This window comes from Ruegeria sp. AB6 (genome assembly GCF_056542685.1).
In genome coordinates this window covers 57,216-114,573 of the sequence record NZ_JBQGAD010000012.1, presented here as the reverse complement: position 1 = coordinate 114,573, position 57,358 = coordinate 57,216, and the positions used below count along the sequence as shown (strand labels likewise).

Genomic DNA, 57,358 nt, shown 5'->3' with positions numbered 1-57,358 from the left:
CCGCATTACCGAGCACAAGCATTTTGCCCCGTGGGAAGACCATCAGGGCTCGGTTTGCTACCGCGAATACTCGCGCGCAGCGGGCCCCGACGACATCCCGTATTACCCGATCCGGCAGGTGAAAGAAAAAGCCTTGTTGAAGGACTATGCGGATCTGGCCGAGGCGGCACAAAATGTCACATTTGTGGGTCGACTCGGGACTTACCGCTATCTCGATATGGACGTCACCATTCGCGAGGCGCTGGATACAGCAAACGCTGCACAGGCCGCAGTTTCAAACGGGGAAACCCTGAAGCCGTTCTTTGTTTCGGTTCTGTAAACGGCGCATCCATACAGTTTGAAACCAAGGGCGTATGCGGCATTTAGGCATGCGCCTCTTGGCTTTGATCCGTCAGCTTGCCCGAGGTGATTGCCGCCAAAGCAACCATAACCGCTGCTGTTCCCAACACCAAAGGCAATCCACCGATCTGATAGGTCAGTCCGGACAGTACCGTGCCCAGCAACCGGCCTGTGGCGTTGGCCATGTAGTAGAACCCCACATCCATCGTGACACGCTCGGATTTGGTGAAGGCGAGGATCAGGTAGGAATGCAGCGCCGAATTGACGGCAAACAGCGCCCCAAACACCAGCAAGCCAAGAACCAGTGTGATGGTCAGCCATGTTTGCGGTCCGTCCGAGATCAGAACCGCCACGGTCAGCGCCGACGGAACACAGAACAGGCCTGCGGCCCAGCTTCGGGCAGCGTTTATCAGATCGCCTTCAGTTCGGTCTTGGGAGCGCAGGATTTTGGGTGCGTTGGCCTGAATGACGCCATAGAGGATGATCCAGAACGCCATGAAGGTGCCGATCATGAAAAAGGTCGCGCGATTGCCCTCTTCCGTGCCATCGGACAAAACGGCGTAGAAATAGATCGGGATTCCGACCACGAACCACACGTCACGAGCACCAAACAGGAAGACCCGCGCGGCGGACAGCCAATTGACGTTGGCAGATTTCGAGAAGACTTCGGAGAACTTCGCGCCCTTGCGCCCTTTGGGCAGACCGGGAGGCATAAACCGGACAACCGCGAACAGGATCACCGCCAGAACGATCGCCATCACGATAATAGCCGCCTGAAAGCCCAGTGTAGCCAGCATGGCTGCACCAAGAAGGAAGCCCAGCCCTTTGACAGCGTTCTTTGATCCGGTCAGCAAGGCGACCCAGCGAAACAGCCCGCCGCCCTCTGTTGGGGCCAGCAGTTTCACTGCGGATTTCGAGGACATCTTGGCCAGATCCTTGGCCACTCCGCTTGCGCCTTGCACGATCATGACAAAGGCCACAGATGCGCCAATCGCCCAGTTAGGGTCTAGTTGCGTCAGCGCCAACAGCGCCACCACCTGCAACCCAAGCCCGGCATAGAGTGTCGAGGTCAAGCCAAACCGAGCCGCGATCCAGCCCGCTGCAAGGTTTGTCACCATCCCGGCGATTTCATAGAGGACAAACAGATACGCCAGCTGCACCGGCGAGAAGCCCAACGTATGAAAGTGCAGCAGCACCAACATCCGCAGGGCTCCGTCGGTCAGCATAAAGGCCCAATAGGCCGCCGTGACCGCAATATAGGCCGACAGTCCTTCGGGCCGGTCGGTCACAGCGCGTTCCCCACCATCAGCGCCACATCCACCAGACGGTGCGCATAGCCCATTTCATTATCATACCACGCATAGATCTTCACCTGCGTCCCGTTCACCACCATGGTTGAGGGCGCATCGACGATCGAGGATCGTTCGTCATTGGTATAATCCGTCGAAACCAATGGTCGGGTCTCATAGCCCAGAATACCTTTCAACTCACCCTCGGCGGCGGCTTTGAAGAAGGCGTTGACCTCTTCGGCAGAGGTTTCACGCTCGACCTCAAACACGCAATCGGTCAGCGAGGCGTTCAGCAAAGGCACCCGAACGGCGTGGCCGTTCAAACGACCCTTCAGTTCCGGGTAGATCAGCGTGATCGCCGTGGCCGAGCCGGTTGTGGTCGGGATCAGCGAGTTCAGCGCCGAGCGCGCGCGCCGCAGGTCCTTGGCGGGGCGGTCCACGATGGTTTGCGTGTTGGTCACATCATGGATCGTGGTCATCGAACCATGGCGGATACCCAGATTGTCGTGGATAACTTTGACAACCGGAGCCAGACAGTTGGTGGTGCAGGACGCCGCAGTCACGATGTGATGGGTCGCGGGATCATAGGTGCCCTCATTCACACCCATCACGATATTTGCGGTCGCACCGTCCTTGACCGGGGCCGAGACTACAACCTTCTTTACCCCTTCGTCAAAATACGGGGCCAGCTTGGCCTCGGTCTTGAACACGCCAGTACAGTCGATCACCACATCCACACCGTCCAGAGGCAGGTCGGACAGGTCTTTGGTGCCAATGAACGGCAAGCGCGTGCCATTGATCGTCACACTGTCGGCGTCATGGGCGAATTCCGCATCCCAGCGGCCGTGAACCGTGTCGAATTCCAACAGGTGCGCGTGCATCTCGGGGTCGCCGACGCCATCATTGATCCAGGCGATCTTGGCACCCTTTTCCAGCAAGGGTTTCAGAATCAGTTTTCCGATCCGGCCAAGGCCGTTTACCGCGTAAGTGGTCATTTCATATCCTCAACGGGGGTTCTGCCGATATCATCGACGGCGGTTTGCAATGCGATCCGGTCCAGGCTTGCGACCGGCAGAGAGGTAAACGCCTCGATCCGGCGCTTCAGCGCGCCATATGCGTTTTGGAAGGCGAGGCTTTTTTCCGCGTCCGTACCCGTCGCCTTGACCGGATCAACCATGCCCCAATGACCACTGATCGGCTGACCTTCCCAGGCGGGGCAGTCTTCGTTTGCAGCTTGATTGCAGACGGTGAACACGAAATCCATCTCAGGGGCATCATCGGCTGCAAATTCAGACATATGCTTGGACCGCAGCACCGAGGTATCGTGCCCTTTGTCGGCTAAAACCTTCACTGCAAAAGGGTTCAGTTCAGATGCAGGCTGCGTTCCGGCCGAGTAGACGTTGAAGCGATCCCCTCCCAACGTGCGCAGAATGGATTCGGCAAAGATCGAGCGGGCGGAATTGCCCACGCATAAAAACAAAACGTTGTATTTCCGATCAGGCATGGTCTCGGGTCCTTGTGAAAACGGCATACAGATATCAGGCCGACCCCTGCAGCAATCGTTCAGCAAGAAGTCCAGCATGTGCTGCACATTCGTCATCTCGATCGAATATAGCAGCGATGTCCCCAACCGCTCCTGCCGCACCAGTCCCGCGCGTTGCAGAGCATTCAGGTAGTTCGACAAGGTGCTGGGTTTAATATCCAGCTGCACTGCCAGTTCACCGGCAGGAACAGTGTCAGGAAAGCGTCGCATAAGCATGCGAAACACCATTAACCGCTGCGGATGGCCCAGGGTGGCCAACTGATCTGTTGTTTCATATTCCATATTTCACGAAATATTGAAATAAGGGATGTGCGACAACCACTATTCAGCGCTGTTACAAAAATTTCACAGTAAGGGTTCTGCACCCAGAGCCTAAGAACTGGGCTTGCGCGCCTGACCCGGACGGTTTAAACGAGCCCTCGCTTGCCTCAATAGCTCAGCTGGTAGAGCAGGTCCTTCGTAAGGACAAGGTCGGGGGTTCGAATCCCTCTTGAGGCACCAAAAATAGCTGTATTTTACCAATTTTTGAATATTTTTGCGATAAATTGATAAATATCCCCTGATTTGCCCCCCGATTTTTTGTTGATGCCTGATGATCCCGGGTTGATTTCAATTCCATGCCCATCACCCACTTCCTACTGTTAAGAATGGCCATACTATTAAGCACATCCGCTTTGGCTCAGGAGCGGACCTTCGCCAAAACTGACTGAGCGTCTGCTAAGCGGACAAAGCACCCGTTCATCATTTGTTGCAGAAATCCGAAGTTACTAACTTAAGATCAAATAAATCGTTCATTTGGATCGATTAATTGAGCTACTTTTATGGACGGGTGGTGCGAACTCTGGAAGCGTATAGACCTTTGTTGATTGCGACATACCTGCTAGCTGGTGTTGCCCCAAGGGCTCAAGCCGCGTTGCAACATCTGCTGCGAATTCCGAGGACATTACCAAAGGTGTTTTAAGAGACTTACACAGACCCTCAAGCCGGTTGACTTGGTTTACCGCAGGGCCAATCGTGGTGAAATCCAGCCTACGTTCCGTGCCGACGTTTCCATACATTACGGAACCCCGATGTAAGGCAATTCCAAATTCAATTCTGCCGCCGTACTTTTGCCAAATGATGTTCTTTTCCCTCGCGCGAGCTAAGCACTCCAACACTGAAGACAATGCGGCACGGCTCATGTCGACTGCCGGCCTCGACTTTTCGTCTACTGGGAAGATTGCCATAACAGCGTCGCCGATAAATTTAAGGATCTCACCGCCGTGATCTTCTACTGCCCCGGCCGTGCAATCAAAATAGTCGTTAATTAACGCCAGATATCTATCCAATGGCATGTCTTCTGCCATCCGACTGGAGTTTCTAAGGTCGCAATAAAACAAAATGCAGTCGATTGCCCCTCCATCGCCGCGCTCGATTACACCATCCAAGACACGGTTTCCAGAGTAGCTTCCTAGGTAGGCATCCATGAGACCTTGCGCAAGAATGCGCGATTGAGCGTTTTTTATAACCAGTGCAAGGGCAGGCATGAGTGCTCGGATATAGTTGATTTCAGAGTCGCTAAATCCGCCTATACGTCGTGTAGAAATCGACATCATAACGCCCTCCATTCCAGGCGGAAAATCCGACCAGCGGCTAGCGTCGTCGCGATGATAGCTTTCAAACTGAACCAGATAGTCCGTTGCGCCATCTGAACGAAGCTCTTCCAGGATCGGAAAACTGGTCTCGACCGACCCATCCTCCAATTTGTAACGCCGATAGGAACCGCCGTTATGCGCCAAATCGAAAAAAGGTGTATTGCGGAATCCAGGTGTCGCAAGCTGGTCTCTGGGCGTTAGTTCGACTTTGGCTTGGTCGTCGCGGACCGTCCAAAGCACATTCAAAGCGCCAAAAATTGGGTGCAGGACCATGCCCCCGACGTTGATCCGAGCAACAGGGACACCAGCGGAAACCAGACGGTTGCCAAAGCCTCGCACCACATCCTCGGCCTTGGTATCGCGAAGACCGCACCCCATCAGCCAAGCGGCAACGCTATCTAAAAGTGGAGACCTGCTGAACTCAATCATACTGAGACACTTTCTTGTCCAAAAAAGCGTATTGAACCAGCTCGATACTGAGACCTTAGACCGATTTGACACAATGAGCACAGGGAGTCTTGTTCCGAGCCTTCAGTCCTTTTGTATCACAGCACTGCTATCGCCTCCTAGCTTGGTGCGCTAAACAACCAGTTTCACCCCTGTACTCCAAGGTAAGCGACGGGCTCGATGCGGCCGTCCGCCTGAATATCGCGAGCGACCGCTAAGCGAACAAAGCGGACGCTGGAAGCAGCGCCTTAAGTGCGGCGACCAGATGAAGCTTCAACAACTCTGCCTCTGTTCAACGTGGTCCAAGGTGTGTTTGGAGTCTATACCGACCATTTTCTTCCTTGATTACATGCTTGCGTGTGGGCAGCATAAACTCAGTAGGGCGGATTCCAGATCGACGAATTTACTTTGCGCTTGTTTCGCCTGTGTTGGGAGTATCAGTTGTGGTCAAGGCTTCACCTGAGATACTTGCTGTAACAGAACGCTGGTTTGAGGCGATCAGGACCCTCAATACGCATGTTTTGAAGGACTATCTCTCCGACTCGGTCGATCTGCGCTTCATTGGAACTGGCGAGAATGAGTTTTGGAAAGGCCAGGTTGTTCGCGATGGAGTCGGCGAATTCATCGGCGAAATGCCGGAGCCGGATGTGTGGGAAGTTCTCGAAGCCGAAGCCTTCGAGAACGGAGAGACGGGTTGGTCTGCTTTTCTGCACCGGGTTGGGTTTCCAGGGCTTAGAGATGATTACATCGTCCGCACGGTGCTGGTATTCGTCTTAGAGGGTGCGTCGTGGAAGATCATTAATCGTCACGCTTCTCTTCCCTACCCAAATATGGAATTTGTAGGCAGCGAACAGTTGGCTATTCAAACTCTTGTGAAAGCTGCGCTCGAAGAAGGTCCGGAATTGCTTCAAGCAGAAGGTTTGGCCTCGGTGCTGTTTACCGATGTCGAAGGCAGTACGATGCTCGCGGCGGCCATGGGAGATCAGGGTTGGTCGGCGTTGATAGATCAGCATTTTCAGACTGTTGAGAGTATTGTCGCAACACATCGGGGGCAATTCGTGAAGTCGCTAGGAGACGGGACATTATCCAGTTTCCAATCCGCGACTGAAGCGCTTCTGGCGGCGATCAAAATACAGGAAGCCGTTGCTATGAGCGATGTGGAACCGCGCTTGGGCCTACGGGTTGGCGTTCATACTGGCGACGTTGTTTTGGCGCGTGGCGACTTCTTCGGAACCGTAGTCAACAAAGCGGCTCGCATAACTTCGTCGGCCAATCCGGGTGAAATTCTTGTGTCAGATGTGACGAGAGCCATCGTTGGAGAAAATCACGAGTTCGAATTTGCGACCGCACGATCTTTGGTCCTCAAAGGACTTCCAGATGATCACACAGTTTACCGTTTGCAATGGAAGCGATAGCTGCTCGCTGGGTATGACTTCGAAGACCAGCCCCGTCCCCCAGGGGATTATTCAATCAAATTGCCCTTTTCGCGGAATGCCCTTGCAGAGTGAACACACCCACTCCGCAGTTCCATCAATTGGCCTGCCCTTGCTCTTTAAATCACGGTGGGAAACTACGTGCTGATCGCGGCAAAATGGACAGGTGGCAAGGGCAAAGAAATCCGGAATATGGGTGACTTTCTTAGGGACGGAATTGCAAACCATGTCGCAATCAGCATTGAACCATCCCCCATACGATATCACAGATCGGCGTTTTTTTCCACCAATACGCATTGCCGTTGGTCACCCGACGAAAAGACAAGACCGCTTATGGATATGTAACGTCAATCTCGCTCAATGTTTCACCCGCAGCGCTGCTAGGCTGGCTGATACCTAAAATAGTGCTCAGTGTGACGGCCACGTCCACCGTGGAAACGGGACGACTGACGCGAGTTGCCTTGATACCTGGACCAGCGAAAATGATTGGAACATGCGTGTCGTAGCGCCAAGGCGATCCGTGCATTACGGCAATTGGACCTTCCTCGAAGAGAAATGAATAAGGTGTCTGAACAACATAAATGTCGCCAGAACGTGTTGGGTGATAGTTTCGCCGGATCTGCTCCTCAAGGGTATGCCCTCGTTGTTCAGGAAACGGTTCAGTTGGCATCGCAAGCTCAATGCCCGGTGCAGCCATCAAGTTTTCGACAATGCGTCGCTCGATAACACGCCTGTCGGCGCCTAACGCTTCAATGGCGGCATTGTCCAGATATACGTAAGGACGAAAAAAGAACTGTATTGCGGATTCCACTCCGAACTCATCGGCGATGACCGAATTCACATCTATCATCAATGCTTCGGTGGAGTTACGGAATGTCGAAAGCCCGGCTTCGGCCATCTCTTCTGGCGCTTCCGGCATGCCATGATCGGCGGAAAGCACATAAAGCACATTCGCTCGTCCAACCTCTCGATCCATGAACTCAAAGAAATCAGCCAATGTCTCATCCAAACAGCGCACCATTTCTTCATTTTCTAGGCTGGATGGTCCGAAGAAATGGTTGGTTGCGTCTACACCTGAAAAACTGATGCTTAGGTAATCCGGCCATTTATCGTCACCAAGCCCCTCCTCTTTGACAACAGTTTTTGCAAAGTCGGCCGTGATCCGATCCCCATGAGGCGACAATAAAACCTGCGTGTAGTAGAGCCCGTCTTCCGGCTTCCCATAGAAATGAGGGAAAGTGCGACCGAATGTGCCAAGGTTGGTTACAAAGGAGCGTTCCTTTCTTTCCATTAGGTAAGGCGCGTCAGAACACTCCGGCCACCACTCACTTTCGATCTTAGCATCTGCGGCGCGTTTAGAGTTCCAGTCGAGAACCCAATCGGGATACGCGTCATAATAAAAAGCACTTGTTTCAAATGCCCCTGTAGCCGCCGACAGCCATAAAGCTTTTCCAGAATGCCCTGCCATTGCAACCGCCGAACGGTCTTTGCCAGATACGGAAAAAACTTTTGATCGACCGGCATTGGCTTTCACTAGTTCGTCTCCGAACGTCGTCGCCAACAAGTTAACGGGAGAACGGCCCGATGTCACAGCAGCGGCTTGTGTCGGGTCGACTTGATCAACGTTTCCACCGACGCCTGGAACCGGCAACATCGGGTAGTCCGGATCTTCAATATTGTATCCCAATCGCTCTTCAGCCCTGTTGAACCAGGCATTGCCAATCATTCCATGCTCAGAGGGATGGGCTCCTGTCGCGAGTGTCGCGTGGCCAACAATGGTTTCGGTGTTGGCGTGACGATGATGAGCGTCGGTGTACCAGACGCCGCTTTCCAAAAGCCTTTTGAAACCAGCTTCGCCGAAGGCGGCCTCATAACGAGAAATCAAGTCGCCGCGCAGTCCATCAATTGTGATTTGAACAACGAGTCGGATGTCTTCCGTTGCACTAGCCGCCGTCGTGGATATTGAAAAAAGGAGTGTTGAGACTAAGGCAAATGATCGCTGCATTTATGACCTCATAGAACTACCCAATCCTCTGAATACCAGCATCTGCGTCCACCGGCTACTGAGGGTCATTAAAGATGCTCTTTTGAACTTCCGATTTGGGCTCAACGCAGTCATCTGAGCGTTTTCTCAGATGACTGACAAGAGGCGTAAAGCAGCCGTTCAGGACAAAAATTTAAAGTTCCTACCGTGAATGACTGCTTCTCACACGAGCGGACGTTGGCTGAAATATCGCGAATGACCGCTATGCGGACGAAGCGAACTTTCGCTGCGGCTGCGCCAATGACTGCCTTCAACTACCACTTGAACACGTGACGTAGGACGCGGAGGTTGCCGCTTAGCTTGTTGCCTCCCAGATCCCCGGCAAGCCTTTGCAAGACGTCGCCAAAACCATAGTTCGGGATTGCATCTTGCACGGCCTTAACTTGCGCCCGCGTCAAACCTTTGCGAATTTTACCATCGGTCGCATCGACCCAATCGCCCTTGCGAACGGCTTCTACGATACGCTGGTTTGGGCCGCGGTAAGGGAAAACCTTGTGATGCCAGTGGATCGCATCCCGCAGCAATTGAGGATCAAACCCCCAGCCATATTTCTCGTTGTCGGCCAAGGCATGCTCTTCAGATGGTTCCAGATAAGCAAGCTCGTTCTCTGTCCAGAGGCCAAGGTCGTGGTAAACAAATGCGGTTTCGACCAAAGGTCTTGCTTTTTCGTCGCCATCAAGAAAGTGCATTGCATAGGTGATCACACGATACACGTGACCCAGATATGCCGGGTAATCGTCGCCAATGATGTCGCGGTAAGGGGCAAACAGGCTTTCTACACGATCACTATGATCGATAATGTGAATCTCATCGGGCATCTTGCAGCCTCGCTTGGAATTGGTTGGCATAAGTTGTAATCAGGTGATTACAATGATGGGTAAAGATAAGTCAACAGGTGATTACTTGAGTAATGCATTGAACCAGCCAAAGATGTCCAGCGCCAAGCAGCGCAATCCATCCGCAACCAAAAACGCTCTGCTTGATGCAGCGCGAACAGAATTTCAGCGGACGGGGTATAATGCGGCGAGCACACGCAATATCGCGTCGGATGCCGGGTGCAATGCCGCGCTCATCAATCGTTACTTTGGCTCGAAGATCGGCTTATTCGAAGCTGTCATGGAAGAATGTATTGATCTTGCCCCTCTTCACGGCCTGTCACCTAATGAGATGGTTGAGGCATTGGCTGACATCGCCTTGGGCAAAGCTGATCCAACGGGTGGCTTTGACCCTATGGTCGTAGCTATCAAGTCTTCCGGTTCCGAGGAAGCGCATGACGTTATTCGCAACAAGCTCGGTAACCCGATGGTCGAGCAACTTGCTGCTTTGATCGGCGGTAACAACGCTGATCAAAAGGCTGGAATGTTACTCAGCATCGTCTCAGGAATGTTCGTTGGTCGTGTTTCGGTGGATGCTGATGCACTATCTGCAGAACATGACGATGCCTTAAGAGCGTTATTAGGTCACGCGATGACGGCCGTGTTGTTGTCAGGGACGTAGAGTACTTCTGGTCATTTGACATTCTGCTTCGAAGCGGCCATTCGCACATGGCGCAGCATTTGGAAAAATGGGCATGAAGCGGACGTTCAGAGATGTCAAGCCGATGCCTGCCTTGCGGACTAAGCAGACCTTAGGAAATCGAGCGATACATGCATAATCGTTTCCCATGCGTCTGTTCCTGGCAGAGGTACGTGATTTCTACCTTCCACGATTCTCAACTGTGCATCTCGCAGCAAAGAGGCCAGCAAGCTAGATTGGCTTACTGGATTGACGGAGTCTTCAGTTGTGTGAACTACGAGGACCGGCACCCGTACTTGGTCGAGGATGTTTGATACGTCAAAGGTGTCTATCGAACGCCTGAGTTCGATCGCTGTGTCCGGTGATGCAGAGGCCAACTGCATCTTGCACATGTCATCAATCTGTACCGCCGATGCTTCGGGCATAAATAACGTCGCATAAGCCTTGCCAAATGCACCGCTTGGCTTGCCCCAACCTTCTGATATGAGGTCAAGAAAGGTATCCGCCTGAACAGAGTTGGGTTCGGGCTCACGGACGGCGCGGCCCTGAACAAAACCACCGTACAGAACCATTCGGCTTACGCGCTCAGGATAGGCGGCCGCGAATGCCAGCGACACAGGCACCCCCTGTGAAGTCGCCCAGATCGGAAAGCGTTCGAGTCCAGCGTCGTCGGCCACAGCAAGCATGTCCTCGACCAGCCGTTCAAGCGCGAAATCCGTTGCGGAGGCTCCCGAAAGCCCGGTCCCTCTCTGATCGTATCGCGTCAGAGAAAAATGTGCGCCGAGGCGATCAAGCGTCGGTCGCCTGACTTCACTCTCCCAATCCATATTCAGATGCGTCAGGAATTGCCCGGCCCTCATCAAAGGCGGACCTTCACCGCTGGTAGCGTAGGCGATTACAGTGCCATCTGCGGATCGGGCAACTTTCGTGATCTGGCGATCAGAGCGTGGTGTCTGGGTATCAGGGCTTGTCGACGCGACGCTGGAGACTTCAACAGAGAACCGATACCCCCGCTTACTCAGCGTTTCGAGCATGCGGTTCGCACGATCGTTGTCGCCGATGGCCCGTCTGACCGCATTGATCCTGGTTGAAATAGTTGAATCTGAGACAATCCTGCCATCCCAGACATTTTCGACAAGATCGTCGCGCGAGACCACTATTTCTGGATTCCGCAAGAAGTATTCCAACACGCCAAAAACCTGCGGCTCAAGACGTACGGATTTACCTGACTTCCAAAACATCTGCCGATCAGTATCGACCGCGCAATCTCCGAAAGTGACCTTCATAGACTAAGCATGACTCAATGTGGGCAATCCGAGAAGGCCTAATTTTTCTCAAGAAAATCTGGATGCTCTCTTCAAGTATTCGCCCGCCTGCGAAGGCACAGTGTTCACGTCACACAAGGAACAAACACATGCCAACCCCTAGTTCTCAAATGCCTGACCTTCGCCAAATCGGATCTGATTGTGCATTCGGTCGCAGCCAGCAGTGCGATTACATATTTGCCGCCGTCCGTTCAGTGTTCATTCGACTTCGCCATTTAGCCAAAAAAACCCAAGACAACAGAACGCAATAATAGGTTAGTATGTCGTTCCCCGCGTTTTGGTTGATGCAGCAATCAAAATTTGAACGAAACGAGGCGACGGAAGCGGACAGTCCCATTCAAAAAGTGCTCGACTTGGCCTACTTAGTCTCTGTGATTGACTACTCCGCATGGCCCGGCTTGGACGGGTTTGCAAAATTCATCGGTTTGCATTCTAAAACGCTGCAAAGAGAACTTACAAGACACGACACCACAGGGGCAGAACTCGTAGGCAGCGCGAAAATGCGTCAGGCGGAGCAATGGTTGACCGAGGGGCGCCTTTCCATAACAAAGATTGGAAAGAACTTGGGCTACAAAAACCTAAGTGCGTTTACACGAACGTGTCGCCGTTGGTTTGGATCGTCGCCTTGCCGGTTAAGGCACGACCTAGATGGTCGATGATTTGCCCGTGAAGTATGTCCGCTTTGCCAGCAAAACCTGAGAACAACAAATTACGATTTGATTATACAAAATGTTGGAGTATCCTTTTTCGAAGCACCCACATATAGATTGGCTGTTTAGGAGGGGACGGTGAAAGTTCTTAGATCAGCGGTAGCAACTGTACTGACTGCAACGCTGATGACTTGCCCCAATTTAGGCGCAGCAGACCAAGTCTCGGAGCAGATAGAAGCGCTGCTACGGTCAAATACGAATGCGAGTGGCACACTTTCTAACAGTAAGAGTTTGGACGCAGGAATCCTTGTGCCTCGTTTCTATACAGACAGAGAATTTGCGCCAGCTTGGACAAGTTTTGAATTGGTCGACGAACTATTTCAGGAGTTGGATGGAGCAATTGATCAGGGCTTTACGCCGAGTGATTTCAAGCTAGAAGAGCTTCGATCCGCTTTCAAAGACTCACAGGCTGGCGATGCCTCAAATAAAGCCCTGTTCGACATTTTGGCAACCGACGCCGCAGTAAAACTCGTGCATCATTTGGTTTTTGGAAAAGTCGATCCAAACGCATTGGACGACGATTGGAACTTCTCAAAACCAGTAATTCAACAAGACCCTTCCATTGTATTGAACCAATTTCTTCAAGGTGAAGGCTTCAGCGCTTTGATTGAACGCATCGATATCGACAATGCGCAATATACGATGCTCGTTGATGCATTGCGCAAATACAGAGCTATTGCATCAAAGGGAGGCTGGAACAAAGTCCCCGAAGAAACAGTTCTGAAGCCGGAAATGGTGGATCCTGCCGTCGCCGAACTGCGAAAAAGGCTAGCGACAGAAGGCTACGATGGAACAAATGAATTTCCAGAAATCAGGCAAAACGGCATAGATCCAGCTTGGGTTTATGACGATTACTTGGTGCAGTTGGTTAAATCCTTTCAAAATCGTCATGGCTTGGAAGCAGATGGCGTCGTTGGTGGTAAGACTTTCGCGTCTCTCAACAAACCTGTCGAAGATCGCATAAACAAGTTGCGCCTCAGCCTGGAACGAGGCCGTTGGCTCATGCGGGAAATCGACGAAGAGTTCGTGCTGGTAAATATTGCAGGCGCTCGTACTTACTTGGTCACATCTGGCGGGACGCTTTGGACCACCCGATCAATCACAGGTTCAGCCTACCGCAAAACCCCAGTGTTCCGAGATGAGATTGAATACATGGAATTCAATCCGACTTGGACCGTTCCCGCCTCGATTTTTCGGAAAGACAAGCTTTCGCGCATCCGCAAGGATCCTGCCTATCTGGCGCGCAACAACTACTTAGTTCGGAACAAAGACGGTCACACAATTCCTGCCAACGCTGTGAACTGGGGGGCAAAGAATCCCGGCGTCACTTTGGTTCAGCAGCCGGGCCCAGACAATGCGTTAGGTTTAGTCAAGTTCATGTTTCCCAATAAATACGCAGTGTACTTGCATGATACCAACGACCGCAGCCTTTTCGACCGAAATGAGCGGAACCTAAGTTCCGGCTGCGTGCGTCTTGAGTATCCGTTCGAATTTGCCAGCCTTTTGATGGAGGGAGAGCCGGGCTGGAGCCGGCAAAAGATGCAATCCATTCTCGATAGCGGGAAGACAACGCGAGTTAACCTACCCGAGCCCATGCCGGTCCTTTTGACCTATTGGACTGCGTGGGTCGAAGATGGGGCCGTACATTTTCGTGAGGACCCATACGAACGAGATGCTCGAATACTTGAAGCTTTGGACCGATGAACACGTCATTCTCAAAGAGATACGCAATTCTGAGTGTGCTAAATTGCCAGTAGGATTGGTGACTTCCAATTGGCGGAAATTCGAAGCAGTGTGAGCTGCAATAGGGGAGCACATGAGGGTTTGGCTCGTAAGAATAGTTGGGCTTGTTGCATTTCTAGCCTTCGCTGCCGTCGCTTTTGTCTGGTTGTTGCTTGCCGCTCCGATGTTCTCGGACACGCGGCGCGGCCTTGTGGAAAGAGTTCTTTCGGAACAAATTGGTCGGCCACTTCTTGTCAACGATGATGTAAGCGTCGCGCTTGGCCGCACGAGTTACATTCACGTCGGTGGCGTGGTTATCCCGAGCCAGACAATGCCGGAGTCACCTCTTGTAGAGTTGAACCTGCTGGAACTGGAGCTGGACATTGTCGCCTTGACCAACGGTCGTCTGTATTTTGACAATCTCGTCGTGGAAGGGCTCCAAGCAAATCTTCTTACAGCCGCAGACGGCACGACAAGTTGGCGAAAAGGCAGGCCAACACCCAGGCCCGTGTCCGAGGAACCTGTATCAGCGGATGATCAAAAAGACGTCGCTAGCGCTGATAGTATCGATGAAAGCGACACCGAAAGCAGTGGGATCTTGAACTTCCTGAGCGACAAGAACGTCAGTTTCACGTCAATCGGGTTAAACATCGACGACAAGGTCTCGGGCTTCTCGTTTGTGTTTGACCTCCAGTCACTTGCGCTCGAACAAGTAGATAATGGACAAAGAACAAAGGTCTCTGGTTCCGGCTCCGTCAACGGTCAGGGTTTCGAAATCGAAGGCGACTACCCCCATGACGCGCCATTTAAGACGCGAGCGAGTTTTGGAGAAATGACCGTGAGCTATGATGGCGAGCCCTTCACGGAAGACGAAGGTGGTGGCTATCGAGCTGTGTTGGAGATGGACACCGGTGAATTCGGTGATTTTCTAGATGTCATTGGGTTGGAACGCGTTTTGGAAGGGAATGGCCAGTTGCAGGCTGAGCTCGTGTCTCAGGACGCCCTGAAGATCGAGGCGTTTACAACTACCGTAAGCCTGGAGGATGGACAAAAACTCGAAGCTGAAGGTTCAATAGATGACCTCTACACCGCTCAGGGCGTTGATCTGCTTTTCAACGCACGGCTTCATCCGGAAGGACAGCCGCCGCCAGCAGCAAAAAGTATCCAAGAACTGAAGTTTACTGGCTTTGAAATGCATATGGTCGGATCCCTGGCTTCCTTCGAATTCGAGAAGTTGCTGTTCCAGACCAATGCGTTCGACCAGGGGTTAGACGTAATCGGCCCAGCCTCAATCGAAAGCATTCGCCGCATGCCAGATGGCCGGCTCGCCATGCTGGGAATCGCGCTGCAAGCCGGGCCAATTGACGAGCCTGTCCTGAAAGCCGAAGGTGAAATCCTCGATCTGCTTCAGCTTCAGAACGTGACTTTCGATGGTTTGCTAAACGGGCCCGCCAAGTTGATTTTGCCCAACCTCAACGAAGACTATGTTGACCAGTTCGGCGGCGTCAAAGCCGATTTCAACATATCCAATGCGGGCGGGCCAGTTTCTCTCAACAGGTTCAACGCGACCACTTACGACACCGATCTCTGGGCGCTCGATCTTGCACTATCTGTCAACGAGCTAAAAGGGCTGGCTGGTCTCGATTTTGATGTGAAACTGGACGTCGACGACAGCGCCCAGTTTCTGACCGCGCTCAACCTGCAACCTGTTGAAATCGGAGCACTCGCTATCGATGCTGAAACCTCCAGGCAGGGTGAAGACTTTGATGCCGCAATCCAGTTCGAGGCTGGGTCTTCGCATCTTCTTGCGGCTTTGGATGCAAAGTTTCCCGAAGGTGCACCCGTCATCCGTGGCAACATTACGAGCGAGCGTCTCGATCTCAACGACCTAAAGAACCTGACTACTGTACTGGACCAACTGAAAAGTCTGCTAGGCGAGACCACGAAGGAACCTGAAGCCGAAGTTCAACCTTTGGTTTTACCGAAGGAGACAGACGTCCAGCCCTTGGTATTGCCAAAGGAAAAAGGGAAACCTGCCGATCTTCTGGATGTGCAGCGCGTGCTGCTAGAAGCTGACGTTGAGGTACAGATCGAATTCAAAGAGATTGTAGGCCAGCAAGGAGTAACGTCCGTTTCAAGTCAATTGTCTGCCAAAGATGGAACTGTGGATTTCGGACCTCTTCAGATGGCTTATGGCGGTGGAAACTTCAGCTTACGGGCGGTCATGGATCTGATTGACTCTCCTGGTTGGCTTTCATTGTCGGGATCGACCTCGGGATGGGAATTCGGCGAAATCTTGGATGAGTTGGGCATTGGTATTGAGGCCTATGGGCGTTTGAGCGGTGAGTTCAACGTTTCTGGCAGTACCGCCTCGGGCAAGGCCTTCATCAATTCCATGCGTGGCAATGTGTCTTTGTCGATGTCACAGGGCTATATCAGTACCAGTTTGCTGGAGTTAGCCGGGCTGGGCATCTTCCCATGGCTGTTTTCGGAGGAGTTCCGACAAGGTTACACCGACATCACTTGCGTGGTCGCCCCGGTTGATATTCAAGCTGGGCGGGTGAGCTCAAACTCCATCGTTATTGAAACGGGATCGGTTCAATTGGTTGCAAAAGGGCAATTGGATTGGCTGAACGATACGATAGCAATAAGAGCGGAGCCGCGGCGCGTTGGCAAACCCCTATCCCGAAGCGCTTGGCCCTTTGATGTGACGGGCCAGCTTACCTCACCAAAGTTCAAGCTGGATGTGGGTGGGTCGAGAAACAAGGCCCCGGAAGGCGCTGATGCCATGCCTGCCGACAGGCAGCCATGTGTACCGGACATCAATCAATTGCAATAATCGGGCGCGCCCTAGTTCTTCAGCGGTTCCGGCTGCTCGGCCTGACACGCCAGAACGGCCTCAATGGCTTTTGCAGATCCGCTGAGATCGAGTTCAACCTCGGCCCCGCTTTCGCCAATGATCGTAACGCTTTGGCGCTTTCCAAACTCGGTTACAAACGCCGGGTTGTCGAAAAAGGCGTAGCCACCGGGAACTCCATTCTTGTAGACACCCACGGCTTCTCCTTCGAATTTCGCATCACCAAAGTCGAACCTTACGATGCCCGTCGCACCGTCTTCGATTTGAACCCAGGCCGGATTAAAGGCAGCAAAGAAGCCGCCAGCCTGATTGGGCGCTGCACCAATTTCAACGGTCATGTCGTTTTCAAAGGGCTTCCACGCGAGACAGCCGTTGCCCTTTTCGGGATCAATCAGGATTGTCCAGTCCCCGGAATCACCCCACCGCTCCATACCAGCGGCATGAAGTAAGCTTGCACAAAACAAAGCCAATGTTGCCAGCACATACCTGTACATTTTTAACCCCAGATTAGTTTTGAAGGTTTACCCATCCTACCGATCAAGGAAGATCAATCAAACGATACAGAAGAAGCTTAATCAGGTCACAAGTTTTTGGTGCGCAACAGTGAAGTCTGCTTCCTGCTCATAGCCGTATACGCTGCTATTGGAAGGAATGCCCGGTTTGAACAGTCTGCTGCACTTTGCAAAGTCCGCTTTCTGCGCATTGCTGTCATTGGGACATCGCGCGGCAGCGGTCAAAATGGGCTCGCTGCCGTCGTTAGTTGCGGTTTGCCCAAATGACCGTTTCGCGGACAAAGCGGATAGTCAAATGAAGTGCAGGAATTTCTGCTGTCGACCAGTTGCTGACATCTGGCATTTACCGTCGATGCAGAGATGCGGCCCCCCAAGGCGACATTCGCTGCGGCCGCAACATAAACGCAGTTCATTTGACAAATTCAGACGCGTTTAGACAAAATCAGACATGTCCAGTCCAACCATAACCCAGCATGAAATAATCGCTCTCGTGACTCCACATTTCAATGCGTCGGCGACAACGTCGTTCATTGATCCGTTTCGCGTGGCTAACTACTTGTCAGGGAGAAATAAGTTTTCGTGGACCCTTGTCTCAGAAAACGGCGGCGGGATCGAGGCCAGCAATGGGATGCTGATTGAAACCGCCCCCGTTAAAGACGTCAATGAAAGCAACCCTTGGCTCGTTCTTGTTAGTTCAAGCTGGACGCCCGAGCGCTACACGTCGCACGAGCTTCGCAATTTGTTTCAAAAGTGGTGGCGGTCGGGCGCGATCATCGGTGGATTGGACACAGGCGCGATCATACTTGCAAACGCAGGTATGCTGAAGGGAAAGACAGCGACGGTTCATTACGAACATATCGATGCATTCATCGAAATCGCCCCGGATACGGACGTGTCTGAGAATATGTTCGTGCAAGATGACCGCATATTCACGTGTTGCGGGGGCACGGCGTCTACTGATGCGGGGCTGCGGTTAGTGCATGCGGTGGCCGGCGAGAGCATTGCGAATGCGACGGCGCGGTATCTGTTTCATCACGAGGTTCGAGGCGAAGGGCGTTCGCAGAACCCCAAAGTCGTCGAGCCAATGGGCTATGTCACGTCTGGCGTTGTGCGAGCGGCAATCGACTTAATGGAAGCCCACCTCGAAACGACGCTGTCGATACCTGAGATCGCGGAAAGACTGGGTGTCTCACAACGTCAGCTCAGCCGATTGTTCGATCAGTACGTGTACAAATCACCTGTCGCCTATTATCGCGACATTCGCTTGGACCGGGCCCGCGGACTGGTTACCCAAACCGAATTGAAATTCAGTGAGATCGCGGCCGCATCCGGGTTCAACAGTCAGGTTCATTTCAGCCGCGCCTATAATCAACGGTTCGGTTTAACACCAAGCGCAGATCGGATCGAAGGTCGCGTCCCTTTCGAGTTCCGCGCCTGGCCGATGTACAAGCCGGATCTCAAGAGCGATGCGGACGCGTCGCGATCTGCATCGCCGTAAGCATTTTGTCCCGCTTCGCGGATAGCTCCGCCGTGGTTTTGCCCTCGGATGCTTTAACCATGCCGTCGACCAACAGTTTTACGGTATAGTCGTCTAGTCGTGGATCGCCCAGATCGTCCCACCATCCGTTAAACGTGTCTTTGAAATGGTCGCAAAAACCCTGTAACCCGCCCTCACCGGCGCCAAGGTGAAACAGGGTTGTCGGCCCCATGGCAGCCCATCGCAGTCCCGGCCCGGCCCACATGGCTTTGTCGATGTCTTCGACGCTCGCCACGCCTTTGACAACCATGTGTACCGCCTCGCGCCAGATGGCCGCTTGCAGACGGTTGGCAACATGTCCTGGCATCCCCTTGTTGATGCGGATGGTCACCTTGCCGATGTCGACGTAGAAGGCTTCAGTCCGGTCTAACACTCCCGCCCCTGTTTCTGAGTTAGCCGTAAGTTCGACCAAGGGGATCAGGTGCGGTGGATTGAATGGGTGACCAAGGATTAAAGGGCTTGGGTCTTTCCAACCTTTTTGTAACGCCTCCAACGTCAGACCGGAGGTCGAGCTTGAGACAATCACGCCGGGTTGCAGCACGGGCTCTATCTCTCGGTAGGTTGCGTGTTTGAGCGTCAGCCGTTCTGGCACGTTTTCCTGCACGAACTGGGCAGTTTGCACCGCTTCACCCGCGCGCGCAACAAAGCGCAATGCGTCAGGCGTGGCGCGCGCGGTTAGCCCTAATTCGTCCAAGGCGGGCCACGCCCTTTCAATGTACTTTCGCACGTTGGTTTCCGCGTTCGGATCAGGATCGAACACCGTCACGCAGCGCCCCGCTGCAAGAAAAAGCGCAGTCCAACTCGCGCCAATGACGCCAGCACCTAAGACGGCTGTATGTACAATCTCGTCCATCAGAAAAGCCCCGGGTAAAGCGGTGACGCAGCGGTCATACCGCCGTCAATTACAAAGAGCTGACCTGTCGCGAATGCAGCTTCGTTCGAGGCCAACCAAACCGCCATGGCGGCAATATCGTCAGGCTTACCGAACCGGCGAACAGCGTGACGGGCCAGTGCGTCCTGCTTCGCTTTTGCAGGGTCGTCAGCAAGATCAAACCCTGCATCGAGCATTCCGGTTTCGATCCAGCCAGGACAAATTGCGTTGCAACGAATGTCTGGTCCGTGATCCACGGCGATGGAACGCGTCAGCCCGTGCACGAACGCTTTTGACGCATTGTAAAGCGCCATGGACGGGTCCGCGACGTTGCCAGAAATCGAGCCGATGTTAATAATCGATCCGCCTTTGGGCATAAGCGGGACAAACGCGCGGCAGCAGTTAAAAACGCCACGTGCATTTACGCCCATCACCAGTTCCCAGTCGGCATCCGTGGTATCAACCACAGTTTTCTCGACCTGCACACCCGCATTGTTGACCAGAATGTCCGTCGCCTCGGCGATGATGTTCACTGCCGCAGGATCTGACACGTTGAGCTCATGCCAAACGACATCTTCAGGCAGTCCGCCGGGTCGAGGCCCACGTCCGCAAGTCGTAACGGTCGCGCCCTCGCTCAAAAACGCGTCTACGATACCGCGGCCGATGCCTTGCCTGCCGCCCGTCACAAAAGCGCACTTGCCCGCCAACCGCATCAGTGTGCCACCATCACGTGCCGGATCGCGGTATAGGCATCCAAGGCGTAAACTGACATGTCGCTGCCTGTACCCGAGCCTTTCATCGCGGCCCACGGCATTTCGGGCGTGGCAACGCCGTGGGTGTTCACCCATGTGAAGCCATAGCGCAGCTTAGAAGTCATATTCATGGCGCGTCCCACATCGCGGGTCCAGACCGAGGATGCCAAACCATAGCTGGCTGAATTTGCGATCTTCAATGCCTCTTCCGCATCCGAGAACCGGGAAACGGTGACAACAGGACCAAAGATTTCATTACAGGCAACCTCCGCGTCGTTGTCTACATTGGCGATGACTGTGGGCTTGTAGAAGAATCCGTCGCCGTCGCCTGTGGCGCCGCCTGAGACGATCTCCGCAGCGTTGCGCGCGCGGTTAACAAAACCAGCGACACGGTCGCGTTGAGAAGCGGACACAAGCGGCCCCATTTCCGTGCCTTTGGCCTTAGGCGCACCGATCTGGATCTGGTCAACCTGATCCTGAATTGCAGCTACGATCTGGTCATAAACACCATCAGCCACCATGATGCGGCAGGGTTGCGCGCAGTCCTGACCGGCGTTGAAATAGCTGCCATATCGAATCGTCTCGGCTACGGCATCAAGATCTGCGTCTTCGAATACTATGACCGGGGCCTTCCCTCCCAGTTCAAGATGCACGTGACGGATTTGCTGAGAAGCCGCGCGCATGGCCGCCATGCCGGTAGCTGGTGACCCCGTGATCGTTATCGCCTCCATCTCTGGGCTGTTGATCAACGCGTCACCAACGGACGGGCCGCGTCCGTGGATCACGTTCAGCACGCCCTTGGGAAGGACATCCTGTAATAGCTCCGCCAGACGCAGCGTAGACAGCGGCGTCAGTTCAGAGGGTTTCAGTACTAAAGGACAGCCTGTCGCAACCGGCGCGGCCAGCTTCCATGACGCCATCATCAACGGATAATTCCACGGCGCAATTGCAGCCACAGGCCCGACTGGATCACGGCGGATCATGGATGTGTGGCCTGCAACGTACTCGCCGGTCGCAGACCCCGTCATGGTGCGAGCAGCGCCTGCGAAGAAACGAAAGACGTCGATGGTCAGCGGCATCTCGTCATCGTGCGCAGATGGCCACGGTTTGCCGACATCCAAGCTTTCCAGCTCGGCCAGTTCTTGGCTATGCGCTTCGATCACATCAGCGATCTGCAGCAGCAACGCCGCGCGCTCTGCCGGAGGGGTTCTCGCGAATGCGTCAAACGCTTCTGCAGAGCTGCGGGTCGCCGCCTTAATCTGCTCCGGGCTTGCCTCGCGTACCGCCTCGAGCACCTCGCCTGTCGCTGGGTTCAGGACATCGAGTGCCTCGCCTGTGCCTTCGACCAGCTCGCCGTTTATCAGCATTTTCGTTTGCATAGGTCCCTCCCTAGAACCCAACCTGATCGCCGCCCTTTAGCGCCAGACGCGCGCGCGCCTCTTCTGGAGTAGCAACTGTCAGACCCAGATTTTCGATGATGCTGCGGATGCGAATGACCTGCTGCGCATTTGACGTCGCAAGCTCGCCTTTGCCGATAAAGAGGCTGTCCTCCAGCCCGACGCGCAGGTTTCCGCCGCGCATCGCGCTTAGGGTGGCAAAGGGCATCTGATGCCGCCCTGCCGCCAGCACTGACCATTCGTAATTCTCGGGCCCAAACAGTTTGTTAGCGGTGTTGTGCATATGAACCAGATGATCGGGATCCGCAGCAACTCCGCCCAAGATGCCAAAGACCATCTGTATAAAGAATGGCGGCTTGATAATGCCCTGATCTACGAACCATTTGACGTTGTATAGGTGGCCCAGGTCATAGCATTCGAACTCGAATTTGGTGCCGTGATCGCCGCCGAGCTTTTCGATCGCATAGCGGATCGTTTTGAACGTGTTGGGAAAGATGAAATCTTCGGTCATCTCAAGAAACGGGCGTTCCCAGTCGAATTGAAATTCGGTGTACTTTTGCAGCATCGGGAAGATGCCAAAATTCATCGACCCCATATTCAAGCTAGCCATCTCCGGGCTGGCAGACGTTGCCGCCAAAAGCCGGTCATCCATCGACATCCCCAGCCCGCCACCTGTCGAGACGTTTATCACAGCGTCAGTAGACTGCTTTATGACCGGCAAAAACTGAGCAAACAGTTCGGGACGAGGATCAGGTTTGCCAGTCTCTGGATGGCGCGCGTGCAGGTGGATGATCGATGCACCGGCTTGGGCGGCTTCAATGCTGGCGGTGGCAATCTCAGCAGGGGTAACCGGCAGGTGCGGCGACATGGAAGGGGTATGGATACCGCCCGTGGGTGCGCAGGTGATGATAACGGACTTTGGCATCAGAGTTTCATCTGCTGAACTTGCGCCGACAGCCCGCCATCGAGCACCCAAAGCTGACCGGAGGCATAGCGCGCTTCATCTGAGGCCAGCCAATTAACCAGATTGGCAATGTCCGTGGGTGTGCCATAGGTGCGCATCGGATGCACGTCTCGCACGGCCTTTTGCAGTGTTTCAATATTGCCGCCACCCCCGCCAGAACCATCACCGTTGAAAAAACTCTGTAGCATCGGTGTATCGATGTAGCCTGGGCAGATCGCATTGACGCGGATGCCTTCGGGACCATGATCGCAAGCCATGGCGCGAGTCAGCGCATGCACCGCGCCCTTCGTGGCGCAATAGGCAGCAAGGCCGGGATCGGCGATGAACCCGTCATACGAACCGAAATTGATCAGGCTGGCGCTGCTGCCCGACTTCGCAGCTTCACGCATCAGCGGCAGTGCGTATTTTGAAGTCAGGAATGTCCCCGTCGAGTTCACAGCAAAGCTCTGATTCCATTCCTCAAGCGTGGTTTCCTCCACGGTCTTTTCGATTTCGATCCCTGCGGCGTTCACCAGAATATCCAGTTTTCCCTGTCCACGTCGCACTGCTTGCATTGCGGCGATAGCATCGGCCTCTTGCGTTACATCAAGTTTCAAAAAGATGCTGCCATCGTCGTCATGGGCATTGAGCGATCCATGGGGTGTGAGATCGGCAGCGTAGACCGTCGCACCTTCCTTTATGAACCGCGCCACAATCGCGCGTCCTATGCCGCCGCGTGCGCCAGTCACCAGCGCGATTTTTCCGTCAAGCTTCATCAATTCTGGTCCTTCAAAGGGGGATAGCGGTAGCGATTTGCGGCTGCGGTCCAATCCATATGGTTTCGCACGTATTGCTGGCTGGCGTCGCTCGGCGGGTTGTAGTCCCAACTTTCGCTTGCACCTGCTTCCATCGCAGCGTGCAGGGCCCGACGAGATTTTTGCGTTGCGATGATCTGTTTGCGCAGTGCTTTGCCATCCCAACGCGCGGCAACCTCCGCCGCAAAGTTTGACGCCGCATCGGCATATTCCGCATCTGCCGCGACATTGCGCATTTCCAAGGGATCTACGCTGAGATCATAAAGCTGAGCTGGATCACTGTCGCAATGAATGTATTTCAACACCCCGCGCCGGATCATTATCACGGGATAGCCCGTCATCTCTGCGCAGTATTCACCAATTGCTTCGTCAACCGGGTCGTCCTCGCCACGCATCAAGGGGACCAAACTGCGCCCGTCTATCGGTTCACCGAGCATTGACAGGTCGCCGCCGGCAAGTTCGATAAACGTTGGCAAAAGATCCACGAGCGAAACAGCATTACGCGCTGTCCCGACAGCAACGCCCGGCCCGGCCATGACCATGGGCACCCGGGCTGAATGTTCAAAGAAGTTCATCTTGTACCAGAGGCCACGCTCGCCCAGCATATCGCCGTGATCAGCAGTGACTATGACAATAGTGTTGTCCAGTTCTCCAATTTCCTCGAGGGTCTGAACAAGCTCACCTATCTTGCTGTCAAAATAGCTGACATTGGCGAGATATGCCCGGCGGGCACGGCACACTTCCTCTTCCGTCAAGGGCACATACGAGGCTTCGATCCCGTCCAGCAAACGCCGAGAAAACGGATCTTGATCCTCAAGCTTTGGCACAAACGCCGGCATGTCGATGTTATCATCGGAGTAAAGGTTCCACCATTCGGGACGCGCCACATACGGATCGTGCGGATGGATGAAACTCGCCACCATAGCAAAAGGCGCATCCAGCCCGAGCGCCTTGTCCCTTGCGGCATTGATCAGCCAGCGTTTGGCGGCAAAAGCGACCTCGTCATCAAAATCGATCTGGAATGTCGCATGCGCCAGACCGCTTTCTTTAACGGTCTGCATGTTGTGATACCACTTATCGATCCGCTCGTCAGGAGCTTCCCAATCCGGGGTCCAGGCAAAGTCCGCGGGGTAGATATCGGTGGTCACGCGATCCTCAAACCCGTGCATCTGATCGGGACCGACAAAGTGCATCTTGCCGGACAGGCACGTGCGATAGCTGAGCGATTTCAGATAGTGTGCAAAAGTGGGCACTGACGCTTTGAATTCAGACGCGTTGTCATATGCCGCAATCCGGCTGATGTTCTGCCCTGACATAAAGGCAAAGCGCGACGGGGCGCAGAGCGGCGAGTTGCAATAAGCTGCATCAAAGCGCATCCCGCGCGCAGCCAACGCGTCCAAATGCGGAGTCTTGGCGATCTTATGTCCGTATGCCCCGGTGAAATGCGGCGCCAGTTGGTCCGCCATGATCACCAGAATATTCGGCCGCGTCACGCGGCACCTTTTTCGTAGGCGTCCAGAACAAGCCCGTGGAAATGGTGAACCGCGTGTTCCGATTTGCCCGAGCCATCGGGATCATGAACAATCCGCCCTTGCGTGAACGCCGGCGTATTCATCCCGCGCTGTACACTTTCCACGAGGTTGATGTCTTCGACCTGAAGCACTTCGTCCAAGTATCGGATCGCATCTAACTCCATCTCGTCAGGCTCAGGCGTTTCAAGGAAAAAGTCGTAGGTTTCCAGTGTCCGATCCGGGTCCACGGGAATGATGTTCAACACAATCATGCTGGAGCGTCCGGGATAACGCATCAGGCACGTTGTCGGGTAAAGCCACCAAACGGCATGAGTCTTAACTGTCGCATTGGAAACGTCATACGCGCTATTCGCGTTTTGACCCGCGTCCGCCATATGGCTGGAATAAATACCGTGGGTCGTCACCTTATAGGTGTCCATATCCACCAGATCGCAGAAGTCCTTGTGCGCGGTCGGGCAGTGATAGCACTCAAGGAAATTGTCGACGACGTTTTTCCAGTTCGACTTGATATCATAGGTCAGCCGATGGCCGAATGTCAGCTGATCCACATCAGGTGCCCAATGGCGCACCTCCGTTTCAAGGTTCCCGGATTGTTCAGCGAGGGGTCGCGCATTCGGATCGAGGTTAACGAAAACAAAGCCGCAGAATTCTTCGACCTGCACTTCATCAAGGCAAATTTCACCCGGGTTGAAATCAACAAGGCTCTCAGTATGCGGCGCGCGCGCCAACTGCCCGTCCAGCTTGTAGACCCAAGCATGATAGGGACACATGATCCGCGTCGTGTTGCCTTCTCCTGACAGAAGCTCATGCGCGCGGTGCTTGCAGACATTATAAAAGGCCCGCAGAATTCCTTCCTTGCCGCGTACAATCGCAATCGGATTGCCCGCGATTTCCACGGTGCAATAAGCGCCCGGCTCGCGGGTCTTCTCAACATGACAAACCCATTGCCAAGTCCGAGCGATTACCGATTTCAGATCCGCATCGAACCACGAGTGATCCGTATAGGCCTCTGCCTTCAGGGAGTAGGAACGGGCTGGATCGCTACTGTAACCGCCAGAGATTTCAGCATCGTCGTTCATAACGTCCTCCCTTGCTTTGCAGCAGTGTAGGCAATCCAGCTGAAACGGTTTAACTAAAACCGCCGCAAGTTTAACATTTTTAGGCTTCGCTCGCCTATATTGGTCCCTTCGACTTTTTGGTCGTGTTCGCCTAGTCAAACGTCATTATGTTGGCTGGGAAGGATGCTTCAGGTTATGCCCAACTCGAAATGCGCACCCGCAGAGAACGTCTGCTCTCCGGCCATATCAACCGATGCTGCGTCCACAACTAGCGTCGCCTTTTGTCTTGGTGCGTACCTTCGCTGAAGTTCGTCCCAACTTCCGCTTTGCGAACAAACCAGCATAAATTACAAAAGGACAATTGACACTTAGCAAAACTGTTTCATGCAATGCGTCTCAAGGATTGGTAGGGGCGATAACATAAAGAGCCTTCAATGCTTCGCTGGGCTCGATCCCTGGCAAAGCAATGCGAAAAATCTCTTCCATTGTGCCTTGAGCGTACATCTCTGACAAAATGCGATCTATTAGCAATCGAAAATCATAGTCTCCTTTCGGTATCGCCAATCCTTGCTTTTCTATGGTTAGTATTTCTTGGGACAACTTGAATTTGCCCTTTAGTCCGGCAGCAATGTAGTTGACCAACAAAATCGACTGATCCGCAAAATACGCATCGATTTCGCCGTCTCTTAGCGCCTTGATACCGTCTGGGTGTGAACCGAACCGCACCATATTTGCTTCGATACCCTCCGCTTCAAAGGAATTGAGAACGGATGCTTCTGTTGTCGTGCTGCTTCTCATACCAATCTTCTTCCCCGCCAGCGCACTCATAGTGCCCTCGGCTTCAATTGGTAATAATATGGACGTGCCATCGACATATATTGGAAGCGAGAAATCAACGGCTTCGCGACGGGAAAGTGTTATAGTCGCAGCCCCACAGAGCATATCTATTTCTCCCGAGGCAACTTTGTCGAAACGATCCTTGGAGTCGACCGGAATGAACTGGACGTTCAATTCATTCAATTCCAGTTTCTTCGCGAGACGCTGTGCGACCTGATCGCAAATCAAGGGTGACAAGCCAAACGGCCGACCTTGGTCGTTGACGTAAGATAGTGGCGCAGCATCTATTCGAAAACCAAAGCGGATTTCGTTATTTTTTGTTATCCGTTCGATTGTCTGAGCAACCGCTCCAGTTGTGAATAGAACCATCACACTAAGTACAGAAAGCAAGCGCATGGGTTTTATTTCTTTAATCATTGTCCGTCCCACAGGAGTACAAGGCATCTCATGTCGAGAATAATACACGTTGAGGCTCAAAAAAGTCAGATTATTAACGACAAGAGTTTCTGGGCGAGGGAAGAAAACCGCATCTTGGCACCATAAGTAGCTGACTCAGTTTAGACTAGGGCATAGATTATTGGGCTGGGCTTAAGTTCGATTGTCCAGCATGGAATACATCTATTGGATGTCGCGGTATCAAACTAACACTGAACTGACTTTTTTCATGACAAAAAGTTAAAACATTCCGCTTTGGGCTCAGTGCAGCCAACAGTCACCGTATGGCACTCTATGCGTTTTGTGTGACCTACCGAATTGGGTTCAGCTGATACCATCGCTGCCGCGTTTCTGAAGGTTAGGCCCGAGTAAATAGGGCTCAAAGCGGTTATTCGCTTCACTCGGCATGAGCGGTTGCTTTGCGGACAAAGCTGCCATTAGCAAATAAGCAGCAATGGCAGCGGTTCACGAAAGGGGGACATTTCAGCTCCACACGTAGGTCCGGACGACGGCCTGAACTTTAATCAATCACAGTTTGCCCTCCGCACGTTTACCTTTTAACGCAGTTACACTAACTCGAAACACGGCCTTCTGTGCCACCGATATGACAAACGGCAGCGTCGAGGCGACATCGTACTGATAAATTGTCTTGTCAGTTTGCCAAAGTGTACTCGGGTTTCTCTCCGCCACCACTAAACAAATTCGTATTTTTGACTTTGTTTGGTAAGCGCGTACAATTGCAACAGGTTTAGGCGCAAAATCCGCAAGTTAGGCCACCTTCACAGCGACGAAGTGAGGAACGCGGGCTGCACGGGAGGGGGATATGAAGAGAACTTTTGGTTGGCTATTTGCCTTCGTGTTGCTTACCGGCTGCTGGGAGAAGGAAGAAGATGCGACCCAAACACTTATTCGACCTGTCAGAGCCATCGAGATTTCCGACCTCTCCAGTTTGCATGACCGATATTTTGTCGGAACAGCCAGGGCCGCGCGCGAAGTCTCATTGGCCTTTCGCGTACCGGGCAATGTTGTTGGCGTCGATGTTCAGGTTGGCGACCTTGTAACGAAGGGTGCCATTATGGCAGCCTTGGATCCAGCCCCATACCAGGCCGAAGTAGACCGGCTTACCGCCGAACTAGCAAGCGCACAGGCAACGTTTGAGAACGCCAAGTTGCAAACAGATCGGCAACGATCGCTGGTCGAAAAGGACGTTGCTGCTCAAGCGACACTTGACCGATTTATCGCTGGCGAGACATCCGCTCAGGCGGCCATCAATTCTGTTCAAGGCGCTCTGGACAGAGCCACTCTGGATTTAACCTATACGAGTTTGGCGGCACCGTTCGATGGTCGTGTTGTCGGCAAATACATTGAAGATTTCGAAGAAGTCGCCGCTCAGACTCCGGTGCTGCGCATTTTGGATGCCGAACGCATCGAAGTGGTGATCGATATCCCCGAACGATACATCGCCCTGATCCCTCACATTGAAGACATCACCGTTACTTTTGATGCTCTGGGGGATGTGGTTCTACCGGCGGAAATCAGCGAGATTGGATCCGAGGCTTCGGCGACGACCCGAACCTTCCCTGTCACGTTGATTATGGATCAACCGGAAGACGCACTTGTTCTTCCGGGTATGGCAGGGCGCGTCCGTGGCCAGCCAAAGGAAGGGCACGAACCATTCGATGCGATCATGGTTCCTGCCAGCGCGGTTTTCGTGCCTGAAGGGGAAACAGATCCGCATGTCTGGGTATTCGATGCCAGCTCAGAAACCGTAACGGCAAGGAAGGTTTCGCTTGGCACGCCCCGGTCGCAAGGGGTGGCCGTTAGAGAAGGTCTGGAATTTGGTGATGTGGTCGTCACTGCCGGAGCGAACTCTTTGCGAGAAGGCCAAAAAGTTTCACGACTTTCCGAGGATACAGAGTAATGGGTCTCGCGGCGTTCTCCATCCGCAACGCCAAATTCGTTTGGTTCACGGTAGTCATGCTTACGTTGGGCGGCATTTCGGCTTTCTTTAGTCTGGGGCAGCTAGAAGACCCCGAGTTCACTATCAAAACTGCGGTTGTGACCACCCTCTATCCCGGCGCCAGCCCTGAAGAAGTTGAGCAAGAGATCACAGAACGGATCGAGCTGAAACTCCAGGAAATTAAGGAGATTGATTACATCTCGAGCGAAAGCAGGGCGGGTGTGTCGACGATTAAAGTCGAAATTCGCCCGAACTATTGGTCGGACCAGCTACCGCAAATCTGGGACACACTACGTCGGAAAGTCAGAGACGTGGAAACAGACCTGCCCCCGGGCGCAGGTCGTCCTGCCATCAACGATGATTTCGGTGATGTCTTCGGTCTACTGCTGGCTATGACGTCCGATGGGTTCTCTGCTCAGGAGCTTGATGGGTATGCCGAAGACTTCAAGCGAGAGCTCTCGCTGATCGACGGTGTCGGCCGCGTCGATCTTTGGGGCGAACGCGACAGGGTCATTTATCTGGAAACACGGGAAGAAGCCTTGGCCGCATTGGGAGTTTCGGCTCAGACAATTCTCAACACGTTACAGACCCAGAATGCGATCGTGGATGCAGGGCGGGTAAACGTCGGTGATTACCGCATGCGCATTGCGCCCAGCGGAACCTTCACAAGCCCAACTGACATCGCAGATTTAGTCGTCCGACCAAGTGGTCTGGATCAGGCTCAAAGCGGTCAACGTCGTGGGCCAGAGTTGCTAAGGCTGGGCGACATCGTTGAGGTTAAAGAAGGCTACATTGACCCACCGATAACTATGATGCGTTATAACGCCCTTCCATCTATTGGTTTGGCCATATCCTTCCAGTCTGGGGTCAACGTTGTCAGTGTTGGTGAGGCGGTAGATGCGAGAGTATCAGAACTGATCGCAAGCCTGCCGATGGGCATCGAGGTTGAACGGGTTCATTGGCAATCCGATGACGTAAACCTTGCGGTCAGCAGTTTTCTGGTGAGCCTTGCCCAAGCCGTCGCAATCGTCCTGGTCGTTTTAACTTTGGCGATGGGTGTTCGGATGGGGATCATCATCGGCAGCGGGCTGATTCTAACAATCCTTACCACCTTCATACCCTTGGCAGCACTTGGCATAGATCTTCAGCGCATGTCCTTGGGTGCATTGATCATTGCGCTCGGCATGATGGTAGATAACTCGATCGTGGTAGCGGACGGCGCCATGGTCCGGATGTCGCAAGGAATGGACCGTGCAAAGGCCGCGATTGAGGCCGCAACGCGTCCCGCTATGTCGTTGCTTGGGGCCACGTTTGTCGCGGTCATGGCTTTCTACCCGATCTTTGCATCCGTCGAGAGCGCAGGGGAGTACTGCCGAACACTCTTCTCAGTTGTTGGGATCGCGTTGCTGGTCAGTTGGTTGCTGTCGATGACGGTAACACCACTGCAATGCGTTGCCATGCTACCGGAGCCAAAGGGTGGAGAAAGCGAGACCTTTGACACCGGTTTCTATGCGATTTACCGCCGCTTTCTGGCTGCGGCGATCCGCGTGCGTTATCTGACGATCGGGGTGGCTTTGGGTGCTTTGGTCATTGCCGGGGTTGGCTTTGGGTCTATCACACAGCTGTTCTTCCCGACCTCGTCGATGACCAAATACATGATCGACTATTACGCGCCTGAAGGAACTCGGATTGAAGCCGTGTCAGAAGCGATCTCGCGGATCGAAGAAAAGGTTGAAATGGACGATCGTGTCACTGGCATCGCCAGCTTTATCGGAGCTGGCCCGCCGCGTTTCTACCTGCCGGTCGACCCCGAGGGAACCAACCCATCCTACGCGCAAGTCATTGTGAACGTCGAGGACTACCGCGACATTCCCGAGATGACCAAAGAGATATCGCTTTGGATATCAGCCAATATGCCCGAGGCGACCTCTTTCACACGCCAATTCGGTGTAGGACCTAGCAATACATGGGCGTTCGAGAACCGCATCGTCGGCCCGGCGGATGCTGATCCTGAGACATTGCGCGAAATTGGTGACAGAGCAGTTGCGATTTTAGATCAGCATCAATGGACGAAAGTGGCGCGCACCGATTGGCGCAACCGTGTCCTGAAAACAGTCCCAGCCTATGACCAGGACCGAGCGCGATGGACCGGCATCACCTATGAAGATCTTGGTAACACGACAAAACGTGCATTTGACGGGCGTTCGGTCGGCCTTTACCGCGAAGGTGACGAGTTGCTGCCAATCATCGTTCGGCCTGGCGCAGAAGACGTGGCTGCCGTCGACAACTTTGAACTGTTGCAACTTCAGTCACCGTTTTCTGTTGAGCCTGTGCCATTGGCGCAGGTCGTACGCGGCGTGAATATCCAGCTCGAAGACCCGACGATCAATCGTCGCGACCGGCGCCGTGTTCTGACTGTGCAAGCCAATTCAATCGATAGCGTAACTCTGCCAAGCTATCGCGCCGCAGTTCTTGCCGATTTCGAAGCTTTGGAGGCTGACTTGCCGCCGGGCTACAGCATGGAGTGGGGTGGAGAGTACGAGGACACAGTTTCTGCGCAAGCGTCTTTGATTCCGGGTATGATCCCCGCGTTTTCGATCATGGCATTGATTGTAGTTGGGCTGTTTAACTCATACCGCAGACCGCTTGTCATTTTCCTGACTGTACCTTTTGTGCTGATAGGTATTGTTCCGAGCCTGCTCCTCACAAACACACCGTTTGGGTTCGTTGCCTTGCTCGGGGGCATGAGCCTGGCGGGCATGATGATCAAAAACGCAATCGTTCTGATCGATCAGATCAACGATAACTTGGCCGAAGGTCAGCCGGGCTACGACGCCGTTTTGAATGCCGGAGCCTCAAGACTGCGCCCTGTCGTACTGGCCGCCGCCACTACAGTTTTGGGTGTGATACCGCTACTGCCAGACGTGTTTTGGGTGGGTCTTGCTGTAACGATCATGGGCGGTTTGACGGTGGGTACGATGCTCACGATGATCCTGGTACCGGTCTTGTTCGCCACGCTGAGCGGCATTCGACAGTCACCGAAAGCCGTTTGACGTCATCTATTAGCGGTCTTTGGATCGTTTTTTTCGAGCATGTAGTTGTTGAGTGTAAACAACTCATTTGGGGGTAAAGATGGACAATACAGTACTCTACTTTCTGGTCGGCATCTTCGTGGTTGGCCTAGTCTCACTGGGATATTTTGCCAAAGGTAGCGGAGCACTGCTTGTGATCGTGATATTGGTTGGTGTGTTGTTAGCGATGATCGCATTTTTTGGGGGTTACTTTGGCGAGGCACCGAAGTGAGCTTGTAGTGGCATCATTGAAGACGCCTCGCGAGTTACAGGAAACGTCAGTTGATCCGAGAAGGAGGCTCATTGGATTTGACGCTTGGTGAATACTTTGTTCAGTGCCATCTATAGGCACCATTTTCTGCGAAAACAGAGATCAGGCGCGCTTTTCGCCGATTGTGGCCACGCCCAGAACCGACAGTACTTTGGCCTCGATCTGCTCGGCATTCATACCAGCTACTGCGTACATATCCGCAGGGCTGGCCTGATCGATGAAGATGTCAGGCAGCACCATCGAACGGTATTTCAGACCCGCATCAAACACGCCTTCATCCGCCAGCAGCTGTGCCACATGGCTGCCAAAGCCACCAATCGCCCCTTCTTCAATGGTGATCAGCGCCTCGTGATTGGCGGCCAGATCCAGAATCAGGTCGCGGTCCAGCGGTTTGGCAAAACGCGCATCGGCGATCGTCGGCGTGATACCCTTGGCGGTAAGCGCCTCGGCCGCTTTTTGAACTTCGGCCAGACGGGTGCCGAAGGACAGCAGCGCAACCCGCGCGCCGGTTTGGATGATGCGGCCTTTGCCGATTTCCAGAACCTCACCGCGTTCGGGCAAGTCTACGCCCACGCCCTCGCCACGCGGATAGCGGAACGCGATGGGGCCTTCGTTATGCGCAGCGGCGGTGGCGACCATGTGCATCAGCTCGGCCTCATCGGCGGCGGCCATCACCACCATGCCCGGCAGGTTGGCCAAATAAGCGATGTCGAACGATCCCGCATGCGTCGCGCCATCGGCCCCCACAAGCCCCGCGCGGTCGATGGCGAACCGGACCGGCAGGCGTTGAATGGCCACGTCATGCACAACCTGATCATAACCGCGCTGCAGGAAAGTCGAATACATCGCGCAGAACGGCTTCATCCCGCCCGCAGCCAGCGCGGCGGCAAAGGTCACGCCGTGCTGTTCAGCAATCGCCACGTCGAAACAACGTGAGGGGTAGCGTTCTGCAAACAGGTTCAGCCCGGTGCCATCTGGCATCGCCGCAGTCACAGCCACGATCTTGTCGTCGCGCCCGGCCTCTTCCACCAACGTCTTGCCAAAGACCGAGGTATAGGACGGCGCGTTTGATGGCGCTTTGTGCTGTTTGCCCGTCACAACGTCGAATTTCGCGGTTGCATGCCCCTTGTCGCGGGCTTGCTCGGCGGGGGCATAGCCCTTGCCCTTTTTGGTCAGCACGTGGATCAGGATCGGCCCGGTCGCCCGTGCCTTGACGGTACGCAACACCGGCAGCAACTGGTCGATGTCATGCCCGTCGATGGGACCGATGTACGAGAATCCCAGCTCCTCGAAAAACGTGCCGCCCATGGCCATGCCCTTGAGCATCTCTTTGGCGCGTTTCGCCCCTTCGCGGAAGGGTTCCGGCAGAAGGGAAACCGCGCCTTTGGCGGCGGCTTTCAGATCGTGGAACGGGGCTTCGGTATAAATCCGCGACAGATAGCTGGACAGCGCACCAACCGGGGGCGCAATGCTCATCTCGTTGTCGTTCAGGATCACGACAAGGCGCTTCTTCAGGTGGCCCGCGTTGTTCATCGCCTCGAACGCCATGCCTGCGGACATCGAGCCATCGCCGATCACAGCAATCGCATCGCCCAACCCTTCGGGTGTCACACCGCCCAAATCGCGCGCGACGGAAAACCCAAGCGCAGCACTGATCGAGGTACTGGAATGTGCAGCCCCGAACGGGTCATAGGGGCTTTCGCTGCGTTTGGTAAAGCCGCTGAGGCCGTCTTTCATGCGCAGAGTGCGGATCCGGTCGCGCCGTTCGGTCAGAATTTTATGAGGATAGCACTGATGCCCCACATCCCAGATGATCTTGTCGCGCGGGGTGTCAAAGACGGCGTGTAGCGCGGTGGTCAGCTCGACGACACCCAAACCAGCGCCCAAATGCCCGCCGGTGACGGAAACGGCCGAGATGGTCTCAGCCCGCAATTCATCCGCGATCTGCCGCAACTGCGAATCCGAAAACTGCTTGAGGTCCGCAGGGCGGCTCACAAGGTCCAGCAGGGGCGTATTCGGGCGGTCAGACATATGGCGCGTTCCTGGCTTAGCTGTCCCGGGCAATAACGAAGCGGGCGGCGTCCTTCAAGGTTTCAGCGGCAGGCCCATAGCCATCCAGCGCAGCACAGGCTTGATCCACCAGCTCCGCCGCGCGGGTCTTTGCGGCGTCCAGCCCAAGCAGCGAGACAAAGGTGGCCTTGCCCGCCTCAGCATCCTTTTGCAGACGCTTGCCGGCTTTTTCGGCATCGCCCTCAACATCCAAGATGTCATCGGCAATCTGAAAGGCAAGGCCCAGAGCCCGGGCATAGTGGCGCAGCGGGTCCGGGTCTGCCTGAGCCAGCCGCGCGCCCGCACAGGCCGACCATTCGATCAAAGCCCCGGTTTTGCCCGCCTGCAGCCGCGTGATCTGATCCAATGTCAGCGGGCTGGCCGCCGTTTCCGCCGCGATATCCAGTGCCTGCCCCAAAACCATCCCCTGCGCACCGCTGGCTTTTGCCAGTGTTAGGGTCAAATCTGAGCGAATTGCGGCCTCACCCACCTCGGCACGCGCGCACAGTTCAAAGGCTAGCGTCTGCAACGCATCCCCGGCCAGAACGGCGGTGCCCTCATCCCATTTCACATGAACCGTGGGCCGCCCCCGGCGCAGATCATCATCATCCATGCAAGGCAGATCATCATGGACCAGCGAATACGCGTGCAGCGCCTCTATAGCCGTCGCTGGCCAAATTGCCCGATCGGCGTCGACCCCATGCAACCGAGCGCTCTCCAACACCAGAAACCCGCGCAGCCTTTTCCCGCCCTCGGTGGCATAAGTCATCGCCCGGGTCACATCCAAATCGTCCAACGCGCCCAGAACCCGATCAAAATGGGCTTGAATCCGCGCCGCATCCTGCGCCAGTCTGTCACTGAACATTTACTGACCTTCGACAGGCGTGGTCCCGGTCGGCTGACCATTGGCGTCCAGCGTGATCGCCGCCACTTTTTCCTCGGCCCGCTTCAACTCATCCTCGCAGCGTTTCTTCAGCTGCGCCCCGCGTTCGTACAGAGCAATGGACTGGTCCAATGCAACATCGCCACGCTCAAGTTGACCAACCACGGCCTCCAACTCTTTCATAGCCTGTTCGAATGTCATCTGGTCGACGGGTGTCTCGGTCATTGGGCTGCCTTCATCAATTCTTCCACATGAGCACGGGTGGCCTCGGCCAAGGCTTTCAGATCATACCCGCCCTCCAGAGTCGAGACGATACGACCCTCACACACCTCTGCCGCGATCTGGCACAGCTCTGACGTGAGCCAGGCAAAATCCCCGGTGGACCAGTTCAATTCGGCCAGCGGATCATCCTGATGCGCGTCAAACCCGGCCGAGATGACAATTAGCTCAGGTGCAAAGGCACGCAGACGCGGGAAGGCCAACCGTTCATAGGCCGCACGCATCTCGGCCCCACCTGTACCAGGTGCCAGAGGGATATTCAGCACCGTGTCATAAGCACCGGTTTCATTGGGGCGCCCGGACCCCGGCCACAAGGGCATCTGCTGGCTTGTAATGACCAACGCGCGCTTTTCGTCCCACAGCAGATCCTGCGTGCCATTGCCGTGATGCACGTCGAAATCCACAACGGCCACGCGGCTCAGCCCGTGGTGATCCAGTGCATGTTTCGCCGCCAGCGCAGCATTGCCGAACAAGCAAAACCCCATGGCGGTGTCCGTCTCAGCATGATGCCCCGGAGGCCGCACTGCACAGAACGCATTCGGCGCCTCACCGCCCAGCACCAAATCTACCGCCCGAACAGCTGCCCCCGCCGCGCGATACCCCGCGCTCACCGAACCCGGCGACATGAACGTATCGCCGTCGATCTGCCGAAACCCATCCACAGGTGCGCTGCGCCGAACGTCTTCAATATAGCTGTCCGGATGAATACGCCGCAGATCATCATCTGCTGCCAAAGGCGCAGTCTTGCGATCCAAATCCAGCGGCTCCAAGGCATGCAGAATATGTTCCAATCGCGCGACCCGCTCAGGGTGGCCGTCCGGCGTCACATGTCCAAGACAATCCGCATGAGTCAAAAGCGCAGTCTTCATCAGGATCCCATCTTCATCTGGCTAAAAATATCCTCGCCGAAGGCAAAAAATCGCCGCGCAGCGGCCCTTAGTCCGGGGCCAACATGTACCCTGCACCGCGCACAGTTTGCAAATACCGCGGCTGCTTGGGGTCCTGTTCGATCTTGCGCCGCAAACGGGTGATCTGCACGTCCACCGCGCGCTCCTGCGCCTGGCCTTTGTCGCGGCCCAAATCTTCAACCAGCTTCGACCGGCTGATCGGCTCACCCGGTTGGGCTGAGAAAATCTTCATCAACTGACTTTCCGTAGCCGTCAGACGCACAGGTTCTTCGCCCTGCCACATCTCGCCCTTCTCAACATCATAGCGGATAGGTCCGAGGTTCAGGATCTTGCTAACCGTCTCTTGCGCAGGTGTCTCGGGCATCCGACGCAGGATCGCGTTGATCCGTAGCAACAATTCCTTGGGTTCGAACGGCTTGGCCAAATAGTCATCGGCCCCAGCCTCAAGCCCCGCGATCCGATGCTCGGTCTCGCCGCGCGCGGTAAGCAACAGGATCGGCGTCGAATGGGTTTCGCGCAGCGCCTTCGTTAGGCTAACACCATCTTCGCCCGGCATCATCACATCCAGCACGATCATGTCGAAATCCAACCCCGACAACACCCGCCGCGCGTGGGCTGCATCACGGGCCGACGTCACCAGAAACCCGTTCCGCATCAGAAACTTCTTGAGCAGATCCCGAATGCGTTCGTCATCGTCAACGATCAGCAGATGCGCGTCCATATCGCTCATGAGGTGGTATCCCGCAATTTTCTGTATGCATGACGCATATCAGCATCCATCATCGCTTCAAGCACTTTACGAAACCCTGAAACGGCCTCGGGGCCCGCTTCCTTGTACGCCGCCCGCATCCGAACGCGCTGCGCCTCGGACAAGGTAGTCTCCAATTCTCGGCCTCTCTCTGTCAGAAATAGGTGCCTTTCACGTTTGTCCACGGTTCCCACCCGACTTTCGACCAACCCGTCGTCAATCAAGGTTCGCAACACCCGGTTCAGAGACTGTTTCGTCACGCCCAATATGGCCAGCAGATTGTTCACCGTGGTTCCCGGAGCCCGGTTGATGAAATGAATGGCCCGGTGATGCGCGCGACCATAGGCCAGTTCGGACAGAATGCGATCAGGGTCCGCCGTAAACCCGCGATACGCGAAAAACATCGCTTCGATCCCTTGCCGTAGCTGCTCGTCCGTCAGAAACAGCAGGCTTTCTCCGCCAAAGACCTGGGCGGGACGGGTGTCGGACATCTTGTGCCTCATTCGTTACTTGGGTCGAGTTTATGTCAGCGTTATTGACATTCCAAGGGCAGACAGGTATCGAATCGCAGTTTTTGCGCAACATTATGTCCGCTTCGGACTTAAATAACGCAACAATCGGAAATTTCAGCCCGGTTCAGGAGGTTTCGCATGTCGGGATATGATGATCGTGATGGTGTCATCTGGTTGGATGGCAAACTGGTGCCCTGGCGCGAGGCCAATGTACACATCCTGACCCATGCGATGCACTATGCGTCTTCGGTCTTTGAGGGCGAACGTGCCTATGGCGGCAAAATCTTTAAAAGCCGCGAACATTCCGAGCGTCTGATCGCCTCGGCCGAGGCTCTGGACATGCCAATGCCGTATTCGGTGGACGATATCGAGGCCGCCAAGGAAGAAACCCTGAAAGCCAGCGGACTGCAGGACGCCTATGTGCGCGTTCTGGTCTGGCGCGGCTCGGGTGAGGATATGGGCGTCGCATCGGCCAAGAACCCGGTGCGGATGGCCGTGGCTGTCTGGCCTTGGGGCGCTTACTACGGCGACGCCAAGATGCAGGGTGCGAAGCTGGATATCGCAGAATGGAAACGCCCCAGCCCCGAAACCATCCCGGTTCACGCCAAAGCGGCGGGTCTCTACATGATCTGCACCATCTCCAAGCACAAAGCCGAGGCCAAGGGATGCTCGGATGCATTGTTCATGGACTACAACGGCTATGTGGCCGAGGCTACCGGCGCCAATGTCTTCTTCGTCAAAGATGGTGAAGTTCACACCCCTCTAGCCGACTGCTTTTTGAACGGCATCACCCGCCAGACCGTCATTCAGATGCTGAAAGACAAGGGCATCACTGTCCACGAACGCCGCATCAAGCCCGAGGAAATGGCCGAATTCGAACAATGCTGGCTGACCGGTACAGCGGCCGAGGTCACTCCGGTCGGGCAAATTGGCGATTATACTTTCGAGGTAGGCGACCTCACCCGCGAGATCGCCTCGGACTATGAGGCGTTGGTCCGCGCCTGATCCCAAACAACCAATTCTAACGAACCCCCGCGGATCCGCGGGGGTTTTCTTTTGCCAAACGTGCGGGATTTATTGCAGATCGTTCGAACCCATGGATGTATGCGCATAATCGTTTAGGTTAAGCATATGTTAGACCTGCTCAGCGATATCCTCACGCGCCTGTCCCTAAAAGGCACGTTCTACTTCCGCACATCGTTCACGCCGCCCTTTGGCGTCCAGGTGCCAGCCTTCGAAAACGTGGCCCGGTTTCACTTTGTACAGCGGGGCGAGCTGAAGGTGCATGTCTCGACCACCGGCGAAACACTGCGGCTACGGCAAGGCGACCTGATCCTGATCCCGCACGGGTCCGCGCATGCTCTGCTCTGCAATGAGGTTAAACCGCTGGACGCTTTGCCTTTGGAAGAGGTGCTGGAAAAATCCGGCTACCAAGGCGACGGCGTTCTGGTCTATGGCGGCGAGGACAAAAGCCGGGATACGCAGCTGATCTGCGGGCATTTCTCGTTCACCGGCCCGCCGGGGCGACAGGGCACGGGACATATGCTAATCGACCGGCTCCCCCCCTATATCCTGATCGAGAACTACGGCGAAGAGGCCGGAGCCTGGATCGAATCGACCCTGCGCATGATCGGGTCCGAGGTCAGCGGCGCCCGCATTGGCGGCGATCTGATTGCGCTGAAACTATCCGAAGTGCTGTTTGCCCAAGCCATCCGCGCCCATCTGGAACATCAAAGCCCCAGCGAATCTGCCTTGGCTGGGTTTGCTGATCCCCGCGTGTCACGCGCGCTGACAGCTTTCCACCAGTCTCCGGCGCAGGACTGGAGCGTCGAGTTGCTGGCCCGCGAGGCCGGGATGTCACGCACGGCCTTTGCTCAATTATTCGCCGAAAAGATGGGCACGACTCCGATGCAATACCTGACCGACTGGCGCATGCAGATCGCCTGCCATGGTCTGACCGAAAGCCGCTGGAACGTCGCGGACGCAGCTGCAGAAGTAGGCTATGCGTCCGAGGCCGCATTCTCGCGCGTGTTCAAGAAGCAGGTCGGTCTGTCCCCGGCGGCTTATCGAGCCATGCACTGAAGCGACGGAATTTTGGACGATCTGCAATATCATGCGAACGATCCGGACTGATGCGTTCGGGGTTACTGATCTAACTTGGACTCATACCAAGCTAAGGAAAGGAACCTTCCATGTCTGCCCGTTTCGTGACCCGCAACATTCACGCCTATCTGGATTACCCCGTTGCCATTGCGCTGATGACCTTGCCATTCATACTGGGTCTAGGCCAATCCAACCCGCTGGCGCTGTGGCTGTCGGTCGTGACCGGCGTCGCAGCATTTGTGCTGACCGTGCTGACCGATCACCATCTGGGGATTTGGCGTGTGCTGCCCTATAAACTGCACCTGACAGTCGATCTTCTGGTCGGGTTGACCTTCCTTGCTGCGCCCAGCCTGCTTGGATTTTCCGGCCTGGATGCGGTATTCTACTGGGTGAACGGTGCGGCAGTTGTTGTCGTGATCGCACTCAGCGCGCCGGAACAGGAAGTCACGGCCTAAGCACCTTGTCCACAAGTGTCACAATATCATCGTGATACTTTCAAAAAACTGAGCCGCTTGTTTTACAAACAGGCGGCTCACTGCCGCTCACCAATCGCGTGGTCCCTAAGGACCACCAGACAGGAGAGCCCAAATGACCCGAATCCTACGCCCCAATCGCCGAGCCTTTCTGGCTGGCAGCACCGCCTTCGCCGCATCACTGTCCATGCCAGCCATCAGCCGCGCATCCTCGCGCCCGGTTTTCACCCACGGCGTTCAGTCGGGTGATGTTGACACCACGTCGGGTATGATCTGGACTCGCACCGATCGACCGGCTCGCGTGATGATGGAGGTCTCGACCACCGAGAGCTTTTCCGATGCGCGCAAACTGACCCCTATGGATGCAATCCCCAACAGCGACTTGGCCGTCAAGCGGTTGGTCGACGGGTTGCCGTCGGATCAGGACATCTTCTATCGGTTTACCGCAGCGGATCTACACGACATTAGCGCCATATCAGAGCCTATTATTGGTCAATTTCGCACTGCACCGACCTCACGCCGGAATATCCGCTTTGCCTGGTCGGGCGATACCGCTGGGCAGGGTTGGGGCATCGACGACGAAGGGATGCGCACCTACGCCACCATGGCGCAGCACAAGCCCGATTTCTTCATCCACTCGGGCGACACGATTTATGCCGATGGTCCGATGCAGGATGAGGTCGTCAAAGATGATAAACTGATCTGGAAAAACACCACCCTGATCGACGAGAAACGCAAAGTGGCTGAAACGCTGGACGAATTCCGTGGTCAGTGGAAATACAACATGATGGACGAGCATGTGCGCACTATGAACGCCGTCTGCCCGACCTTCTTTCAGTGGGATGACCATGAGGTCGTGAACAACTGGTCGGATGCGAAAGACCTGATCTCGGACGACCGCTATTCTGAGAAATCGGTGCACGTGCTGCAATCCCGCGCTGCCCGTGCCTTCCACGAAATGACACCGCTGCGCATCACCCCGGCCGAGCCGGGGCGGGTGTATCGCAAGATCGCATATGGTCCAATGCTGGACGTGTTCTTTTTGGACCTACGCAGCTATCGCGGGCCGAACGGGGCCTCGATGGAGGATGAGATCACTGATCAGTCCCGCATTCTGGGGGCCGAGCAACTGGCTTGGCTGAAACGGGAACTGGCCGCGTCCGAGGCGACGTGGAAGGTTATCGCGTCCGACATGCCGATTGGGTTGATCGTCTGGGACAACTGGCGCGAAAAGTCCGGGGCCGAGGCGATCTCGAACGGTGATAGTGGCCCCGCCAAAGGACGCGAGTTGGAGATTGCCGATCTGTTGCGGTTTGTCAAAACCGCCGGGATCACCAATACGGTTTGGTTCACGGCTGACGTTCACTATACTGCTGCGCACTACTATGACCCTAACAAAGCGCAGTTTCAGGATTTTGAGCCGTTCTGGGAATTCGTCTCGGGCCCGTTGCACGCTGGAACCTTTGGTCCGAACGCGCTGGATGGGACCTTTGGTCCCGAAGTCAAATTCGTCAAAGCCCCGACTGAGGATCAGGGTGCCAACCTGCCGCCCAGCGCTGGCCTTCAGTTCTTTGGATTGGTGGATATCGACGGTGCAACCGAGCAGATGACAGTGCGTCTGATGGACCGCGCCGATACCGAGCTTTGGTCGATCACGCTGGACCCGAAGTCTCGCGCAATTTGATAGGATCAGAGCGCCCCTGACTTATGATCGGGGGCGCTCTGTCATCCCAAAGTTTAATAGTCCACGCCGCGCTGGGCTTTGATGCCAGCTTGAAACGGGTGTTTTTCTTCGGTCATTTCCGTGACCAGATCGGCATAGTCTCGCAGGGCTTGCGGCGCGTCGCGGCCCGTCAGGAACACGCCAGTGTTGACTGCCCGTTCGTTCAGACCATCAATCACCTGATCCACCGTCAGATATTCATAGCGCAGGGCGATGTTGATCTCGTCCAGCACCACAAGGTCGTATTCGCCACTGGCCATCAACGCCCGCGCTTTGTCAAAGGCCGCGTTGGCGGCGGCGATGTCACGCTCGCGGTCTTGCGTGTCCCAGGTAAAGCCTTCGCCCATCGTGTGCCAGGTGACCAGATCGCGCTCTTCGAAAAAGCGGCGCTCGCCCGTTTTCCACTTGCCCTTGATGAACTGCACCACGGCCACTTTCTGGCCCCAACCCAGCGCCCGGATCACCACACCAAACGCAGCCGAGGATTTACCCTTGCCCTTGCCGGTATTGATCAGGACCAGCCCGCGCTCGGGGTCTACGGCCTCGGAGACTTTCTTGCGATGCTGGGCCTGCACCTTCTGCATCTTTTCCTTGTGATCCTGCGCATCACTCATGGTGGGAACCTTTCCTTGTGTTGCGCCCAACCTAGGTGAAGTTCGCGAAAGGTAAAGATCAGCCTTTGGGATCCGTGACTGAACGCGCTTTTGCCCGCTCCAGCCCCAGTTGCCGTTCGCGCAGGATCACCACCACATTTCCCGCGATAACCAACGCTGCCCCACCCAGCATGACCAAAGTCGGCAGCTCGTCGAACCAGACATAGCCGATGACCACCGCAAACAGCATCGTGGTATAGTCATAAGGTGCCAGCATCGAGGCTTGCGCGAACTTGTAGGACGTCGTGACCAATATCTGTGCAACCCCTCCTGTCAGCCCTACAAGTGCCAATATTAGGGTCTGTTCAAGCGTGGGCGCGGTCCATCCCCAAAATGCCGTCAAGGCGGACAGCAGCGTTGCCGTAACAGAAAAGTAAAAGGCCACGGCGGCGGGGTGATCGACCTGAACCAGTTGTCGGATATGGATTTGCACGAATCCTCGCGCCATCGTGGCAACCAGAACGCATAGCGCGCCGAGGGTTGCCGTGCTTTCCATGTTGTTGCCGCCCAGCCGGGGCCAGATCATGATCAGAACGCCCAGCAGCCCAAGGCTGACCGCACCGATACGGATCATGCGAATACGTTCACCCAGAATGACGGCCGCCAGAATCAGCGTGAAGATCGGCGTGGCGTAACCAATGGCCGTGACCTCGGGCAGAGGCAGCAGGGCCAGCCCCGTAAAGGTCAGCCCCATGGCCGAAGTTCCCAGAACACCGCGCCAGACGTGGCCCATCGGCTTTCGGGTGATCAACCCTTGCGCCAGCTCTCCACGCCAGAGCAGCCAGCCAATGATCACAGGGATGGCAAAGAGCGAGCGGAAAAAGACCATCTCGCCCGGCGGGAACGTATCCGACAGCGCTTTGACCAATGCGGCCATAGCCGTGAACAGGAACAATGCGCCCAGCTTCAGACCCACCGCCAGGGCGGGTCGATGCGATGTTAAGGATTTTGCCATGGGCCGGACCCTGCGCCTTTAACGGGCAAAGATCAACCGGTCGCGTCGCCGTTTATCCACGTCCGCGGCAGGTCACTGCCGATTTCCTCGGCGAATTCGTGCAGAAAACGGATCATACGCGCGGTCCTTGCTTTTGCGATCTGCCGCCCGGTTTCAGTCAGCATGTCATCAGACAAGCTCAGCAGTTTCACTTTCCAATGGTCGAGCGAATAGTGCAGATCATCCAGCGCGCGATCAGCCGCAAACGGATCGGCTGCATCGTAGAGCGTGCGCCCCAATGCGCCCGAGACCGAAAAGTTCCGTGCAATCCCGATGGCACCCAGCGCATCCAGCCTGTCGGCATCTCGCAGGATGCGTGCCTCGGGCGTCTCGGGCGGGATATTGGCCGAGAAGCTATGTGCCTCAATAGCATGTTTGGTGGCGTCAACCTGGGCGCGGCTAAAGCCGAATCCACTCAGAATAGGCACTGATTCCGATGCGGACTTGCGCGAAGCCAGATGGCGATCTGGGTCATCTTTTGGCAAGTTGACCAGATCGTGCAGATAGCTGGCGGCAAGCAGGACGGTCATGTCAGTCTGGTCATCGGAAATGGCCCGAGCGTTTACCCAGACGCGGTCCAGATGGGCCAGATCATGGGCCGGGTCCGTTTCCATGCGTTGCGCCACGACAGCGCGCAGGCGGCTACGCAGGACAGCCGATATGTCCACGGTTTTCTCCGATCTGACCGCGATGCAGCAGCAGGTGGTCCAGAATCACGCAGGCCATCATCGCCTCACCCACCGGGACGGCTCGGATGCCGACGCAGGGGTCGTGGCGGCCTTTGGTGATGATCTCGGTTTCCTCACCCGATTTGGTGATCGTCTTGCGTGTGGTCAGGATGGATGAGGTCGGCTTTACCGCAAACCGCACCACGATGTCCTGCCCGGTCGAGATACCGCCCAGAATTCCGCCCGCGTGGTTGGAGCTGTATTGCGGGCCGTTCTGACCCATGAAAATCTCATCGGCGTTGGCCTCACCTGTCAGTTCGGCGGCGGCCATGCCTTCGCCTATCTCGACACCTTTGACGGCATTGATCGACATCATCGCAGCCGCCAGATCAGTGTCTAATTTGGCATATATCGGAGCGCCTAGCCCAGCGGGGACGCCCCGCGCGACGACTTCGACCACAGCGCCAACCGAGTTTCCGGATTTGCGCAGGTCATCCAGATAGGCGGCCCAGCCGTCAGCGGCTTGGGCATCGGGGGTCCAGAACGGGTTCTGTTCGATCTGCGACCAGTCGAAATTGGCGCGGTCGATCTTATGCGGGCCGATTTGCGTCATATAGCCGGTGATCTGCACATTGGGCGCGATCTGTTTGATCGCCTCGCGCGCCAGCCCGCCTGCGGCCACACGCGATGCGGTTTCACGGGCCGAGCTGCGCCCGCCGCCGCGATAATCGCGGATGCCGTATTTCTGCCAATAGGTGATATCGGCGTGACCCGGACGGAACTTGTCGATGATGTCGCCGTAGTCTTTCGAACGTTGATCGGTGTTCTCAATCATCAGTTGAACCGGGGTGCCTGTAGTCTGACCTTCGAACACGCCTGAAAGGATTTTCACCTGATCGGGCTCACGGCGCTGGGTCGTGAACTTGTTCTGCCCGGGTTTGCGCTTGTCCAGCCAGTGCTGGATCATGGCTTCGTCTATGGCGACACCCGGAGGGCAACCATCCACCGTGGCGCCCAAGGCGGGGCCATGACTTTCACCCCAAGTGGTGACGCGGAAGAGGTGTCCAAAGCTGTTCATCGACATGGGGCGTGCTCCTTTGGAAATTGTGATTAGCGGGGAGTGTCTTTGGCCTCAAGCGGATTTGCATGCGGAAAGCGGGGGAAGGGGGCGCTGCCCCCGTCGCGCGGGCGCGACTCCCCCGAGGTATTTTCGAACAGAAGAACGATCAGGCCGCTTGTACGATTGAGGCGCGGGTTTTTGTGATTGTCAGAGCCGCCTGAGCGGCCTCGCGGCCTTTTTCGACGAAATGGGCGCGGTAGATGGCGTTGTGATGGTCGGTTTCCTGATACTGGTGCGGAGTCAGCGAGACCGACAGGACCGGCACGCCCGTGTCCATCCCCGCGCGCATCAACCCGTCGACCACCGCCTTTGCCACGAAATCATGCCGGTAGATACCACCATCCACCACAAAAGCGGCACAGGCGATAGCGGCGTATCGTCCAGTCTGGGCCAGATCGAGGGCCAGCAGGGGCATTTCAAACGCGCCAGGGGCATCGTAGACGTCGATTTGGTCGGCGGGGATAAGTTGCTGGAACCCTTCCAGCGCCTGATCGACAATATCGGAATGCCAGTTGGCTTTGACGAAAGCATATCGGGTGTGTGTCATTTGTGATCTCCTTAGCAAAACAGACACGTCACCCAAGGCGATCACGAGCAGCCGCGCCGGTTGGCACGCTGCACGTTCTCTTTCATCCGGACTTTAACCGTCGGCTCTGGCTTCTCACCAGATCTGCTTGTCACCTCGTGTACCGAGGCCGCTCGCGGGCTTACGGATCAGCGACCGCATACCGCCGGTGGGGAATTTCACCCCGCCCTGAGAACGACGCGGACCTTGCCAAGATCGCTGCGAATCTGCAAGGCATTCCGTCAGGAGATATGTAATGCACCCAAACCCAGCTTTCCGCGCTGAAGATCTGGCCCTAAGTGTCGAATTTGCCCGCGCGCGGGCCTTTGGCGTATTGGCGCTGTCCACCACAGACGTTCCGTTGATCAGTCATGTGCCTTTCCTTCTGAGCGAAGATGGCATGGTCGCTGAAATGCACCTGGTGCGGTCGAACCCGATTGTCCGCGCGCTGACAGAACCGCGCGCAGCGAAAATTGCCGTGGCCGGGCCGGATGGCTATGTCTCACCCGATTGGTACGGGGTCGAAGATCAGGTGCCGACCTGGAACTATGTTGCGGTCCATCTGACAGGCGAGTTGGAACTGCGGCCACATGATGAGTTGCAGGGCCTTCTGGACCGCCAGTCGGCCTTTTATGAGCAGCGGCTGTTGCCCAAACCACCCTGGACAACAGACAAGATGACGCCCGAGGCGCTGGACCGGATGATGCGCATGATCGTGCCCTGTCGGATACAGGTGGATGATATTCAGGGCACCTGGAAGCTGAATCAGAACAAACCCGATGCTGTGCGCTTCGCGGCGGCGGATCAGGTCGGCGGTGGGATCGGGGTGGACTTGGCAAAGCTGGCCACGCTGATGCGCGGCCAGCGCTAGGGTCAGTTGCTGAAGGTGGCCAGATAGGCGGCGATATCTTCGGCACCTTTTTTCAGCTGCACGCTCATGTTGGGGCGGGCGGTTTCGTCGTCCAGGTAGTCTTTGATGAAGCGGATCGGATCTTTTGAATAGGCGGCAATGTTGTCTTCGGTCCAGACAAGCCCCTCTTGTCCAGCGCGGATCATATCATCGGTGAACAAGCCAATAGGCAGGCGTTCGCTTCCATTCAAGTAGTCAGTTTCTGTACCCGCAACGCGCCCGACTACGCCAAATAGATTCGGTCCGGTGATTCCACCTTTGACCAGAACCTCATCACCCTTGATGATCGCGTGGCACGAGGAACACCGGTTATAAAGCGCCTTTCCTTTGGCTGCGTCCCCGGCGGCGCTGACCTGCGAGGACAGCGACAGAGCGAAAACAAACGTGATCAGGGGAAATTTGGGCATGGGATGCGTCCTGCTGAGAATTGTCCTTGCCCGCGCCTTCTTGCATTCATCTTTTAAGTGCAATCAAAATCGCGTCTCACCCGAGCATTCTGAAATATCTAATTTGAACTCATATATTTAGCTGGGTCAAATCTGGCGAAAGTTGAAATTTTTATGGCCAAAATCAGGAAAATTATGGGTGATTTCACCTGAAATCTCCGGCCAGAATACTGAGACCCATCAGGGTGACGGGCGTGCCCAAAGCAAACCGAATCACCCCAAGCAGACGTGGGCGGGCAAAGGTGGATTTTTCCGGTCAAACCGGCCCGGACCTTGAAAAAATACCCTGACGTTGTGACATGAATGCCCAGATGCGGCGTAGTGCGCGCCTATGACCGCTGGACGAACCGATTTCTCCCGGATAGATAGCCGCGATGAGACGCCGCTTTGATGCGGTGCTGATGCATGTTTGCCCGGTATCCTCCGGGCGCCGGAATCGGAGAAAACCTCGTGTCCCACGCAGAAGACCACGAAGGCACCCGCAGAGATTTCCTCTACTACGTCGCTGGCGGCGCAGGTGTCGTTGCGACGGGTGCAGCCGTATGGCCCCTGATCAACCAAATGAATCCCTCGGCAGACGTTCAGGCGCTGTCCTCGATCCGTGTGGACGTGAGCGGCGTTGAGCCGGGGACGCAGCTGACTGTGAAATGGCTGGGTAAACCCGTCTTTATCCGTCACCGCACCGGTGCCGAGATCCAAGAGGCCAAAGAGCAGGACGCCGAAGGTCTGGATGCGCTGCCCGATCCGCTGGCGCGCAACTTCAACCAACCGGCTGATGCGCCCGCGACCGACGAAAACCGCGTCATGCCCTCGCCCGAGGGCGAAGCCCCCGGTGCCTGGCTGGTTCAGATGGGCGTATGTACGCACCTGGGCTGTGTGCCGCTGGGTGATGCCGGTGACTTTGGCGGCTGGTTCTGCCCCTGCCACGGTTCGCACTACGACTTGGCTGGCCGAATCCGTAAAGGCCCCGCGCCTGAAAACCTGCCTGTTCCGCCTGCGGAATGGACAGACAACAGCACCATTAAACTCGGCTAAGGGAGACCCAGATGTCCGGAATTCCCCACGATCATTACGAGCCGAAGACAAACGGCGAGAAATGGCTGAACAGCCGCCTGCCCATCGTCGGCCTGATTTACGACACCATCATGATCCCCACCCCCAAGAACCTGAACTGGTGGTGGATCTGGGGCATCGTCCTGGCGTTCTGCCTGGCGCTGCAAATCGTCACCGGTATCGTTCTGGTGATGCACTACACCCCGCATGTTGATCTGGCCTTTGCCAGCATCGAGCACATCATGCGCAACGTGAATGGCGGCTATATGCTGCGCTATCTGCACATGAATGGCGCATCGCTGTTCTTTGTTGCGGTCTACATCCATATCTTCCGTGGCCTGTTCTACGGCTCGTACAAAGCGCCGCGTGAGATTACGTGGATCATCGGGATGCTGATCTACCTGATGATGATGGGTACTGCCTTCATGGGCTATGTTCTGCCCTGGGGTCAGATGTCCTTCTGGGGAGCGACCGTGATCACCGGACTGTTTGGCGCGATCCCCTTCGTTGGTGACGCGATCCAGACGTGGCTGCTGGGTGGACCCGCGGTGGATAACGCTACGCTGAACCGCTTCTTCTCGTTGCACTATCTGCTGCCGTTCGTGATTGCGGCGCTGGTGATCGTGCATATCTGGGCCTTCCACACCACCGGCAACAACAACCCCACGGGTGTTGAGGTTCGCCGTACGTCGAAAGCTGATGCCGAGAAAGACACTCTGCCCTTCTGGCCGTATTTCGTGATCAAGGATCTGTTCGCACTGGCCGTGATCCTGGTCGTGTTCTGGGCGGTTGTCGGCTTCATGCCGAACTATCTGGGCCACCCCGATAACTACATTGAAGCCAACCCGCTGGTCACGCCGGCACACATCGTGCCTGAATGGTACTTCCTGCCATTCTACGCGATCCTGCGTGCCTTCACCGGCGAGGTCTGGGTTGTGCAATTCGCCAGCTTCATCACCGGCGGCATCATCGACGCCAAATTCTTTGGTGTTCTGGCGATGTTCGGTGCGATCCTGGCGATGGCGCTGGCCCCGTGGCTGGACACATCGACAGTGCGTTCGGGCAAATACCGTCCGATGTTCAAATGGTGGTTCTACCTGCTGATCGTCGACTTCTTTGCCCTGATGTGGCTGGGTGCGATGCCCGCCGAGGAGCCCTATGCGACCTTCTCGCTGATCGCGTCCGCCTACTGGTTCGCCTATTTCTTCGTGATCCTGCCGATCCTGGGTGTAATCGAAAAGCCCGATGCACAGCCGGAGACGATCGAAGAAGACTTCAACGCGCATTATGGCAAGGCTGACGCCGACGCCACGCCGGCCGAGTAAGAAGAGGGACCGGAAACATGTTCAAGAAACTTGCAATCGGTGCCGCGTTTGCCTTGGCCCTTACCCCTGCTGCGTCTTTCGCGGCAGGTGGCGGCGAGCAGCATATCGAGGATTTCCACTTCTCGTTCGAAGGGCCGTTTGGCACCTGGGATCAAAACCAGCTGCAGCGCGGTCTTCAGATCTATACCGAGGTCTGCGCGGCCTGCCACGGCCTGCAATATGTACCTCTGCGTGATCTGGAAGCGCTGGGATACTCGGAAGAAGAAGTGATCGCCTATTCGGCAGAGAACTTCGAAGTGTTCGATCCCGAGCTGGATGATTTCCGCGCGGCCATCCCGACCGACCACTTCCCGGCCAACAATGGCGTTGGTGCACCGGACCTGAGCCTGATGGCCAAAGCACGTGCCGGATTCCACGGCCCATACGGTCTGGGGATCAACCAGCTGTTCAAAGGCATGGGTGGTGCGGAATACATCGCCTCACTGCTGGACGGTTATACCGGCGAGGAAAAAGAAGAGGCTGGCACCATTCTCTATGAGAACAAGGCTTTCCCCGGTGGCTGGATTTCAATGGCACCTCCTATGTCGGATGATCAGGTTGAATTCGCCGATGGCCACCCCGCCACGGTCGAAGCCATGTCCGAGGATATTGCGGCCTTCCTGATGTGGACGGCTGAGCCCAAGATGATGGAGCGGAAGTATTCCGGTTTTGTCGGCGTGATCTTCCTGTCGGTTCTGTCCGTGCTGCTGTACCTGGTGAACAAGCGCCTGTGGGCCGGTGTCAAAGGTAAGCGCAAAGACTAAGGTTTTTGCGTCGCTGAAATTGAAAACCCCCGCGCCGGAAGGCTGCGGGGTTTTTTTGTTGCAGGCGATGTGAAGGGGCCAGCCCCTTCTTGGCCTGCGGCCGATTCAACCCCGGGATATTTTTAGCCAGTTGAAGGACGGATCAGGCTTTGAGTTGGCTGCTCGTGTGACCGGTGATCGTGGCGGTGACGATCTGGCCTTCGGGTTGTGGAGTGGTGAATGTTACTTCGGTGAATTGCTCAGTGCGCCCCATATGCGGGTTTTCCATCAGGATGTGATGGGTTTTGCCAAGTTGAGCTGTCAGGTGTTCGGCGACCTGAGCGTCTCCGGCGGCGCGCAGCCGGGCGGCGCGGGCTTTGATGATGGTACCGTTGATTTGCTGTGGGATACGGGCGGCCGGTGTGCCTTCGCGTTTGGAATAGGGAAAGACATGCAGCCAGGTCAGGTCGCAATCCGCAACCAGTTTCAGCGAGTTCTCGAAATGGGCGTCCGTTTCGGTGGGGAAGCCTGCGATTATGTCCGCGCCAAAGGTCATATTAGGGCGCAGCTTGCGGGCCTCTTCGGTGAAGCGGATGGCGTCGTCGCGCAGGTGGCGGCGTTTCATGCGTTTCAGGATCAGGTCGTCGCCATGCTGCAGCGACAGGTGCAAATGCGGCATCAGGCGCGGTTCCGTCGCGATAGCCTGCATAAGGTTTTCATCGACCTCGATCGAGTCGATCGAGCTGATCCGCAGGCGCGGCAGGTCGGGAACCAGCTTGAGGATACGCATCACCAGATCACCTAGCTTCGGCTGAGCAGGCAGGTCGGCGCCCCATGAGGTCAGGTCGACACCTGTAAGCACAACCTCGTTATAGCCCCGGTCCACCAGCCGCTTGATCTGATCCACCACGACGCCCGCAGGGACGCTGCGCGAGTTGCCACGCCCGTATGGAATGATGCAGAAAGTGCAGCGGTGATCACAGCCGTTCTGGACCTGCACATAGGCGCGGGATCGGGTGCCGAAGCCATCGATCAGGTGACCTGCGGTCTCGGTTACGGACATGATGTCATCGACCTGTACCGCTTCGGTCTGACCAATGAAATCGGCGGCCATGCCTTTCCACGTGTCGGGCTGCATCTTCTCGGTATTGCCGATGACCGCGTCGACCTCGTCCATTCGGGCAAAGGTTTCGGGTTCGGTTTGGGCCGCGCAACCGGTCACGATCAGACGCGCATCGGGGTTTTCCCGGCGCAGCTTGCGGATTTCCTGCCGGGCTTTACGCACGGCCTCGGCCGTCACGGCACAGGTGTTCACCACCACGGCGTTCGACAGACCCGCCTGTTGCGACAGTTCTTTCATCGCCTCGGTCTCATAGGCGTTCAGGCGGCAGCCCAGAGTGGTGAACTTGGGCGCGCTCATCCCAGAGCCCCCAGAAACTCAGGGGTCAGCGTGCCCGAGAAGACATGAGCCGTCGGGCCGGTCATCCAAACGCCATCGTCGCGCCAGTCGATCCAGATCGTACCGCCGTCCAGTTCGATCTGCACCTTGCGCCCGGTCAAGCCGCGCCGTGCAGCCGCCACCGCTGTGGCACACGAAGACGAGCCAGAGGCCAGCGTGATGCCCACGCCGCGCTCCCACACGCGCATACGGATGTGATCGGGGCCGATGATCTGCGCCACCTGAACGTTCGTGCGTTCGGGATAAAGCGGGTGATATTCGTAGCGCGATCCGAATTCTTCCAGTGGGATGGCCTCGGCATCGTCCACAAAGAATGTGCAGTGCGGATTGCCCATTCCGGTTGCCGAGGGAACGCCTTCGATAGGCAGTTCCAGCGTATCAACCTCTTCGGCCAGGGGGATCTCGTGCCACTCCAGCTGCGGTGGGCCCATGTTGACCGAGGTCAGCCCGTCGCCCGCGTCGCGCGCATAAAGCGTGCCGCGTTCCGTCGTCAGGGTCAGCTCGGGCTTGCCGGTTTCCTCCATCAGGAAGCGGGCGATGCAGCGCGTGGCATTGCCGCACGCGGCCGAAGTCGACCCGTCCGCGTTGTAGAACACCAGATGCGCATCCGATTCGCCGTTTTCGATGACTGCCAACTGATCAAAGCCGACGCCAAACTGACGGTGCCCGATTCCCTTTGCCAGGGCTGGTGTTAGGTCAATGCTTTGCGCACGCGCATCCACAATGACAAAGTCATTGCCCAGCCCGTGCATCTTCATGAAGGGCAAACCCGAAGTCAGTATTCGTTGCATGGCGGGCATATAAACCTGCCTTTGAAATGAATCCACCCTATCGCGCAGATTCCTGAAAAAAGGGGTTGACCCCCCTGCGTCCCCTGCCTAATTAGGCCGCCTATCGGGTCGCCGAAACGTAAGAAATTACAGGCGGAACGAAGCGTGAAATAAGGACTTGCACCCGATCGGGAAAATGTCTTAGAGAGCGCCACGGATCGAAGGATCCAGACAAAAGAGTGGGCCGTTAGCTCAGTTGGTAGAGCAACTGACTTTTAATCAGTGGGTCGCAGGTTCGAATCCTGCACGGCTCACCACTTTTTTCATTTCTACAATGCTGTGTGTGAGTGATCTCTGGTCTTCTGCCATCGGGGTTTGTCTAACAGAAGCAATGTAACACGGTTTCTGGTGTTGTTGTTCTACGGCCGCATGGCAATGAGCCACATGGTTTGGATCGTTTTGTCATCCAGTTTGTAAGGTTTTCAATGGTCCGGAAAGAGGCGAGGCCCATATCCGCATAGCAAACAGCTTTGAGATTTTGAAAAACATCAAGTTGGGTTACTCAACCGCCACTTCCTGATCCAGAACCATATTTAGAACAAACTCTGTTGCCGGGTCTGTTAGTTCATGATCGGCAATGGCCTTGAACTGTTGGTGCAGTGGTGTCTGTCCCCAATTTCGCGTAGCGAAAGCAATCCGAGCCGCGAGGGTACGATCTCTTTCCAGAACCGTTAATAGGATTGCGATAATCTCACCTCTGAACCTCGGCTGAGACGATCCAGCCTCTGTTAAAGCCCGGACGAACGCCCATTTGTCGTCATCCGTCATTTGATTACCTTGAAGTACCAGATCAATCGATTTGATTGCCAATGCTCCATCTGCCTCTATGCCAGCAAGCGCCCATTCAAATGCGTTTAGGCCCCCGTTATTTAGTGCTTTGATGTATCGCTGACGTACGATTGAGCGGGCATGCGTGTCGCTTTGCAGGCCAAGCAGGCGTATGACGGTGGGCCTGTAGACAAAGCGATCCAGTCTATTGAGCTCTTCCAAGATCTGGTTCGTTGAAACCCTGTCTCCTATCGGGCGCACCAGATCGTACGGTGCTCGACCAATTTCAACCAAGGCAGTGCTGTGTAATACGTGATCAGAGTGCCACAGATAGTCAGAGAAGAACGAAATTCGGTCAGAGCTATCCGTTTCTCCATAAGTCCAAAGCTGACCGACGGAGCGAAGTTTCCCGATAAACTCTTTTCGCTCTGGGGTCATCGTGAATATGCGTTTCCATCCCCTCGAAAAACTGCGCCCGGCTCTGTCTGTGCGCGTTGCTCCATATGTGAAAAGAACCGTATTCGTTGGATCAGAGCGGAATGCGCGCCTCGTTACGCTATCGACCAGAAACGGAATTTCGGGAATTTCTTTTAACCTGTCGTCCGAGCCCTTTAAGACTCGTCTAATTGAGAACTTGAATGGGTTCCCTGACGTGGGGCCAGCCAATACGATGACCTCGGCGGCAAGGACGTGATCAGCAATAGAAGCTTTTGGAAGCTCTACGCACACCGTACAAGCATGCAAAACGCGGGGAGCTGTTAGCCCAACAAAGCAGGTCAGAACGATCAAAAAGCTTCGTATACTTGAACGCATCGTGTTTTCATCTTTTTCAAAAACGACAAACAACAACATCGTTTTATAGAGATTTTTGTGTCCACAGGATAGTCAATGCCGGGAATAGTCTCCTCGCCAATCAACGAGAGCTAAGAAAAGGTTTGATTTCCGCACACTCCAGACTTTGTGTAACCAGTCCCGAACGTCAAAATGTGCAGGCGGGTCGGAACGGGCTTCAATGCTGTTCGAATGGTCACGGTACAAAAGAACTAAGATACGCTTCTACAACGCCTCGGTAGCGGATCTCAGGTCCAAATCCTCCACGGCTCACCACTTTTTCAGAACAAATTACGAAAATGATTTAAGTCTGGTAACTTTCATCCACCACTTTAAACATCCGGTGGGTTTTCCTCGAAACTGAACCTGTCGCGGTGACCAACTAAATGGGTTGAATATCCGGACACTGACAAGGCACAGAAATAGCGCCTCGCCCATCTTTTCCAAACCGAATGTCATTTTTCAAAACGACACTAGGGCTTGCTTACCGCTGATCTTGGGCTTTCTTTTTCCATTTACCCTCTTACAGTTTCCAAACATCGACACATCAAAAGAGGCCTTGGACCGTGGCACGTATCGAAAACCTCTCGGCGCGATTGTTCAATGTTCCGTTGACCGAGGTGCTGGTGGACGCAAAGCACGGCGATCACACGTTTTTCCAGCTGATCACTGTCACGATTCGAACTGATGATGGGGGCGAAGGAGTCGGCTACACCTATACCGGAGGCAAGGGCGGCCATGCCATTCTGGCAATGATTCAAAATGACTTGGCTCCTTTTCTGGTCGGACAGGACGCCGACCGGATAGAAGACCTGTATGACGCCATGCAGTGGCATGTGCACTACGTGGCGCGGGGCGGCATCGCCTCATTTGCGATCTCGGCCGTCGATATTGCGTTGTGGGATCTGCGCGGCAAACGCACCGGCGCACCGCTTTGGCAAATGGCCGGGGGAACAGCGGACCGCTGCAAGGCTTATGCGGGGGGGATCGACCTGAACTTCTCACTCAACAAGTTGTTGCACCAGACCGAAGGGTATCTGTCACGCGGGTTCAACGGGGTGAAGATCAAAGTGGGCCAGCCTGATCTGGCCGATGATCTGGCCCGCGCAAAAGCCGTGCGCGAGATGTTGGGGCCGGATCGGTTCCTTATGGTCGACGCGAATTATTCAATGACAGTGGATCAGGCAATCACCGCCGCCAAGGGTTTTGCCGAGCACGATATCCTGTGGTTCGAAGAACCCACGATTCCCGATAACTACAAAGGCTATGGCCGCATCGCTGACGCCACGAGCGTTCCGCTGGCCATGGGGGAAAACCTGCACACTATCCATGAGTTCGAATACGCCTTTGACGACGCCAAGCTAAGCTTCATCCAACCCGACGCGTCGAATTGCGGCGGCATTACCGGCTGGCTGCGGGTCGCGGCGCTGAGCGCCAAGCACAATATCCCGGTATGCAGCCATGGTATGCAGGAGCTGCACGTCAGTCTTGTGTCCGCGCAACCCAACGCGGGTTGGCTTGAGGTTCATTCCTTTCCCATCGACCAGTACACGACCCGCCCTCTGGTCGTTGAAAACTGTCTGGCGGTGGCCCCGAATACGCCGGGCATCGGGGTCGAATTTGATTGGAACAAGCTGAACGCCGAACATATGGAAGTGCCCGCGTAAGTCACGCGGGCAGAGGTGTACGCGTTACGCAAACACTTCTTTGAACCGGCCCACGCACAAACGGAACCCGTCCTCGAAATTGCCATTGCCGGGGTGATAGACACTTTCGAAGGACACCACGCCGTCATAGCCATCCGAGCGGAGCGCAGCGGCAATCGGGGCGAACAACTCGGCCAGCTGACCCTCGCCCATCCGGCGCACCTCGAGCGTTGCGCGTGGCGTGTCCACCTTGACGTCCTTGATGTGGATATGCCCCAGATAGCCACCGCGCAGCTCGTCATACCCGTCGGGATAGGCCAGTTCATGACACCAGCAGTTGTTGCCGGGGTCCCACAGGACCTTCAGCACATCTTTGGCGTCAAGATCGTCAATCAGCTTGCGCGCGGTGTAGTTCGAGTTGACCAGCGTACCGTTCCCGGTCTCGACAACCAGCGTAACGCCTTCGGCTTTGGCCAGTTCCACGGCAGGCGCGATCAGGGGCGGCATCGTATCCCAGACACCATGGGCCACATTCCATTTCTCGGCCCCGTTTTTGCCCCACAGGATCTGCTCCTTCCTTTGGGTCATGATCCGCACCAGCGGCGCGCCGACGATATGCGCCATGTCGATCACCCGCTTCAGCGCGTCCATATGTTTGACATGCAGCTCGTCTCCGGGCCGGTTCGCGGCTGTCATGCCCGCGAAGATATGGCGCGACAGGCATGAGACGGGTTTGCCCCGATCCCGCAACAGTGCATCAATCTCTGCAATCTCCTGCGGG

General features: G+C 55.5%; 51 protein-coding genes, 2 tRNA genes and 1 riboswitch (2 of these 54 only partly in view). Of the genes, 21 read left to right on the top strand and 32 right to left on the bottom strand.

The annotated features are described in order from the left end of the window. Positions 1-319 carry the end of a UDP-galactopyranose mutase gene (glf, locus tag ACR0DB_RS19590; RefSeq protein WP_480552597.1) on the top strand. 839 nt of this gene lie to the left of the window's left edge, so 319 of the gene's 1,158 nt are visible here — the last part of the coding sequence; the start codon falls outside the window, past its left edge; it ends in the stop codon at positions 317-319. 43 nt (positions 320-362) lie between these two features. Here glf and arsJ read toward each other — a convergent pair whose 3' ends face one another. The 3 genes from arsJ to ACR0DB_RS19575 are packed head-to-tail and all read right to left on the bottom strand — an operon-like array spanning position 363 to position 3,453. Next, on the bottom strand, positions 363-1,628 hold the full coding sequence (gene arsJ / locus ACR0DB_RS19585; protein ID WP_480552595.1) for an organoarsenical effux MFS transporter ArsJ: 1,266 nt from the start codon (positions 1,626-1,628) through the stop codon (positions 363-365). Beyond that, the gene (locus tag ACR0DB_RS19580) at positions 1,625-2,623 is read right to left on the bottom strand and encodes an ArsJ-associated glyceraldehyde-3-phosphate dehydrogenase (protein ID WP_480552593.1); all 999 of its coding nucleotides are present in this window, start codon (positions 2,621-2,623) and stop codon (positions 1,625-1,627) included. Before ACR0DB_RS19580 ends, arsJ begins: the two co-directional genes overlap by 4 nt. Beyond that, positions 2,620-3,453 (bottom strand): arsenate reductase/protein-tyrosine-phosphatase family protein, encoded by an 834-nt coding sequence (locus ACR0DB_RS19575; protein ID WP_480552591.1) that lies wholly within the window; start codon positions 3,451-3,453, stop codon positions 2,620-2,622. Before ACR0DB_RS19575 ends, ACR0DB_RS19580 begins: the two co-directional genes overlap by 4 nt. Before the next feature lie 143 nt (positions 3,454-3,596). Here ACR0DB_RS19575 and ACR0DB_RS19570 point away from each other — a divergent pair. Further along, positions 3,597-3,672, top strand: a tRNA-Thr gene (locus ACR0DB_RS19570). A gap of 290 nt (positions 3,673-3,962) precedes the next feature. On the opposite strand, the gene ACR0DB_RS19565 is transcribed toward ACR0DB_RS19570, so the two are convergent. Then, positions 3,963-5,234, bottom strand: a complete 1,272-nt coding sequence (locus tag ACR0DB_RS19565; protein ID WP_480552589.1) for an adenylate/guanylate cyclase domain-containing protein — start codon at positions 5,232-5,234, stop codon at positions 3,963-3,965. Positions 5,235-5,695: 461 nt separating this feature from the next. Here ACR0DB_RS19565 and ACR0DB_RS19560 point away from each other — a divergent pair, with 461 nt between their 5' ends. Beyond that, on the top strand, positions 5,696-6,667 hold the full coding sequence (locus ACR0DB_RS19560; protein WP_480552588.1) for an adenylate/guanylate cyclase domain-containing protein: 972 nt from the start codon (positions 5,696-5,698) through the stop codon (positions 6,665-6,667). A gap of 349 nt (positions 6,668-7,016) precedes the next feature. Here ACR0DB_RS19560 and ACR0DB_RS19555 read toward each other — a convergent pair whose 3' ends face one another. Beyond that, positions 7,017-8,690 (bottom strand): alkaline phosphatase family protein, encoded by a 1,674-nt coding sequence (locus ACR0DB_RS19555; protein ID WP_480552586.1) that lies wholly within the window; start codon positions 8,688-8,690, stop codon positions 7,017-7,019. 293 nt (positions 8,691-8,983) lie between these two features. Beyond that, positions 8,984-9,547 carry a hypothetical protein gene (locus ACR0DB_RS19550; protein WP_480552584.1) on the bottom strand — a complete coding sequence of 188 codons (564 nt, stop codon included), beginning with the start codon at positions 9,545-9,547 and terminating at the stop codon, positions 8,984-8,986. A gap of 52 nt (positions 9,548-9,599) precedes the next feature. On the opposite strand from ACR0DB_RS19550, the gene ACR0DB_RS19545 reads away from it, so the two are divergent. After that, positions 9,600-10,226, top strand: coding sequence for a TetR/AcrR family transcriptional regulator (locus ACR0DB_RS19545; RefSeq protein WP_480552583.1), 627 nt, complete (start codon positions 9,600-9,602; stop codon positions 10,224-10,226). A gap of 119 nt (positions 10,227-10,345) precedes the next feature. Here ACR0DB_RS19545 and ACR0DB_RS19540 read toward each other — a convergent pair whose 3' ends face one another. After that, positions 10,346-11,530, bottom strand: a complete 1,185-nt coding sequence (locus ACR0DB_RS19540) for an alpha/beta hydrolase (protein ID WP_480552581.1) — start codon at positions 11,528-11,530, stop codon at positions 10,346-10,348. Between the two features lie 299 nt (positions 11,531-11,829). On the opposite strand from ACR0DB_RS19540, the gene ACR0DB_RS19535 reads away from it, so the two are divergent. From ACR0DB_RS19535 to ACR0DB_RS19525, 3 genes are all read left to right on the top strand, one after another. Then, the gene (locus ACR0DB_RS19535; protein ID WP_170785365.1) at positions 11,830-12,228 is read left to right on the top strand and encodes a helix-turn-helix domain-containing protein; all 399 of its coding nucleotides are present in this window, start codon (positions 11,830-11,832) and stop codon (positions 12,226-12,228) included. A 129-nt stretch (positions 12,229-12,357) separates the two neighbouring features. Beyond that, a complete protein-coding gene (locus ACR0DB_RS19530; protein WP_336510154.1) occupies positions 12,358-13,983 on the top strand; it encodes a L,D-transpeptidase family protein in 1,626 nt (541 codons plus the stop codon). 112 nt (positions 13,984-14,095) lie between these two features. After that, positions 14,096-16,840: an AsmA family protein gene (locus ACR0DB_RS19525; protein ID WP_480552580.1), complete on the top strand. Its 2,745-nt coding sequence runs from the start codon at positions 14,096-14,098 to the stop codon at positions 16,838-16,840. Positions 16,841-16,851: 11 nt separating this feature from the next. Here ACR0DB_RS19525 and ACR0DB_RS19520 read toward each other — a convergent pair whose 3' ends face one another. After that, positions 16,852-17,352: a hypothetical protein gene (locus ACR0DB_RS19520; RefSeq protein WP_170785369.1), complete on the bottom strand. Its 501-nt coding sequence runs from the start codon at positions 17,350-17,352 to the stop codon at positions 16,852-16,854. Positions 17,353-17,818: 466 nt separating this feature from the next. On the opposite strand from ACR0DB_RS19520, the gene ACR0DB_RS19515 reads away from it, so the two are divergent. Then, positions 17,819-18,868, top strand: a complete 1,050-nt coding sequence (locus ACR0DB_RS19515) for a GlxA family transcriptional regulator (protein ID WP_480552578.1) — start codon at positions 17,819-17,821, stop codon at positions 18,866-18,868. Here ACR0DB_RS19515 and ACR0DB_RS19510 read toward each other — a convergent pair. From ACR0DB_RS19510 to ACR0DB_RS19475, 8 genes are all read right to left on the bottom strand, one after another. Further along, entirely contained in the window at positions 18,828-19,760 is a 933-nt protein-coding gene (locus ACR0DB_RS19510) for a 3-hydroxyacyl-CoA dehydrogenase NAD-binding domain-containing protein (RefSeq protein ID WP_170785373.1), read from the bottom strand. The genes ACR0DB_RS19515 and ACR0DB_RS19510 overlap by 41 nt on opposite strands. Beyond that, on the bottom strand, positions 19,760-20,491 hold the full coding sequence (locus ACR0DB_RS19505; RefSeq protein WP_170770728.1) for an SDR family NAD(P)-dependent oxidoreductase: 732 nt from the start codon (positions 20,489-20,491) through the stop codon (positions 19,760-19,762). The genes ACR0DB_RS19510 and ACR0DB_RS19505 overlap by 1 nt, the downstream gene beginning before the upstream one ends. Next, entirely contained in the window at positions 20,491-21,909 is a 1,419-nt protein-coding gene (locus ACR0DB_RS19500; RefSeq protein ID WP_170770730.1) for an aminobutyraldehyde dehydrogenase, read from the bottom strand. Before ACR0DB_RS19500 ends, ACR0DB_RS19505 begins: the two co-directional genes overlap by 1 nt. A gap of 10 nt (positions 21,910-21,919) precedes the next feature. After that, on the bottom strand, positions 21,920-22,852 hold the full coding sequence (gene kce / locus ACR0DB_RS19495; RefSeq protein WP_170785378.1) for a 3,5-dioxohexanoate:acetyl-CoA acetone transferase: 933 nt from the start codon (positions 22,850-22,852) through the stop codon (positions 21,920-21,922). After that, a complete protein-coding gene (locus tag ACR0DB_RS19490) occupies positions 22,852-23,646 on the bottom strand; it encodes an SDR family NAD(P)-dependent oxidoreductase (RefSeq protein ID WP_170785380.1) in 795 nt (264 codons plus the stop codon). Before ACR0DB_RS19490 ends, kce begins: the two co-directional genes overlap by 1 nt. Further along, on the bottom strand, positions 23,646-25,178 hold the full coding sequence (betC, locus tag ACR0DB_RS19485) for a choline-sulfatase (RefSeq protein ID WP_170791582.1): 1,533 nt from the start codon (positions 25,176-25,178) through the stop codon (positions 23,646-23,648). Before betC ends, ACR0DB_RS19490 begins: the two co-directional genes overlap by 1 nt. Then, positions 25,175-26,296, bottom strand: a complete 1,122-nt coding sequence (locus tag ACR0DB_RS19480) for an aromatic ring-hydroxylating oxygenase subunit alpha (protein WP_170770738.1) — start codon at positions 26,294-26,296, stop codon at positions 25,175-25,177. Before ACR0DB_RS19480 ends, betC begins: the two co-directional genes overlap by 4 nt. A gap of 375 nt (positions 26,297-26,671) precedes the next feature. Next, positions 26,672-27,529, bottom strand: coding sequence for an amino acid ABC transporter substrate-binding protein (locus ACR0DB_RS19475; RefSeq protein ID WP_170785386.1), 858 nt, complete (start codon positions 27,527-27,529; stop codon positions 26,672-26,674). Positions 27,530-28,370: 841 nt separating this feature from the next. Here ACR0DB_RS19475 and ACR0DB_RS19470 point away from each other — a divergent pair. From ACR0DB_RS19470 to ACR0DB_RS19460, 3 genes are all read left to right on the top strand, one after another. Beyond that, positions 28,371-29,468 (top strand): efflux RND transporter periplasmic adaptor subunit, encoded by a 1,098-nt coding sequence (locus tag ACR0DB_RS19470; protein ID WP_480552575.1) that lies wholly within the window; start codon positions 28,371-28,373, stop codon positions 29,466-29,468. Then, a complete protein-coding gene (locus ACR0DB_RS19465; protein WP_480552573.1) occupies positions 29,468-32,560 on the top strand; it encodes an efflux RND transporter permease subunit in 3,093 nt (1,030 codons plus the stop codon). Before ACR0DB_RS19470 ends, ACR0DB_RS19465 begins: the two co-directional genes overlap by 1 nt. A 79-nt stretch (positions 32,561-32,639) precedes the next feature. Further along, positions 32,640-32,810, top strand: a complete 171-nt coding sequence (locus ACR0DB_RS19460; RefSeq protein ID WP_170770746.1) for a hypothetical protein — start codon at positions 32,640-32,642, stop codon at positions 32,808-32,810. A gap of 141 nt (positions 32,811-32,951) precedes the next feature. Here ACR0DB_RS19460 and dxs read toward each other — a convergent pair whose 3' ends face one another. The 6 genes from dxs to ACR0DB_RS19430 form a co-directional block, all read right to left on the bottom strand. After that, the gene (gene dxs / locus ACR0DB_RS19455) at positions 32,952-34,880 is read right to left on the bottom strand and encodes a 1-deoxy-D-xylulose-5-phosphate synthase (protein WP_480552572.1); all 1,929 of its coding nucleotides are present in this window, start codon (positions 34,878-34,880) and stop codon (positions 32,952-32,954) included. Positions 34,881-34,896: 16 nt separating this feature from the next. Continuing rightward, on the bottom strand, positions 34,897-35,763 hold the full coding sequence (locus ACR0DB_RS19450) for a polyprenyl synthetase family protein (RefSeq protein ID WP_480552570.1): 867 nt from the start codon (positions 35,761-35,763) through the stop codon (positions 34,897-34,899). Further along, a complete protein-coding gene (locus tag ACR0DB_RS19445; protein WP_170785396.1) occupies positions 35,764-36,006 on the bottom strand; it encodes an exodeoxyribonuclease VII small subunit in 243 nt (80 codons plus the stop codon). Next, positions 36,003-36,929 carry a histone deacetylase family protein gene (locus ACR0DB_RS19440; RefSeq protein ID WP_480552568.1) on the bottom strand — a complete coding sequence of 309 codons (927 nt, stop codon included), beginning with the start codon at positions 36,927-36,929 and terminating at the stop codon, positions 36,003-36,005. Before ACR0DB_RS19440 ends, ACR0DB_RS19445 begins: the two co-directional genes overlap by 4 nt. A 67-nt stretch (positions 36,930-36,996) precedes the next feature. Next, positions 36,997-37,698 (bottom strand): response regulator, encoded by a 702-nt coding sequence (locus ACR0DB_RS19435; RefSeq protein WP_170770751.1) that lies wholly within the window; start codon positions 37,696-37,698, stop codon positions 36,997-36,999. Next, positions 37,695-38,207, bottom strand: a complete 513-nt coding sequence (locus ACR0DB_RS19430) for a MarR family winged helix-turn-helix transcriptional regulator (RefSeq protein WP_170770752.1) — start codon at positions 38,205-38,207, stop codon at positions 37,695-37,697. Before ACR0DB_RS19430 ends, ACR0DB_RS19435 begins: the two co-directional genes overlap by 4 nt. A 159-nt stretch (positions 38,208-38,366) precedes the next feature. Here ACR0DB_RS19430 and ACR0DB_RS19425 point away from each other — a divergent pair, with 159 nt between their 5' ends. The 4 genes from ACR0DB_RS19425 to ACR0DB_RS19410 all read left to right on the top strand — a co-directional run bounded on the left by ACR0DB_RS19425 (position 38,367) and on the right by ACR0DB_RS19410 (position 42,488). After that, positions 38,367-39,233: a branched-chain amino acid aminotransferase gene (locus ACR0DB_RS19425; RefSeq protein WP_170785402.1), complete on the top strand. Its 867-nt coding sequence runs from the start codon at positions 38,367-38,369 to the stop codon at positions 39,231-39,233. A 126-nt stretch (positions 39,234-39,359) separates the two neighbouring features. After that, a complete protein-coding gene (locus ACR0DB_RS19420) occupies positions 39,360-40,310 on the top strand; it encodes an AraC family transcriptional regulator (protein ID WP_170785404.1) in 951 nt (316 codons plus the stop codon). 110 nt (positions 40,311-40,420) lie between these two features. After that, on the top strand, positions 40,421-40,786 hold the full coding sequence (locus ACR0DB_RS19415; RefSeq protein ID WP_480552566.1) for an SPW repeat domain-containing protein: 366 nt from the start codon (positions 40,421-40,423) through the stop codon (positions 40,784-40,786). Between the two features lie 133 nt (positions 40,787-40,919). Beyond that, positions 40,920-42,488 carry an alkaline phosphatase D family protein gene (locus tag ACR0DB_RS19410; RefSeq protein WP_480552564.1) on the top strand — a complete coding sequence of 523 codons (1,569 nt, stop codon included), beginning with the start codon at positions 40,920-40,922 and terminating at the stop codon, positions 42,486-42,488. Between the two features lie 53 nt (positions 42,489-42,541). On the opposite strand, the gene cobO is transcribed toward ACR0DB_RS19410, so the two are convergent. From cobO to ACR0DB_RS19385, 5 genes are all read right to left on the bottom strand, one after another. Continuing rightward, a complete protein-coding gene (gene cobO, locus ACR0DB_RS19405) occupies positions 42,542-43,141 on the bottom strand; it encodes a cob(I)yrinic acid a,c-diamide adenosyltransferase (RefSeq protein WP_480552562.1) in 600 nt (199 codons plus the stop codon). Positions 43,142-43,199: 58 nt separating this feature from the next. Then, on the bottom strand, positions 43,200-44,135 hold the full coding sequence (locus tag ACR0DB_RS19400; RefSeq protein ID WP_480552561.1) for a DMT family transporter: 936 nt from the start codon (positions 44,133-44,135) through the stop codon (positions 43,200-43,202). A 32-nt stretch (positions 44,136-44,167) separates the two neighbouring features. Further along, positions 44,168-44,842: an HD domain-containing protein gene (locus ACR0DB_RS19395; RefSeq protein ID WP_480552560.1), complete on the bottom strand. Its 675-nt coding sequence runs from the start codon at positions 44,840-44,842 to the stop codon at positions 44,168-44,170. Beyond that, entirely contained in the window at positions 44,817-45,926 is a 1,110-nt protein-coding gene (gene aroC / locus ACR0DB_RS19390) for a chorismate synthase (RefSeq protein ID WP_480552559.1), read from the bottom strand. Before aroC ends, ACR0DB_RS19395 begins: the two co-directional genes overlap by 26 nt. A gap of 142 nt (positions 45,927-46,068) precedes the next feature. Continuing rightward, positions 46,069-46,509, bottom strand: coding sequence for a 6,7-dimethyl-8-ribityllumazine synthase (locus ACR0DB_RS19385; RefSeq protein ID WP_480552558.1), 441 nt, complete (start codon positions 46,507-46,509; stop codon positions 46,069-46,071). Between the two features lie 70 nt (positions 46,510-46,579). Further along, positions 46,580-46,728, bottom strand: a riboswitch (FMN riboswitch). Between the two features lie 55 nt (positions 46,729-46,783). Between ACR0DB_RS19385 and ACR0DB_RS19380 the strand changes: the two genes are divergently transcribed. Continuing rightward, the gene (locus ACR0DB_RS19380) at positions 46,784-47,398 is read left to right on the top strand and encodes an FMN-binding negative transcriptional regulator (RefSeq protein WP_480552557.1); all 615 of its coding nucleotides are present in this window, start codon (positions 46,784-46,786) and stop codon (positions 47,396-47,398) included. 2 nt (positions 47,399-47,400) lie between these two features. Here ACR0DB_RS19380 and ACR0DB_RS19375 read toward each other — a convergent pair whose 3' ends face one another. Continuing rightward, positions 47,401-47,844, bottom strand: coding sequence for a c-type cytochrome (locus ACR0DB_RS19375; RefSeq protein ID WP_170770772.1), 444 nt, complete (start codon positions 47,842-47,844; stop codon positions 47,401-47,403). Positions 47,845-48,333: 489 nt separating this feature from the next. On the opposite strand from ACR0DB_RS19375, the gene petA reads away from it, so the two are divergent. From petA to ACR0DB_RS19360, 3 genes are read left to right on the top strand one after another with little or no spacing between them, the layout of a single operon-like run. Then, positions 48,334-48,918, top strand: coding sequence for a ubiquinol-cytochrome c reductase iron-sulfur subunit (gene petA / locus ACR0DB_RS19370; RefSeq protein ID WP_170785419.1), 585 nt, complete (start codon positions 48,334-48,336; stop codon positions 48,916-48,918). An 11-nt stretch (positions 48,919-48,929) separates the two neighbouring features. After that, positions 48,930-50,261: a cytochrome b gene (petB, locus tag ACR0DB_RS19365; RefSeq protein WP_170770774.1), complete on the top strand. Its 1,332-nt coding sequence runs from the start codon at positions 48,930-48,932 to the stop codon at positions 50,259-50,261. 17 nt (positions 50,262-50,278) lie between these two features. Next, on the top strand, positions 50,279-51,064 hold the full coding sequence (locus ACR0DB_RS19360) for a cytochrome c1 (protein ID WP_480503561.1): 786 nt from the start codon (positions 50,279-50,281) through the stop codon (positions 51,062-51,064). 142 nt (positions 51,065-51,206) lie between these two features. On the opposite strand, the gene mtaB is transcribed toward ACR0DB_RS19360, so the two are convergent. Beyond that, positions 51,207-52,463, bottom strand: a complete 1,257-nt coding sequence (gene mtaB, locus ACR0DB_RS19355) for a tRNA (N(6)-L-threonylcarbamoyladenosine(37)-C(2))-methylthiotransferase MtaB (RefSeq protein WP_480552556.1) — start codon at positions 52,461-52,463, stop codon at positions 51,207-51,209. Beyond that, a complete protein-coding gene (gene dapF, locus ACR0DB_RS19350) occupies positions 52,460-53,302 on the bottom strand; it encodes a diaminopimelate epimerase (protein ID WP_170355728.1) in 843 nt (280 codons plus the stop codon). The genes mtaB and dapF overlap by 4 nt, the downstream gene beginning before the upstream one ends. Before the next feature lie 211 nt (positions 53,303-53,513). Here dapF and ACR0DB_RS19345 point away from each other — a divergent pair. Further along, positions 53,514-53,589, top strand: a tRNA-Lys gene (locus tag ACR0DB_RS19345). 241 nt (positions 53,590-53,830) lie between these two features. Here the strand turns inward: ACR0DB_RS19345 and ACR0DB_RS19340 are convergent. Then, positions 53,831-54,946 (bottom strand): hypothetical protein, encoded by a 1,116-nt coding sequence (locus ACR0DB_RS19340; RefSeq protein WP_480552555.1) that lies wholly within the window; start codon positions 54,944-54,946, stop codon positions 53,831-53,833. 551 nt (positions 54,947-55,497) lie between these two features. On the opposite strand from ACR0DB_RS19340, the gene ACR0DB_RS19335 reads away from it, so the two are divergent. Further along, a complete protein-coding gene (locus tag ACR0DB_RS19335; RefSeq protein ID WP_480552554.1) occupies positions 55,498-56,598 on the top strand; it encodes a mandelate racemase/muconate lactonizing enzyme family protein in 1,101 nt (366 codons plus the stop codon). Positions 56,599-56,622: 24 nt separating this feature from the next. On the opposite strand, the gene ACR0DB_RS19330 is transcribed toward ACR0DB_RS19335, so the two are convergent. Continuing rightward, positions 56,623-57,358, bottom strand: the 3' portion of a protein-coding gene (locus tag ACR0DB_RS19330) for a sugar phosphate isomerase/epimerase family protein (RefSeq protein ID WP_480552553.1). Its footprint extends 128 nt past the window's final position; only the last 736 of its 864 coding nucleotides appear in the window; the start codon falls outside the window, past its right edge; the stop codon is at positions 56,623-56,625.

Excerpts from the sequence above, each read along its gene's own strand:
- ACR0DB_RS19580 (WP_480552593.1), bottom strand. The coding sequence starts at position 2,623 with ATGACCACTTACGCGGTAAACGGCCTTGGCCGGATCGGAAAACTGATT.
- ACR0DB_RS19575 (WP_480552591.1), bottom strand. The coding sequence starts at position 3,453 with ATGGAATATGAAACAACAGATCAGTTGGCCACCCTGGGCCATCCGCAG.
- ACR0DB_RS19565 (WP_480552589.1), bottom strand. The coding sequence starts at position 5,234 with ATGATTGAGTTCAGCAGGTCTCCACTTTTAGATAGCGTTGCCGCTTGG.
- ACR0DB_RS19555 (WP_480552586.1), bottom strand. The coding sequence starts at position 8,690 with ATGCAGCGATCATTTGCCTTAGTCTCAACACTCCTTTTTTCAATATCC.
- ACR0DB_RS19550 (WP_480552584.1), bottom strand. The coding sequence starts at position 9,547 with ATGCCCGATGAGATTCACATTATCGATCATAGTGATCGTGTAGAAAGC.
- ACR0DB_RS19545 (WP_480552583.1), top strand. The coding sequence starts at position 9,600 with ATGATGGGTAAAGATAAGTCAACAGGTGATTACTTGAGTAATGCATTG.
- ACR0DB_RS19540 (WP_480552581.1), bottom strand. The coding sequence starts at position 11,530 with ATGAAGGTCACTTTCGGAGATTGCGCGGTCGATACTGATCGGCAGATG.
- ACR0DB_RS19535 (WP_170785365.1), top strand. The coding sequence starts at position 11,830 with ATGTCGTTCCCCGCGTTTTGGTTGATGCAGCAATCAAAATTTGAACGA.
- ACR0DB_RS19525 (WP_480552580.1), top strand. The coding sequence starts at position 14,096 with ATGAGGGTTTGGCTCGTAAGAATAGTTGGGCTTGTTGCATTTCTAGCC.
- ACR0DB_RS19520 (WP_170785369.1), bottom strand. The coding sequence starts at position 17,352 with ATGTACAGGTATGTGCTGGCAACATTGGCTTTGTTTTGTGCAAGCTTA.
- ACR0DB_RS19515 (WP_480552578.1), top strand. The coding sequence starts at position 17,819 with ATGTCCAGTCCAACCATAACCCAGCATGAAATAATCGCTCTCGTGACT.
- ACR0DB_RS19510 (WP_170785373.1), bottom strand. The coding sequence starts at position 19,760 with ATGGACGAGATTGTACATACAGCCGTCTTAGGTGCTGGCGTCATTGGC.
- ACR0DB_RS19505 (WP_170770728.1), bottom strand. The coding sequence starts at position 20,491 with ATGCGGTTGGCGGGCAAGTGCGCTTTTGTGACGGGCGGCAGGCAAGGC.
- ACR0DB_RS19500 (WP_170770730.1), bottom strand. The coding sequence starts at position 21,909 with ATGCAAACGAAAATGCTGATAAACGGCGAGCTGGTCGAAGGCACAGGC.
- kce (WP_170785378.1), bottom strand. The coding sequence starts at position 22,852 with ATGCCAAAGTCCGTTATCATCACCTGCGCACCCACGGGCGGTATCCAT.
- ACR0DB_RS19490 (WP_170785380.1), bottom strand. The coding sequence starts at position 23,646 with ATGAAGCTTGACGGAAAAATCGCGCTGGTGACTGGCGCACGCGGCGGC.
- ACR0DB_RS19480 (WP_170770738.1), bottom strand. The coding sequence starts at position 26,296 with ATGAACGACGATGCTGAAATCTCTGGCGGTTACAGTAGCGATCCAGCC.
- ACR0DB_RS19475 (WP_170785386.1), bottom strand. The coding sequence starts at position 27,529 with ATGATTAAAGAAATAAAACCCATGCGCTTGCTTTCTGTACTTAGTGTG.
- ACR0DB_RS19470 (WP_480552575.1), top strand. The coding sequence starts at position 28,371 with ATGAAGAGAACTTTTGGTTGGCTATTTGCCTTCGTGTTGCTTACCGGC.
- ACR0DB_RS19465 (WP_480552573.1), top strand. The coding sequence starts at position 29,468 with ATGGGTCTCGCGGCGTTCTCCATCCGCAACGCCAAATTCGTTTGGTTC.
- ACR0DB_RS19460 (WP_170770746.1), top strand. The coding sequence starts at position 32,640 with ATGGACAATACAGTACTCTACTTTCTGGTCGGCATCTTCGTGGTTGGC.
- dxs (WP_480552572.1), bottom strand. The coding sequence starts at position 34,880 with ATGTCTGACCGCCCGAATACGCCCCTGCTGGACCTTGTGAGCCGCCCT.
- ACR0DB_RS19450 (WP_480552570.1), bottom strand. The coding sequence starts at position 35,763 with ATGTTCAGTGACAGACTGGCGCAGGATGCGGCGCGGATTCAAGCCCAT.
- ACR0DB_RS19445 (WP_170785396.1), bottom strand. The coding sequence starts at position 36,006 with ATGACCGAGACACCCGTCGACCAGATGACATTCGAACAGGCTATGAAA.
- ACR0DB_RS19440 (WP_480552568.1), bottom strand. The coding sequence starts at position 36,929 with ATGAAGACTGCGCTTTTGACTCATGCGGATTGTCTTGGACATGTGACG.
- ACR0DB_RS19435 (WP_170770751.1), bottom strand. The coding sequence starts at position 37,698 with ATGAGCGATATGGACGCGCATCTGCTGATCGTTGACGATGACGAACGC.
- ACR0DB_RS19430 (WP_170770752.1), bottom strand. The coding sequence starts at position 38,207 with ATGTCCGACACCCGTCCCGCCCAGGTCTTTGGCGGAGAAAGCCTGCTG.
- ACR0DB_RS19425 (WP_170785402.1), top strand. The coding sequence starts at position 38,367 with ATGTCGGGATATGATGATCGTGATGGTGTCATCTGGTTGGATGGCAAA.
- ACR0DB_RS19420 (WP_170785404.1), top strand. The coding sequence starts at position 39,360 with ATGTTAGACCTGCTCAGCGATATCCTCACGCGCCTGTCCCTAAAAGGC.
- ACR0DB_RS19415 (WP_480552566.1), top strand. The coding sequence starts at position 40,421 with ATGTCTGCCCGTTTCGTGACCCGCAACATTCACGCCTATCTGGATTAC.
- ACR0DB_RS19410 (WP_480552564.1), top strand. The coding sequence starts at position 40,920 with ATGACCCGAATCCTACGCCCCAATCGCCGAGCCTTTCTGGCTGGCAGC.
- cobO (WP_480552562.1), bottom strand. The coding sequence starts at position 43,141 with ATGAGTGATGCGCAGGATCACAAGGAAAAGATGCAGAAGGTGCAGGCC.
- ACR0DB_RS19400 (WP_480552561.1), bottom strand. The coding sequence starts at position 44,135 with ATGGCAAAATCCTTAACATCGCATCGACCCGCCCTGGCGGTGGGTCTG.
- aroC (WP_480552559.1), bottom strand. The coding sequence starts at position 45,926 with ATGTCGATGAACAGCTTTGGACACCTCTTCCGCGTCACCACTTGGGGT.
- ACR0DB_RS19385 (WP_480552558.1), bottom strand. The coding sequence starts at position 46,509 with ATGACACACACCCGATATGCTTTCGTCAAAGCCAACTGGCATTCCGAT.
- ACR0DB_RS19380 (WP_480552557.1), top strand. The coding sequence starts at position 46,784 with ATGCACCCAAACCCAGCTTTCCGCGCTGAAGATCTGGCCCTAAGTGTC.
- ACR0DB_RS19375 (WP_170770772.1), bottom strand. The coding sequence starts at position 47,844 with ATGCCCAAATTTCCCCTGATCACGTTTGTTTTCGCTCTGTCGCTGTCC.
- petB (WP_170770774.1), top strand. The coding sequence starts at position 48,930 with ATGTCCGGAATTCCCCACGATCATTACGAGCCGAAGACAAACGGCGAG.
- ACR0DB_RS19360 (WP_480503561.1), top strand. The coding sequence starts at position 50,279 with ATGTTCAAGAAACTTGCAATCGGTGCCGCGTTTGCCTTGGCCCTTACC.
- mtaB (WP_480552556.1), bottom strand. The coding sequence starts at position 52,463 with ATGAGCGCGCCCAAGTTCACCACTCTGGGCTGCCGCCTGAACGCCTAT.
- dapF (WP_170355728.1), bottom strand. The coding sequence starts at position 53,302 with ATGCCCGCCATGCAACGAATACTGACTTCGGGTTTGCCCTTCATGAAG.